Consider the following 56,640-nt stretch of genomic DNA (forward strand, 5'->3'; position numbering starts at 1 on the left):
CCAGGTAGTCGGCCCAGCCGGCCGGGTCGGTGAGGGTGACCTCGACCGGCTTGCCCGAGGGGTCGACTAGGTCGTTGCCGCGGTAGGTGTAGCCGGCGTCGGTAAGGATCTTCTTGGCCTTGTCCGGGTCGACGGTGAGCTTGGCGGACTGGTACTCCGGCGACAGGAAGCTCACCCCGGCCGGCAGCGGGATGCCGGTGGGGCTCTCGATGGGCGGGACGAGCCCGTACTGGCCCTGGGTCGCGATGAGGTTCCGGTCGGTGACCAGGTTGGCGGCCTGGCGCAGGGCCTTGTCCTTGAAGGGGCCGCGCTCGGTGTTCAGCCACAGGCCGTTGGCGCCGAGGGAGGCCGGGAACCAGCCGTGGTTGTGCTCCGGGTCCTTGCTGAGGTAGAGGCCCTTGATGTCCGGGAGCGGGGCCCAGCCCCACTCGACGGCGCCGCTGGTGAGGGCGGTGGTGAGGCCCGTGTTGTCGTTGTAGGCGGTGTAGCGCAGTTCGGTGACCCTGGGGGCTTCCTGCCAGTAGTTGTCGCGCCGCTTGAGCGCGATGCTCTGCGGTGCGAAGCGGTCCAGCACGTACGGGCCGGTGACGACCGGGTCGGGGTTGGTGAAGGTGGTCGGGTCGGCCTGGGAGGCCCAGACGTGCTTGGGCACGACGAAGAGCGACAGGATGTTGGACTCGTTGACGAACTGCGGGGCGTCGAAGCCCAGGACGACCTTGTCCCCGTCGGTCTTGACGTCCTTGTAGGGGACGCCGGCGCCGTTGAGGGCGGGGAACTTCTTCATCAGCTCGAAGCTGAAGGCGATGTCCTCGGCGCCGAAGGGCTTGCCGTCGGACCAGGTGACGCCGTCGCGGGCGGTGAGGGTGATGGTGCGGTAGTCCGGCGACCAGGCCCAGTCGGCGGCCAGCCAGGCCTTGGGCTTCTCGGCGGGCTGGATGGGGTTGACCAGTGCCAGGGTCTCGAACATGACGTTGCCGTAGCCGGCGAGGAGGGACGAGGCGGTGTTCAGGTACGGGTTGTTGTTCTCGGTCTGCGGCCCGGTGACTACGCCGATGTTCAGGACGCCCCCGCTCCGGCCGGCCTTGTCGTTGCCCGCGTTGGGGCTGGAGGAGCACGCCGAGGTGAGGAGCAGGGCGGCGACCATGCCGACGGCGGCGGCGGTGGTGGTTCTCAGGCGGGCAGGGTGCATGGTGGTCCCCTAGGTCAGGTGGAGGGAGTGCGGGGCCGCAGGGCGGAAACCGGGCTGGGCGGCGACGGTGCGGCGGCGAGCCTCGTCCGAGGCACCGCTGCGGCGCGGCAGGTAGGCAGAGTGAACCTTTTAATGAAACTCAGGTCAAGATCTGCGGCGAAATCAGGCTGGCATCCTCTTTGCGTGGGGTGATATAAGCCTTCATTTCGGACAATTTGCCCAGCAGGCTTGATGGAGTGATGTCACGATCGACAGTTTTTTCAATGAAATTCTCTTGGTGGTGACTGCGGAAACGCTCCGGCCCCGCCTCCGCAGTGGTGCGCGGGGGCGGGGCCGGGGTCGCGGCGGCTACGGGACGGCCAGCACCCGCACCTCACCGGGGGCGAGCGCCACCGTCGCCCCGAACCGGCGGCCGGTCAGCAGGTCGGTGCGGGGGGCCGGCAGCGGCAGGGCGTGCTCCCGGTCGCCGTGGTTGAGCACCACCAGCACGTCCGTGCCGTCCGGGCGCACCCGGCGGCACAGTTCGACGTCCTGGGCATCCGGGGGCAGCGGCAGCGGCGGGCACACCTGCGCCTCGGCCAGCAGCCGCTCGACCAGCGCGGCGGTGGCGGGTTCGTCCAGCCAGGCCCCGCAATAGGTGACCGAGCCCCGTCCGTGCGGGACGGTCACCACGGCGGGCCTGCCGTCCAGCCAGCCGTTGGACGGCCCGTAGCGCAGCAGCACCTCGCCGCCGACGGCCTCGTCGACCTCCAGCCACTCGGCCCACACCGAGGCTTCGACGGGATCCCCGGCGTTCCCGTCCGCCGTGGGTCCGGCGGCGGACAGGCAGCCGGTGAGCGGCACCGGCCGGTCGAGCGCGTAATACTCGGTGACACTGACGCCGAAGGCGGCCAGCGGCCCGGGTTGGCGGGCCGGCAGCAGGACGTTCTCGGTGTCCTTCATGCCGGTGCGCACCCCCAGCAGCAGGTGCCCGCCGCCGCGCACCCAGGCCGTCAGCCGCTCGGCGCGGGCCTCGTCCAGCAGGTGCAGGCCCGGGGCCAGGACGAGCCGGTAGCCGTCGAGCGGGGTGTCCGGCGGCACCACGTCGACGTCCACGCCGCGCCGGCGCAGCGGGCGGTACAGCGACATCCAGTACGCGGTGACGTCGAAGTCGCGGTGGTGGCGCTGGTCCTCGATCGCCCAGCGGTCCTCGTGCCCCTGGAGCAGGGCGACCTCGGGCGCCGGTGCGCTGCCGTCCAGGTGCGGAGCGGCGGCGGCCAGCTCCCGGCCCACCTGCGCGGCCTCGGCGTGGAACGGCCGGGGGCGGCCGTCCGGGCCGAGCAGCGTGCCGTGATACTGCTCCTGGCCGCCCAGGGAGCCGCGCCACTGCCAGTACAGGACGGCGTCGGCGCCGTGCCCGACGGCCGACCAGGCGATCCGGCGCGCCTCGCCCCGGTCGAGCGCGTTGTTGACGCCCGACCAGCAGGCCGCTCCCGGTTGGGCCTCCATCAGCCAGTAGGGCCGGCGCTTGAGACCGCGCACCAGGTCGTGGTGCCCGCCCAGGTCGGGGAAGTCCAGGTGGCCGGAGTAGAAGTCGTACCCGACCAGGTCGAGGTCGGCGGCGAGGGCCGCCAGGTCGTAGTCGTCCTGCCCGGTCATCACGTTGTGCGAGATCCACTGCCCGGGGCGGGCGTGCTCGCGCACCACCTCGGCCTGGCCGCCCAGGAAGTCCCGGAAGACGTCCGTCAGGAAGCGCCGCCAGGCCAGTCGCAGCGAGGGGTGGTGCACGCCGACCGGGACGGGGACCTGCGCGAAGTCGGTGTACTCCTGGCTCCAGAACACCGTCCCCCAGCGCCGGTTGAGTTCGGCGACGGTGCCGTACCGGCGGCGCAGCCAGGCCGCGAACAGCCGGCCGGTCTCCTCGTCGTCGTAGGACGCCATGTTGAGCTCGTTGTCGATCTGCCAGCCGATCACGGCGGGGTGCGGGCCGAAGCGCCGGGCGAGTTGCCCGGCGATCCGGGTGCACAGGGCGCGGTAACGGCTGCTGCTGGGGGAGGCGTGCGCCCGGTTGCCGTGCCGGGCGCGGCGGCCGTCGGCGCCGGTGAGCAGCACCTCGGGGTAGCGCTCGGTGAGCCAGACCGGGGGGCCCGCGGTCGGGGTGGCCAGCACGCAGGACAGCCCGTGTTCCGCGGCCAGGTCCACCGCCCTTGCGAGCCAGTCGAGTTCGAAGCGGCCCTCCGCGGGCTCCAGACGGCTCCAGGCGAAGTCGCCCAGGCGCAGGACGGTCATGCCGGTCTCCCGCATGAGCCGCAGGTCCTCGGCCCAGCGGGCCTCGGGCCACTGCTCGGGGTACCAGGACGTGCCGAAATGCATGGTTCTCCTTGGGGGTGGCGATCCGGGGCCCGGGGATCAGCCGGCCAGGTGCCGGGCGAGGAAGCCGAAGGCGGCGGCGGGGCCGAACGTCTCGCCGCCGGAGTGGTCGCCGTACGGCCAGACCTTCAGCTCCTTCTCGGCGGCGCCGCAGTGCCGGTAGGCGGCCACGGTGGTGCTCGGCGGGCAGACGTCGTCCATCAGGGGGACGGTGACCAGGGTGGGGGCGGTGATCCGGGCCGCGTGGTTGACCGCGTCGAAGTAGGACAGGGTGCGGAAGGTGCGCTCGACCCGGTCGGGGTTGGTGCGCAGGTAACGGGTGATCTCGAAGTACGGGTAGGAGTCGGTGGCCTGGGTCGCGCGGCGGTAGTGGCAGAGGAAGGGCTGCTGGGCGACGACCGCGGCCAGCCCCGGAACGAGGCCGGCGGCGGCGAGCGCGAGGCCGCCGCCCTGACTGCCGCCCAGGACCGCGACCCGGTCGGCGTCCACCCTCGGGTGGGACCGGGCCGCCTCGACCGCGCGCACCGCGTCGGTGGTCAGCCGGCGGTAGTAGTGCCGGGCCGGGTCGTCGGCGCCCCGCAGCAGGAAGCTCGCGCTGGAACCGCGGGCGGGGTCCGGATCGGGGTCGGGGGTGTCGGCGGGGAGCGAGTTGCCCTGGCCGCGGTTGTCCATGACCAGCGTGGCGAAGCCGGCGGCCGGCGCGGTGAGCCACTGGTGGGGGGTGGCCCGGCCGCAGCCGTAGCCGATGAACTCCACGACGCAGGGCAGCGGACCGGGCAGGTGGCGGGGGGCGAGGAACCACCCCTTGATCCGGTCGCCGTTCCAACCGGAGAACTCGACGTCGAGGACGTCCAGTTCGGCGAGCGCGGTCGGGTACGGGGTGAACGCGGCGTCGAGCGGGACCGGGCGGACGAGGTCGAGGGTCTCGGCCCAGAAGGCGTCGAAGTCGTCCGGCTCCTCGCGGACGCAGTCGTAGGTGGCGAGCTGGTCCTCGGTGAGGTCGATGATGGCCATGGGAGCACTCTCAGGGATCGGGCAACAGACTTCAACCACTCTCTTCATTTTTTTCATTGAAAACGTGTACCGTATGGCCGCTGAACGTTCATTTCGTTCGTCGTTGCGCCCTGTTCCCCTCCCACCGAGGAATGCGACGGTCACCCATGCCACCCCCTCCCGCTCCGCTGCTGCGCGCCGCGACCCTGCTCGGGGCCGCCCTGCTCACCCTGTTCGCCGCCGCCCCCGGCTCCCCGGCCGCGGCCGCCCCGCCATCCGACGGCCCCACCCTGCGCGAGGCGGCCGCCGCCCGCGGCCTGCTGGTCGGCGCCGCAGTGGGCGACGACGCCCTGTACGGCACCGTCGAGCAGCCCTACTACGACACGCTCGGCACCCAGTTCGGCCTCTGCGTCAACGAGAACGTCCTCAAGTGGGACGCCACCGAGCCCGAGCGCGACCGTTTCGACTTCACGGCCGGGGACCGCATGGTCGACCTCTGCGCCGCCAAGGGCCAGCAGGTCAAGGGCACCGCCCTCGCCTGGTACCAGCAGGCCCCCACCTGGCTGTACGCCATCACCGACCAGGCCGAGGCCGAGCGGGCCGTCGAGGACCACATCAAGGCCGTGGTCGGCCACTACCGGGGCAGGGTCCAGTACTGGGACGTCGTCAACGAGGCCGTCGCCGACGGCGAGTACGGCGGGCTGCGCGAGTCCTGGTGGACGCGGGTGCTGGGGCCGGGCTACCTCGCCAAGGCGTTCCGCTGGGCGCGCGAGGCGGACCCCGACGCGAAGCTCTACTACAACGACTACGGCAACGGCGACCTCGGCGCCAAGTCGAACGCCGTCTACGACCTGCTCCGCGGCCTGAAGGCCCAGGGCGTGCCGATCGACGGGGTCGGCGTCCAGCACCACGTCGGCCTCGACCAGCGCACCGGCGCGGACTTCACCCGCAACTTCAACCGCCTCGCCGCACTCGGCCTGGACCTCGCCCTCACCGAGGTCGACGTCTCCGTCGCCACCCCCGCCACCCCCGCCAAGCTCGACCGGCAGGCCGCCGTCTACCGCGACGCGGTGCGGCTGTGCCTGGCCCAGCCCGCCTGCAAGCAGTTCATCACCTGGGGATTCACCGACAAGTACTCCTGGATCCCGGCCTCCTCGCCCGGTTACGACGACGCGCTGCCCTTCGACCGCGACTACCGCCCCAAGCCGGCCTTCTTCGCACTGCGCGACGCGCTGACCGCGCCCGCCACCGCCCCGGCCGCCCCCGACGCCCTCCAGGCGGACGCCTCGGCCGGCGCGGTCCGGCTCTCCTGGGCCGGCTCGCCCGAGGCCGGCACCTCCTACGAGGTCCACTACGGCACTTCGCCGCAGCACCTGGACCGCACCCTGACCGTCACCGGCGCCACCACCACCCGCGTCACCGGCCTCACCGACGGCCGGCGCCACACCTTCGCCGTCACGGCCCGCAACGCCGCCGGCAGCTCCCCGCCGTCCGCTGCCGTGCAGGCCGAGCCGACCGCCGGGCCGCCGCCGGCGCCCGTGCTGCGCGCCGCCGATCCCGACCACCGCACGCTGGCGCTCGCCTGGCGGCCGGTGCCCGGCGCGAGCGGCTACGTGGTGCGCTACGGCACCGCCGCCGAGGGCCCCGTCCACCGCGTCGACGTCGGCACCGTGACCGAGCACCGGCTCGGGCACCTGGACGACGGCACCGCCTACCGGATCGAGGTGCTCGCCTACAACGGCAACGGTGACGGCCCCGCCTCCGCCGGGCGCACCGCCACCCCCGCCAACCCGCCCGCCCCGCACCTGACCGCCCGCGAGACCGCCGGGCCGATCGCCGTCGACGGCCGCCTCGACGAGCCCGACTGGCGCCGGCTGCCCGTCGAGGTGGCCAAGCCGACCTACCACCGCCCCGCCGCCCCGGCCCGGGCCGGTCTGACCTGGGACACCGAGAACGTGTACGTCGCCGTGCGGGTCGCGGACACCACCCCCCACGACGACTCGATCAACCCCTGGCAGGACGACGCCGTCGAGGTCTACCTCGACGCCACCGGCACCCGCCCCGCCGCCCTGGACCCCGCCCGCGGCGCCCGCCACTTCTTCCTGCGCCGCGGTGACGCCGCCGTCCACGAGCAGAACGGCCGCACCGCCGGAGCCGTCCTCGGCCAGGCCGAGGACGGCGGCGGCTACACCGTCGAACTGGCGGTCCCGTGGCGCACCCTGGGGGTGCAGCCAGGCGAGCGCGGCGCCGTGATCGGCTTCGACGTCTCGGTGGACGACGACGTCGACGGCGGCGACCGCGACGGCCAGTCCACCGCCTACGGCTACGAGGACAACTACCTCGACCTGTCCGCGATCGCCCTGGCCGACCTGGAGATCCGCCCGGCCACCCACCGGGCGCCGCTCGTCCCGCTCGCCCAGTGCCTCGGCGACGACGGCAACGGCAACCCCGCCGCCCGCTTCGGCTACACCAACGACGCCGACGGCCGGGTGGAGGTGCCCGCGGGGACGCGCAACACCTTCGCCCCCACCCCGGCCGACCGCGGCCAGCCCGAGGTCTTCGCGCGCGGCACCCACGACGACGCCGTGCTCGTCCCGTTCGACGGGACCCCCCTGACCTGGACCCTGCGAGGGCCCGACGGCACCGTGCGCACCGCCACCGTCGACGGCACCACGCGCCGCTGCCCGGCGCCGGACGACCTGCCGGTCTACACCGACGCCCCGGCTCCCGGCTGGAACACCTTCACCTTCAACGCCACGGCCGACCCGGCCTCCGGCGCCCCCGCGCCGGTGCACGGCGGCAGCGCCGCGCTGCGGGCCGTCGTCTCCGGCCCCTACGGCCTGGTCGGGTTGAACAACCCGGGCGCACCCGCGCTCACCACGCCCGGCACAGCCGTCGAGTTCTGGGTGCGCACCGCCGCCGACGCCCCGCGGACCTACCAGCTCGTCACCTCCGACGGCCAGGACGGCTCGCCCAACAGCCGGGCCGCGGCGTTCACGGTGCAGCCCGGCGGCTGGCAGAAGCAGACCGTCACCCTGGCCGAGCTCGGCGACCCGTCCCGGATCGGCATGCTCTTCGTGCAGGACCTCTCCGGCGCCGAGGGCGAGCAGCCCGCCCTCTACCTGGACGACATCCGGATCCTGCGGGCCAAGTCGGCCTGACGCCCCTTCCGTTCCCCGCGACGCGGCCCGTGCACCGCACGGGCCGCCCGCCACCCGTCCGTTCCCTGGAGTGTCATGAACACCGCACCTTTTGTGGCGGGGGCGCGTCCCCGTGCCGTCCCCGGCCTGCCCGCCGACTTCCTCTGGGGCGTGGCCACCTCCGCCTACCAGATCGAAGGAGCCGCCGACGCCGACGGCCGCACCCCCTCGATCTGGGACACCTTCTGCCGCGTCCCCGGGGCCGTGGTCGACGGCGACCACGGCGACACCGCCTGCGACCACTACCGCCGGATGCCCGAGGACGTCGAGGTGATCAAGAGCCTCGGCGTGGGCGCCTACCGGTTCTCCGTCTCCTGGCCCCGGGTCCAGCCCACCGGCCGCGGCCCGGTCAACCCGCGCGGCATCGCCTTCTACGACCGCCTCGTCGACCGGCTCCTCGAACGGGGCGTCGACCCCTGGCTCACGCTCTACCACTGGGACCTGCCCCAGGAGTTGGAGGACGCCGGCGGCTGGCCCGCCCGCGACACCGCCCACCGCTTCGCCGACTACGCCGCCCTGGTGCACGACGCCCTCGGCGACCGGGTCCGGCACTGGACCACCCTGAACGAGCCGTGGTGCTCCTCCGTCCTCGGCTACGCCGAGGGGATGCACGCCCCCGGCCGCCGGGACTTCGCGGCCGCCGTCGACGCCGCCCACCACCTGCTGCTGGGCCACGGCCTGGCCAACCGGCACCTGCGCGAGCGCGCCACCGCGCCGATCGAGGTCTCCGTCACCCTCAACCTCAGCCAGCACCGGGCCGCCAGCGCCGACCCCGCCGACCTCGACGCGCTGCGCCGCGCCGACGGTCTGGCCAACCGGCTCTTCCTCGACCCGATCCTGCGCGGCGCCTACCCCGCGGACGTGCTGGCCGACCTGGCGCGGCTCGGCGCCCGCCCCCCGGTGCGCGACGGCGACCTCGACGCCATCGCGACCCCCGTCGACTCGCTCGGCGTCAACTACTACAGCTACAACACCTACGCGGCCGACCACGACGCGGACGAGGGCGGCGGCTACGGCCCGGGCATCCGCACCGTGCACCCGCAGGTCCCCCGCACCTCCATCGGCTGGGACATCCTGCCCGAGGGCATGACCGACGCCCTCGAACGGGTGGCCCGCGACTACCCCGGCACCCCGCTCTACGTCACGGAGAACGGCGCGGCCTTCCACGACGCGGTCGCCGAGGACGGCGCCGTCCACGACACCGACCGCGTGCGGTACCTGCGCGACCACGTCGAGGCCGTCGGCACCGCCCGCGCCCGCGGGGTCGACGTCCGCGGCTACTTCCTGTGGTCCCTGATGGACAACTTCGAGTGGCACCATGGCTACAGCCAGCGCTTCGGCATCGTGCGGGTCGACTACGCGGACCAGACCCGCACCCTCAAGGACAGCGCGCTGTGGTACCGGGAGACGATCGAGGCCACCCGGTCCGCCGGCTGACGGCGGACCGGCGGTGTCCCCGGCCGCACCGGCCCGGGAACACCGCCGGCCCTCAGCGGGCGCAGCCGCCGTCGCGCTCCGGCCGGACCATCGGGTGCGACAGCTGCGGGGTGCCGCGGTAGGCGTAGGGGTCCTCACCGGCGACCAGTACGACGTCCCGGTAGTCCCACTTGCCCAGGTGCACCCCCGGCGGCGGGGTCTGCCACGGCAGCACCGACTCGGCGCTCATGTAGTGGTTGACCAGCGCCCGGCGCAGCCCGCGCCGTCCGTTGTTCGGCAGCGAGCGGTGCAGCAGGTAGCCGTCGAACAGCACCACGGAGCCCGCCGATACCTCGATCGGCACGGCGTCCTCGTCGGCGTACGGGAAGGCATACGCCTCCACGGTGCAGTCGAACCGGGGGTCGTCGTGCTCGCGGTCCGGGTAGAGCACACCGCGCCGGTGCGAGCCCGGGATCGCCCACAGGCAGCCGTTGTCCACGGTGGCGTCGTCCAGCGCGATCCACGCGCCGGCCAGCGAGCGGTCCCTGGTGGGGATCCAGAACTCGTCCTGGTGCCAGGCCTGGCCCGGCTTGCCCTCGCCCTTGGTGAACAGCATGGACTGCACGGCCTTCACGTTCGGGCCGACCAGGCGGACGAGCGCGTCGACCACCACCGGGTGCCGCAGGGCGGCGTGGGCGACCGGCGAGATCTTGTGCGGGAAGTGCACGCACACGTAACGCCGGATCACCTCCTCGTCGGACTCGTCCGCCCGGGCGGGCAGCAGCCCCTCGACGGCGCCCCGCTCGCCCCGGCACACCGCGACGGCCTCGCGCCGCAGCTCCGCCACCTCCGCGGCGCTCAGCGCGCCGGGCAGCACGACGAAGCCGTCCGTGCGGTACCGCGCGGCGAGGCCGTCGTCCGCCCCGGCCGCTGCTTCCTCGGACCGTTGCTGGATCACGTGTTCCTCCTGGTCTCCGACGCCTCTCGAACGGGCGCCGTGCGTACCCAGCATCGGCGGCGGCCCCGCCCCGGGGGCATGGACGCGAGGCGCACGGGGATGGACGGACGAATCGCGCACCGCTCAACAGGTGGAGGGAACATGACCGTCATGCAGGTGGACCCGGGGTCGGTGTGCGCGGGCATCGCCGACTACCCGCCCGACAGCGGCTACGGCCCCCGCGTGCTGCGCGACAGCGAACTGGTCTGGATGCTGCACGGGCGGGCCACCTGGAGCGCCGTCGGGCACCCCGCGGTGCCGCTGGCGCCCGGCAGCGTGCTGCTGGTGCCGCCGACGACGCGCGACAGCTTCCGCTGGGACGCCACGGGGCCGAGCCGGCACGGCTACGTGCACTTCAGCCTCCGCACCCCGCCCGTCGCGCCCGGCCCGCTGGTCGTCCGTCCGGCTGACCACCAGCCGGTCGACGCCCTGCTGCGCTACGTCCTGGCGGTGCACACGCCGCCGGGGCCGAGCGCGGCCGAGGCGGAGGCGGCGGCCTGCGCCCTGACCACCGTGCTCCACCTGCTGCGCACCGGCTCCCCGGCCGGCCGTCCGGAGCTGCCCGAGGCGCTGGCCAGGATGGCTGCCGCGGTGCGCGCCCACTGGGCGGCCGGGGGTCCGGGGCGGCTCAGCCGGGCGCAGCTCGCCGCGGCGGCCTGCGTCTCCCCGGCCCACCTGACCCGCCTGTTCGAGCGGGAGTTCGGTGCCGGGCCGGTCGCCGCGCTGGAACTGCTGCGGCTGCGGCACGCCGCCCTGCTGCTGGGCACGGGCACCCTGTCGGTCCAGCAGGTGGCGTGGCGGGTCGGCTACCAGGACGCCCTGCACTTCTCGCGCCGGTTCCGTGCCCGCACGGGCCTTTCCCCCTCCGCCCACCGCACCCGTCCCGCCCCGCCGTCGGCCCCGGCGGCCGAGCTGCTGGCGCGGCTGCGCCCGCTGGCGGACGCGCTGGGCCTGCCCATCGGCTGACCCGCGCGCCGACCGGGAGCGGAAAACCTCCGTCCGGACCCTTGTGGGGCGAACCCGACTTCCCTACCGTGGCAGCGCGCTCGTTAAATGAAACTTCATTGAAACAAGCGCTCCGGTGAAACCGTTCGCCGCTCGTCGGCGCCACGGCACCGGTACGACCTGCGTGCGCCTCCGGGGCTGCCACCCCGAAGGCGCACCGGCGCGGGGCGGAACCGTCCGCCCGCACCCACCACCCGCCACGTCCAGGGAGGCGAATGACCATGCGAGGCTACCGAAAACTGCTGTCCGGATTCCTGGCACCGGCCCTGTGTGCCGCGCTGTGCGCCGCGATCGCGCCGCAACCCGCGGCCGCCGACACCCCGGGTGCCGCCATCTCCGGCACCTACACCGACTTCTTCCTGAACCTGGGCAAGTCCCAGGGCGAAGTCGACACCAAGATCCAGAACACCTACGACGCGATCTACACCGAGAACGGCCCCGCCGACCAGCGGATCTACTACACCGCCGACGCGGACAAGAGCTACATCCTCTCCACCCACGACAACGACGTCCGCTCCGAGGGCATGTCCTACGCGATGCTCGTCGCCGTCCAGATGAACGACAAGGCGCGCTTCGACAAGCTCTGGAACTTCTCCAAGACCTACATGCAGTGCCCCAACGTCAACACCACCTGCGGTGGGCGCTACGCGGGGCTGTTCATCTGGCACGTCGCCGCCGCCTCCCCCTACGGGAACTTCACCCTCGGCGACGGCACCCCCGAGTACACCCCGGCACCGGACGGCGACATCTACTTCGCCACCGCCCTGCTCATGGCGGCCGGACGCTGGGGCAGCGGCAGCGGCACCTACGACTACAACGCCCAGGCCGCCACCATCCTCAACAAGCTCAAGGACACCGGCAACCTCCAGTCCGGCGAGCTGAGCGTCTTCAACCCCGACACCAAGGTCGCCCGCTTCATCCCCACCTGGATCGAGGGCTCCGGCAGCCTCGTCGACACCTCCTACCAGCTCCCCGGCTTCTACGAGTACTGGGCGCGCACCGACCCGACCACGTCCAACCGCGCCTACTGGAACCAGGCCGCCGCCGCGGCCCGCAGTTACTGGCAGGACGTCATCACCCAGGCCGGCAACCGCGGCAACGGCATCTTCCCCGACTGCACCAAGCAGAACGGCGGCCCGCTCGACTCCGTCAGCTGCGCGGCCGGCTACAAGCACAGCGCCGACGCCTGGCGCACCATCCAGAACGTCGCCTCCGACTCCTACTGGTGGCACGGGGACACCGACGGCAGCGCGCCCCTCGCCGACGAGGTGACCTGGTCCGACCAGCTCCTCGGCTTCATGCGCCCCAACCGGCAGGCGATGGCGGGCGAGTGGTGGGTCGACGGCACCGCGGCCTCCGACTGGACCGGAGGCGCGGGCCAGGCCACCATGTACGCCACCGCGGCCATGGTCGCCACCGACTCCGCCGTCCGCAACGACTTCCTCCAACTCGCCTGGGACACCCCCGTCACCACCGGCGAGTGGCGCTACTACCACAGCTCCCTGCAGATGCTCGGACTCCTCCAACTCGCGGGCAAGTACCGGTTCTTCGGACTCGGCCAGGCCCCGGCCGCCAACTCCACGACCGTCTACGGCGACGGGTACGGCAGCGGGTGGAGCGGCGCCGTCTGGAACGGCGGCCTCGACTCCGCCGCCACCGCCCAGCGCTACGGCACGAGCGGCACCTCGCTGGCCGCCACCTTCGGCGGCGGCTGGGACGCGCTCGCCCTGACCAGCAGCCCCGCGACCGCCGTCCAGGGCGGCAGCCTGCGGCTGCGCGTCCACGGCGGCGACTCCGGGACGCGGCAGCTCCAGGTCATGGTCAACCCCAGCAGCGACGGCAGCGGGACGTGGGGGAACCGGGTGAGCATCGACGCCCCCGCCGGGACGTGGACCACCTTCACCATCCCGCTGTCCCAGCTCGGCAACCCGGCCACCGTCGGGGTGATCGCCGTCCAGGACCGCACCGGCTCCGTCCAGCCCGCGTTCTACGTGGACGACGTCAGCCTGGTGGCGTAGCGCCCGCGCAGTCCGGCGGGGGCGCGGGTCCCACCACACCGCCGTGCCGCGCCCGGGGGAGCGCGGCATGGCGGCGCAGGTGCTGGAGCGCTCCAGCACCTGCCCGTCGAGGCCACAAGATCCTGCAGTTGCTGCAGAACCTGCAGTCGGTGCAAGAGGGACCGCATGGAACCGAACTCCGGAGCCCGGCCCTGCCTGCGGGAACGCAGGCGCCTGGAGACGCGCCGCACGCACCGTTCGTCCGCGCTGCGGCTGATGGACGCCCACGGCTTCGACGGCGTCACCGTCGCCATGATCTGCGCCGACGCCGGCGTCTCCGAGCGGACGTTCTTCCCCTACTTCCCCAGCAAGGAGTCGGTGCTGCTGGTGTGGCCGGGGTGCCCGTCCGGTCCCGGCGCGGAGCGGTTCGCCCGGAGCGCCGAACGGGCGCCGACGGCCACCGCCGCCGGCCGGACCGGGTCCGCCGCGCTCGAACGGGGCTTGGCGGAACTGCTCGGGCGCCGGTCGGGGCGGGGCGCGCAGGACGAACTGGTGGGCCTGCTCGCCGGGATGTGCGGCCTCGCCCTGCGCTCCGGGATCTCCGCCTGGGCCCGGCCCGAGGACGGCGCCGCCCGGGCCGACCAGCACCTGATCCGGGCCTTCACCCTGCTCGCCTCGGTTCCTCACCGACCAGCCGCCCCGATCGCCCGCCCACGCCCCCACCGATCCCGATCCGGACGTCCCCCGATGACCGCCACCCGCCCTGCCGTCGAACGCCGCCACCCGCCGACCTTCCTGATGAAGGCGGTCGACCCGATCACCCGGCGGCCCGTCGCCCGGGGCAAGGCGGCCGACGCCCCGCAGCCGCTCCACTGCACCGGGCGCAAGAGCGGCCGCACGTTCGACACCCCGGCCGGGCGCGCCGCTGGTGTTCCTCACCGACAGTGCCAAGCGCACCTTCCCGGTGATGCCGCTCAATGTCCGCACCGGCCGGCTCGGCGCCATCGACTTCGGCGCCCTGAACGTCGGTGTCACCCTCACCGTGCTGCCCTGCCTGGTGCTCTTCCTCGCCCTGCAGCGCCACTACGAAGTCATCTCATCTGGGTTTGTAGGCTGCTTGCGTGACGATCGTGGAGCGCCTGGTGCCGGACGAGTTGTGGGAGCTGTTCCAGCGGGTTGTGCCGGCGGCGCCGACCCGGCCGCAGGGCGGTGGCCGACACCGTCATGGGGACCGAGATGTGCTGGCCGCGATCGTGTTCGTGGCCACGTCCGGGTGTACCTGGGCCCAGCTGCCGCCGTGTTTCGGCCCGTCCGGGCCGACCGCGCACCGCCGGTTCACGGAGTGGACAGCGGCCCGGGTGTGGGCGAAGCTCTATCGCCTGGTTCTGGACGAACTCGGTTCGCGGGGCGAGTTGGACTGGTCGCGGTGCGCGGTCGACCCGGTGAACATGCGGGCCACGAAAAAGGGGATCTGACGGGTCCGAATCCTGTCGATCGGGGCAAGTTCGGGTCGAAGATCCACCTGCTCACCGAACGCACCGGTCTGCCCATCTCGCTTGCGATCTCCGGTGCCAACCTGCACGACAGTCAGGCCCTGATTCCGCTCGTCGAGGCGATCCCGCCGATCCGCTCCCGCCGCGGCCCGAGGCGGCGCCGACCCGGCAAGCTCCACGGCGACAAAGCCTACGACCACCGTTTCATCCGCTCCTACCTGCGGCGACGGCAGATCACCCACCGCATCGCCCGCCGCGGCATCGAGTCCTCCGCCCGCCTGGGTCGGCACCGCAGGGTCATCGAGCGGACCGTCGCGTGGCTCGGCGGCTTCCGCCGGCTCCACCGCCGCTACGAGCGCAAGGCCGACCACTTCGCCGCCTTCGCCAGCATCGCCGCCGCCTTGATCTGCGCCCGGCGACTGCCCGAACACGGTGCCTTCATGGGTGATGTCCCGTAGGCGGGCTCCTGGCGGGTGGTTCGGTGCGCAGGGTGTTTCAGGCCGTCGGCTGCGATGCGGTGTCGGCGGAGGCGGGTTGGCGGGTGAGCCAGCCGGTGGTGCGCAGATGGGTGAGGGCCCAGTAGTGAGCGGGGTAGATGACCAGCAGCATCAGAGCGGTGAGTACCGGCAGCAGCAGGGGTGTCAGGAGCCGCTGGTGGGGGCGCAGTCCGGGTCGTAGCAGGGCGTAGACGAGGAGTTCGGCGACGGCGCAGATGCCGAACGCGGCGAGGGCGGTGCCGGGGTCGGTGCCGTGGACGGCGCGGGTGGTGGCGGCGGCGAGGGTGGCGCAGACGAGGGGGAGCAGGATCAGGCGGCACAGCTGGACGATGCGCAGGGCGGCGGCGGGGGTGGGCAGGTGGACGAGTTCCCAGTACATGGAGCGCCAGGAGGAGGCGCCCCAGCGGCGGCGTTGGCGGAAGGTGCCGCGGACGGTGGTGGGCATGGCGGTGTCGACGTAGGCGTCGGGGACGCTGACGGTGCGTCCGCGCAGCAGGGCGTACTCGCACAGGCGGCGGTCGTCGCCGATGGTGCCGGAGGTCAGGTAGTCCTCCAGGTTGTCGGTGATGACCGGGGTTCGGTAGAGGGACATGGCGCCGGAGGTGGGGTTGACGATGCCCAGGCGGGAGGGCAGGGCGCGGACGACGAGGGAGGTGAGGAAGAGGTTGACGTCGACGGCGCGGGTGAGGAGGTTCTCGTCGCGGTTGGCGGCCAGGATGGTGCCGGTGGCGGCCTGGACGCGGGGGTCGCGCATCGCGTCGAGCAGGCGGGCGAGGGCGCCGGGGGCGAGGACGGAGTCGGAGTCGACGGTGAGGACGAAGTCGTAGCCGGCGGCCAGGTCGGTGGCGCGCAGGGCTGCGGCCTGGGCGTGGCGCTTGCCGCGGTTGGGGGTGCGCAGACAGGTCACGTCGGGGTGCTCGAAGCCGGTGAGGGGCACGGTGGAGCCGTCGTCGACCACTACGACGTGGACGGTGCCGGGGTGCTCCTGCGCCAGGATCGAGCGGACGGCGGCGTGCACGGCGGCGTCCTGCTCCTGGTAGGAGGGCACGATGGCGAGGACGGCCGCGGTGGGCGTCGGCTCGTCGGGGCGGCGGCGCGCCGGGGGTAGGGCCAGGGCCATGCACACGCAGGCCAGGGCGGTCATGGCCAGGGTGTAGAGGTTGAAGAAGCCGGCGTGCCCCAGGTGGGGGAGCTTGCGGTGGGACAGGCCGGTCCACAGGGCGGTCGCCGCCAGGACGCAGCCGACCGCGGCCGCCCGCAGGCGCGGGCGCTCAGCTGCCATCGCGGCGCGCCGACCGGCCGGACAGGCGCACCAGCAGGCCACCGGCCACCACCAGCGCGACCACCACGGCGGCCAGCGTCCCCAGCGCCCAGTTCACACCGAACAGCGTGATCCCGGCACCGGTGGCCGCAAGTGACTGGTTGCCGTACATGCACATCTCCTCGAACACTCGGGGAACCGGCGGACCGGCAGAGCCCAGCCCGCAGCGGCACCCCACGAAGACGACGCCGCCCGCCAGAACGTAACCGCCAACCCCCGCGGCACGCTCCCGCAACACAGAGCGACTACGCCGTTCGGCTGCACCCGCGCTCCCCGATCGACACACGAGCAGCCCGCCGCTCCAAATGAGATGACTTCTACATCAGCTGCCTCGTCGCGGGCTCCGTCAAGAGCTGACCCGCCCGGCGCACCGCGCTCCTGCCGCACCGCACTCCGCCATGGGGTGAGACCCATCGTGACGACCACCCCTGCTCGCACGCCCGCCGGACAGGCCGCCCTCGCCGAACTGCCGCTCGCCCGCCTCACCGGCGAGGACTGGCTGCTCGACCTCGCCGCCTACCACCGCTCCCCGCCAGCTGCGACGCCCGCATGACGGCCCACCAGTACCACCAGCAGGCCAACCAGGTCCTGGCCACCGTTGCCCCCGAGGCCGGTCGTTCAGCGGTGGCGACGCCAACCTGTTCGGCCTGGAACCGCACTTCGGCCGCTGCACCGCCGACCACCACCAGGACTGGCCCAAGTCGGCCCGCTCGCTCTGGACGGCCACCCCCGACGCGGGCCTGGCCGCCGTCGCCTACGCTCCCGCCGAAGTCGCGGCGGCGGTCGGCGACTACGAGGTGCGCCCGCGCAAGTCCTGGAACCGGGCCCTCGCCACCTCCGTCGGAGCGGGCCCGGCCGGGTGGCGGGTGGAGCACCGCCCCGTCGGCCCGGTCCCGACCGGCTTCCCGGTCGAGGACATCCGCCTGCTGCCGTACGGCTCCGCCCGGCTGCGGATCACCGGGTTCCCGCAGGCGGCCCTCACGTACGACCCGGCCGAGGGCCACTGAACGGCATCGACGTCCTCCTGACCGGCTGCGCGGGCAACAGCCCGCAGGCCGGCGGCAGGCGGCGCTCCGCGCGGGCTCAGAAGAGCGCGTCCTGGCGCGGGGCGGTGAGGGCGGCGACGGTGGGGTTGAACACGCCGAGGAGCATGAACGTCCTCGGGCGGGCGGCGATGTTCCCGACGAAGAAGTGGGTGGCCCGGTCGGGTGTGACCGTCCTGGTCCACCAGCGCTCGTACAGGACGTCGGCGAGCCGGTGGGCGGGGTAGGCGCGGCGGAACTTGCGCCACGACTGGCCGGCTTCCCAGTCGTGCAGGCCCATGTCGTGGCCCCGGCAAGCACCGTCGTCGCAGTGGAAGCGGTAGCGGAACTCGTAGGGAACCCATTCGAGGGGCCGGTGGTCGGGGTGCAGCACGTCGGTCTGGTTGACGATGCCGTGCTGCTCCGCGGTCCAGGGGGTGGCGTCGGCGAGGCGGAAGGAGTCGATGCGCGCGGGGCGGAACAGCCCGAGGGAGGTTCCGTCGGCGGCCTGGAGGCGTTTGATCGCGCACAGGGACGGCTGGATCAGGGGTCTGGCGAGGTCGAGGCGATCCGCCCAGCCGGCCCGGCTGCTGACGGTGTCGACGACCCGGAGGGTCTCCAGGTTGGGGCGCAGGCTCTCGGGTCTGCGGTCGGTGCGGTGGTGTCGGACGTCGACCTCGACGACGGAGTACTTCCCGAACCGCTTCTCCTCGTCGAGCAGCCGGTGCGGGACGGGGAACAGCCGCACGTGCCGCACCGGGTCGGTGTCCAGGCGGATGCCGGCGACGCAGCAGGTCTCCAGGTACTTGTGCGAGACGTCGGGATACGTCTTGACGGTGATCAGGACGCGCGCCCTTTCCCAGCCCGATGCCGGCATGCCAGCCCCCCTGGTTCGACTCCTGTCACCATTGGGCGGCCAGGGTGCCGAATGCGCAAGAGCGCCAGTCCGGGCGGGAGTTGGAGCGGATCAGGCCAGGGCGGCGACGGGCAGCGCGGTGCGCTGGTGCAGTTCCGCCAGCACGGCCTGGCGGTGGCAGCGGCTCTCGTCCTGCTCGAAGCACAGCACCGCCACCGAACGCTCGACGGCCAGCTCGGCCAGTTCCGCCAGCTCCCGACGGGCCGGCTCCGCCGCCAGGACGTCGGCGAACGCCGCCAGGCCCTCGCCGACGCGGCCGTCCCAGAACGGCGCCCGGTTCTCCTTCGGGTTGCCCAGCGAACGCAGGTGCAGGTAGGAGATGTCCGCCTCGGCCAGGGCCGCGCTCAGCCGCGACTTGCTGAACCCCGGCTTGCGGCTGATCGGCGTCAGCCGGACGTCCGCCACCGCGTCCACCCCCGCACCGACCAGCGCCGCCACGAACGAGTCGATCGTCCGCCCCTCGTACCCCGTGGACCACAGACCCGGCACCGCGTCCGCGGCCGCCACCAGCTCGTCCACCGTCACCTCCAGGACCCGCGCCAACGCCGCGACGGTGAACAGCCCGGGCTGCGCCACGCCCTCGGTCTCCAGCCGGGACAGCGTGCGCGGGGGGACGCCGGCGGCGCAGGCCAGCTCGGGCCGGGTCAGGCCGCGGGCCTCGCGCAGCGCTCGCAGCCGGCGGCCCAGGCGGTGCGCGCGAGCGCGTTCGGAGCCATCGGTGTGGGGGTGAGCGGGCATGGCGGAAATCCTAACGAGCAGTCAGCCGGTGTCCGTCGCCGCCTCCCCGAACGGGTGAAGGCCCCTCGCCGTCCTCCCCGCCCGGCCTCACCGGTGCCCCCGGCCCCGCCGACGCCACCGACGCCACCGACGCAGGGTCCGACACCGCCCGCCGCGCCTCGGGGCCCGCCCCCGCCAGAGCTCGCGGCCACGCCGCGGTGCCCGTCGACCGCCCGGGGGCCGCCCTCAACGGGACGGACCGACCGTCCGACCGGGCTCGGGCGCCAGGCCCGTGAAGACGATGCCGACGGCCTCGGCGATTCCCGGCAGGGCGGGGAAGGCGGCCTGGTCGGACGGCGCGGGCGGGTTCATGGCCAGGCCGAACAGCAGGGCGAGCAGGACGACGGCGGTGTGGTCGGGGTCGGCGTCGGCGCGCAGGCGGCCGAGGCGCTGCTCGGCGCGCAGGTACTCGGCGAGTCGTCCCGGGGGGCCCGGCAGGGTGCCGGGGGGCGGTGCGGTGCGGGCGAGTTCGGGGTCGGTGAGGATGGCGAGTTCGAGCGGGAGGACGGCGCTGCGCAGGGTGGCGAGGCGGGTGAGGCAGTCGGTGAGGTTGACGGTGACGGTCGCGGTGCCGGCGCGGGCGGGGAGGGTGTCCATCCAGTCGACGACGTGCTGGTGCTGCTGGAGGACGGCCTCGGCGAAGAGGGAGGCCTTGTCGGGGAAGTGCCGGTAGAGGGTGCCTTCGGCGACGCCCGCGGCCTGGGCGATGGCCCGGGTGGTGGTCTTGGCGTAGCCGAGTTCGCCGACGAGCCGGACGGTGGTCTCGACGAGTCTGGTCCGTGTGGCGCTGCCGCGAGTGGCCAAGGCGCTTCCCCTTCAGGGTGTCCGTCGGGCTGGGTCAATCCACGATGTCGCGTCGCTTGAACACGCTCAGCGCGACACCCAAGCCTAGAAGGGTGTAGACGGTGCCGAGGGCGAGGGCCGTGCCGTAGGGGACGCTGCTGGTGCCGCCCCGGGCGAGCGCGCCGAGGGTGCCTCCGGGGCTCCAGCGCGCCGCGTCCTCGAGGGCGGCGGTGATGACGGCCTCGACGACCAGGACGTAGCCCACGCCGACGGAGACGGAGACCGCCGCGGAGCGGGTGACCAGGGCCAGCGCCAGTCCGATGACGCCCCACACGAGCAGGGTCGCGAACAGGTCGAACCAGGCGCCCGCCAGGGTCGGCAGGACGTGGCGGCCCCAGGCGGAGACGTCGATGCCCGCGCCCTTGGCCGCCACCGGTGCGACCAGGAGGTTCGCGAGGAGCGCCACCGTCGTGACGGCGGCCGTCCACAGGGCGAGCGCGCCGACCTTGCCCAGCAGCAGCCGGACGCGGTCCGGCTGGGCGGAGGCGGTGAGCCGGATGAGACCGCTGCTGTAGTCGCCGGCCGTCACGATCGCCCAGAACGACAGGGTGACCACGCCGTACATGCTCGCGGCCGAGGACAGGCCCGCCGTGATGCCGTCGGCGGACCGCCACTGCTCCAGTGTTGGGAAGGACACCCCGGGGCCGGTCGTCGGCTGCGTGGGGGAGGAGCCGACGACCTGCGCGATCACCATGTTGATCAGGCCGGTGAACAGGACCGTCAGGCCGAACCAGCCGAGGACCACCGCCTTGCGGTGCGTCCGCAGGAGCTCGCTGCGCAGCGCGTTGATCATGACGCCTTCCGTCCCGCGGCCGCGGCGCGGCCCGCCGTGAGGTCCTGGTCGCTGGTGCCGGTCATCTCCAGGAAGACCTCTTCCAGGCTGCCGCGCACCGGCGTGATCGACTTGAGGGTGAGGCCCGCGCGCCCGGCGCGGCGGTTGAGCTCGGCGCCCTGCTGCTCGTCCGCGACGACGCTGAGCCGGCCCTGTCGCGCGTGCTCGACCTGCCAGCCGTCGGCCGACAGCAGTGCGGCCAGCGGCGCGGTGTCGCCGGCGTGCTCGGTGGCGATCTCGATCCGCTGCCCCGCGCGGCCCAGCAACTCGGTGACGGAGCCCGAGTAGACCAGGCGGCCGAAGCGGATCACGACCAGGAAGTCGCAGATGGTCTCGATCTCGGCCAGCAGGTGCGAGGAGATGACGACGGTCCGGCCGTTGCGGGCCAGGTCGGCCAGCAGCGCGCGGATCTCGACGATGCCCGCCGGGTCGAGACCGTTGGTGGGCTCGTCCAGGACCAGCAGCTCCGGGTCCGGCAGCAGGGCCGCGCCGATGCCCAGGCGTTGCTTCATCCCCAGCGAGAAGCGCTTGACGGGTTCGTCCGCGCGCCCGGTCAGGCCGACGGTCCGCAGCACCTCGTCGACGCGGGAGGCCGGCAGTCCCCGCAGCGCGGCCAGGGACAGCAGGTTCGCCCTCGCGGACAGGCCGGGCAGGAACGCCGGGTTCTCCACCAAGGCGCCGACCCGGTTCAGGTAGCGGCCCGGCGCGCCGATCGGTTCGTCCAGTACCTCGGCCGTGCCCGACGTCGGTGCGATCAGGCCCAGCAGGATGCGGATGAGCGTCGACTTGCCCGACCCGTTGGGGCCCACCAGGCCGATCACCCCTCCGCTCGGGACCTCCAGTGTCAGCCCTTCCAGAGCCGTGACCCGGCCGAATCGGCGGGTCAGCCCAGCCGTCTTGATCACACTCATCGGTCCTCCCATGTAGGTGAGCGCTCACTCACATGGTGGGTCGGGCCGATCCCGGCTGTCAAATGACCGGGCAGGCCCCGGTGGTGCGGGCGGCGCCGTTCGGCGGGGATCGTCCACGCTCCGGTGATCGACCGCCATGGCCGTTGCCGCGGGCCCCAGGGGCGCCGGTCGGCGGCGATGCCCGGCGCTCGTCAGCCGCTTCCCCGCGCGACCGGCCGGGCGGGCCCCCGGGAGGACCGGCGGCGAGGCGGCGGCGAAGTCACGAGCCGGTGGTACTCGGCCGCCAGGGACCGTGCCATCGCCGGTGCGGAGAAGCGGGCCGCCACGCTCCGGCGGCCCGCCGCCGCGACGCGGGCGAGTGCGTCGTCGGTGAGGCCGGCCAGCGCGGTCAGCCGCTGCGCGAGGGCGGAGACCGAGTCGGTGGGGAGCAGGAACCCGTTGACGCCGTCGCGGACGTAGTGCGGGACGCCCCCGCGCCGGGGGCCGGCCGCGGGGAGGCCGGAGTCCATCGCCTCCAGCACCGCCAGGCCGAACTCCTCCTTCGCGCTGGGGCACACGTACAGCACCCGGCCGGTCCGGTCGCCGGAGGCCAGCGCCCTTTCGAGCACCCTGACCTCGTGGTTGGGCAGGGCGGGCCACAGGGCGATGCGCCGGCGCGCTTCCGGGTGGTCGGAGAGGAGCTTGGCGATCCTGGCCCGCACCTCCTCCTCGACGGACGTGGCCGCGCCGGTGGCCGACCCGCCGACCAGGAGCATCGTCGTCGACCGGTACAGGCCCGCTTCGAGCCAGGACTCCACCAGTCGGTCCTGCTGCTTGACCGGGTGCAGGCGACCGACGCTGAGGAGCAGGCGCAGGCCGCGCGCGGCGGTGTCGATGCCGTCGGGGCGCCTCCCGTCCCGGAAGAGCCGCTCCAGGAGGGCGGCGGCGACCCGCTCGTCGTCCGCGCGCGGCGTGAAGGCCGGGATCCCCTCCGGGGCGGAGGCGGTGGGTCGGATGCCCGCCGCGGCGCCGAGCTGCGGGAAGTGCGCGGACAGGTCGTCGGCGCCGACGCGTCCGGGGATGGTGACCAGCAGGTCGGAGCGGGCGACGAGGCGGTCACCGACGAAGATCCGGTGCAGGTCCAGGCGCAGCGCCGCCGCCGGTTCGCTCCGCGAGGTCCGCGGCACGCCCCGGTGCCGTTCGGCCATGGTGCGGTGCGGATCGGGGGCGACGGTGAACACGAAGCGGGAGCCGCACCGTCGTGCCGCGTCGGCCACGGCCAGCGAGCAGTCGTCCGCGAAGCGGGCGTGCACCACGTCCGGAGCGGCGCCGGGAATCCCCAGCAGGCGGGCGGCCCACCAGGCGACGGCGGGGCGCAGGTGCAGCGCCGCGGCCGGGTCGACCTGCCCGTCGCCGGGCACCGGAACGTGCAGCGCCCAGTGACCGGAGCCGATCCGTTCGACCAGCGGACGGCCTCGGCGCAGCCGCGAGGGGTCCGCCAGGACGACGGTGAGAACCCGCGCCACCTCCGGGGTGGCCGCCATGGCGTCACCGACGCCGGCGAGCAGGACGCCCGTCCCCCCGCTGAGGCCGACACCGGGCTCGCCCAGCCGCCCCGTCGTCATCGACTGGGCCACGACCAGTCCGGTGGCGGGCCGGGCGGGCAGGCCCCGGACCGCCCGGCGGAAGTCGGCGCCCGGCAGCGCGCCAGGCTGCGCCCGGTCCCAGACCGCCGACAGCAGCAGCGACTCATACGGATCCGAGGTGAACGGCCGTCCCGGCAGTACGTCGCGGCCGCCCGGAACACCGGAGAGGTAGCGCAGGGCCGCGTGCCGTTCCCCCCGGTCCCCGCTGCGCGCGCGGGGGGCGCACTCGGCGGCGGTGAGCGGCAGCAGGCCGTGCGCCTCGGCCAGGTCGAGCAGGCAGGCGGCCTCCGCCGCGGTGATGGGCAGGAGCAGCCTGCTCCGCAGGGCGGCGCCCGCGCGGTCCCGGTGCCCCGCGGCGACGGTGACCGCCCACGCCTCGGCGAGGGCGCTGCGCAGCATCGGACCGCCGCGGGCCGCGGTCACCAGCGCCAGGGGATCCCGTGGGGCGTCGGCGCGCGCCGCCCTACGCAGCTGCGCGGTCCGGTGGTCCTCCGGAGCGAGGGCGTGCGCGCCGCGACGCTCCGCGCCGTAGCCGTACTCGGCCCGGGCCAGCAGGGACAGCAGGTCGTCGCCCTCGGGCGCCGGTGAGGCGGGGGCCCACCAGTGGCGGCGCCACCGGGCCACCACGTCCGGGGCCGCCGGGGCCGCCGCGGTGGTGTCGTCGGCCGGAGCGGAGGTGTCACGCGGCATCGGGGAGAGCCCTTCGTCGGTGGCGCTGCCAGCCGTGCTTCGGAGCGACCGCCCCGACCGGATCGATCGGCCGAGCGCCGCGCGGACCGGCGGACGGGCAGCGCGTGACCCACCATCGAAGAGAGCCGCCACCCGCTCCCGGTGCCCACCGGAGACGGCCGGAGGTGTCGGCAACGGAGGATCCCGTGCCCCGAGTCGTCGTCATCAGCCCGCCCTTCCGCTCGCACGCCGCGCCCCTGGCCGTCCTGGGCGCCGCGCTCCGCGACACCGGGGCCGACGTGACGCTGGCCTGCGCACCGGCCTTCGCCGGCCTGGCCGAGGAGCACGGTCTCGGCTTCGCCGAACTCACCGTCACCCGCAACGCCAACCACGGTGTCGCCGAGCGCACGGAACAGGCGGACGGCGAGGCCCGGCGGCTCCTGGAGTTCCTGGACGCCACGCGCGACGGCGCCGTCGCGACCCTGCTCACCCAGGCGCGCCACCGGCGGGACGACCTGCTCGCCGACCCCGACCGGATCCTGGCGGAGGTCCGCGACCTCGACCGGAGGCTGCGTCCCGACTGGTACCTGGTGGACCAGCTCAGCTACCCCGTGACCCTGGCCGCGCACTGCCTGGACCTGCCCTACGCCACGTTCTGCCCGGGGCACCCCAGCTATCTCCCCGTCGGCCCGGAGGCGTTCTTCGGCCTGCCCCACGCCTGGCCCGAGGCCCTCCGCCCCGAGCCGGACGCCCTCGCGCGACTGCGGGACGCGGTGGCCGCGAACGACGCGGCGTTCACCGAGGCCTTCCACCGCGTGGCCGGACGCCACGCGCCCGGGCGGCCCCGGCCCGAACGGGCCTTCGCCCTGTGCTCGCCGCACGCCGTGGTGTTCAACTACCCGCTCCTGCCGTGGCTCCCGCCCGTCCCGCCCGTCCCGCCCGGCCCGGTGCCCGTCCACGCCGGGCACTGCACGCCGGGACCGGTCGGGCTCGACGAGCACTGGCGGGCCGTCGTCGCCCGCCTGACCGCCACCGGACGCCCGCTGGTCCTGATCGCCTTCGGCACCTTCCTGTCGGCCCGCCACGACGTCCTGCGCACGGTCGCGCGGGCGGCGCTCGACCGCACGGACGCTTCGGTGATCGTGGCCGCGGGAGCCCGCACCGAGGAGCTCGCGGGCGATCCGCAGCTGGCGGCGGCAGGGTCGGAGCGCCTGCACGTCGCCGCGTCCGTCCCCCAGCAGGCCCTCCTGGCGCACACCGCCGTGATGGTCCACCACGGCGGCAACAACTCCTTCACGGAGTGCCTGGTGGCAGGTGTTCCGGCACTCGTCCTGCCCTTCTCCAGCGACCAGTTCGCCATCGCCCACGACCTGGAGCGCGCGGGCCTCGGCCTCGCGCGCGACCCCAACACCCTCGACGCCGCGACCGCGGGCGCGGCCCTGCGCCACCTGCTGGCGACCGGTGGGCCCGGCACCGCAGCCTGGCGCGCCGAGACCCGCGCCGCGGGCCCGCGCCACGCGGCCGACCGGCTCGTCCGCGTCATGCGGAACGCTCCCCGCGCCCACACGGCGTCGTAGCCCCGCCGCTCGCGTCACAGGTGCGCCTACCCGTCCGGAGGCGGCCGTGCGCACGGTGGTCGGTGGGGGCTCGTCGGGACGGGGAGCGATCGCCGTGACGACCGTTCGCAAGCTGCACGAGGCCGGCGCCACCAGCGAGCACGCCCGCGCGGCCGCGTTCGGCTCGGTGGGGGCCGGCCCTGCTGAGCCGGGTGGCGTCGATCAAAGCCGAGCAGGAGGACGTCGAGCGGGCCGGCCGGCCCGGAAAGTGATGGGTAAGCGGGTGGTTACCGGCTTTTGAGGTCGTCGGCGAGGCGGCGGGCCGCTTCGGTCTCGGCGGGACCGCGTGGTTCGACCGTCTCGCCGGCGGGCCGGGCGGCCATGAGCCGGGTCATGGCCGCCCTGATCATCGCTTCGGTCTGCGCGGTCCTGTGCCCGTAGTCCCGGGCCAACCGTCCGCACCCTCCCGGCCAGGAGGACGTCCGCTCCACCACCCACCTGCGGGGCAGCACCCGGAAGCTTTCCCATCCGCGTTCCGCGGGGCTGGGTCGTGCGGTACCAGCTGCCACGCGCAACCGCCGACCAGCACGTACAGCACGGTGTCGACGATCAGCCGACGCGGGAACCTCGGCCGACGGCCGCCCCGGCGCGGATTCCGCACCGGCAGCAGCGGCTCGACCACCGCCCACTGAGCTCCGCCGCCGACGAGTCGTAGAGCGGCTTGCACGAGCAGGCACACATGGGGGTGGTCCTCGCGGACGACCCGACCGCGAAGATCACCGCCAGCACGTCACATCTCGCAGTCGATCGATCACCCGGCACCTTCTCAGCCGCCCGCGCCCGCGTACAGGGCGACGGCGTCGCCCGCGCCGACCGTGGCGGTGAAGGTGCCGTTGGCGGCGACGGTGTACTTGGGCCCGCTGCACCCGCCGCCCGCGCTCGGGTCGCCGTGCTGGACGTCGCAGTAGCTGCCGGCGGGCAGCGAGGTCTGGAAGGTGCGGGTGAGCGCGGTGGTCTCGTGGTTGATCGCCACGTAGCCCTTGGCGCCGCGGCCGAAGGCGATCGCGTTGTTGCCGTTCGACCACCAGTTGGTGACCGCGGTGCCGTTCACGGCGTTGCGGAAGCCGACCATGTTGGCGATCTGCCGCCAGGCGTGCTGGCACTTCCAGCCGTCCTGGTAGCAGGCGCTGACGGTGCCCCCGTTCGGCGGACCGGCGTCGATGTCGCTGAACTCGTAGCCCGAGTAGACGTTCGGCGAGCCGTACGGCCAGGCCAGCAGGTAGACGTTGGCGAGGGTGTAGGTGTTGCCGTACTTGTAGGTGAGGGTGGAGCCGTTGCGTTCGGTGTCCCAGTTGTCGGTGAAGGTGCGGGAGTTGCCGCTCGGCAGGTAGCCCGCGCCCCAGGAGTCGTTCCAGTTGCTCAGGTAGGCGAGCTTCTCGCCGGTGAAGATCCGCTTGAGGTCGTAGGCGCCCATGAAGGCGTCGACGTCACCGGTGCCGGTGTACTCGGAGGGTTGGACGGCCTCGCCCGCGCCGTAGATGACCTCCTGCGCCCAGTAGACGTTCGGGTTGGTGAGCTTGGCCTTGACGGCGGCGAGGTCGGTGGCGGCGATGTGCTTGGCGGCGTCGATCCGGAAGCCGTCGACGCCCTTGGCGAGGAGGCCGTTGAGGTAGGCGGCGATGGTGGAACGGACGTGGTCGCTGCCGGTGTCCAGGTCGGCCAGGCCGGAGAGCTGGCAGTTCTGCACGTCGGCCCGGTCGGCGTAGTTCGAGATGTTCGTCCGGCAGGAGTGGAAGTCCTGGTCCTGGTAGGAGCCGGGGTAGGCGTACTTGCTGTAGACCGTGCCGCCGGTGCCCGTCCCGCTGCCCGCGCTCATGTGGTTGATCACGGCGTCGGCGACCACCTTCACGCCCGCCGCGTGACAGGTGCCGACCATCGAGGCGAAGGCGGTCGCGTTGCCCAGCCGACCGGCGATCTGGTAGCTGACCGGCTGGTAGGACGTCCACCACTGGCTGCCCTGGATGTGCTCCTGCGGGGGTGACACCTCGACGTAGCCGTAGCCCTTGGGGCCCAACACGTTGGTGCACTCCTTCGCCACGGAGGCGTACGACCACTCGAACAGGGTGGCCGTCACGGTCCTGCTGCCGGGGGTGGCGGCGACGGCCGCGGTGGGGGCGGTCGCCAGGCCGGTCGCCGCGGTGACGGCGGCCAGGGCGGCGGCGGTGAGGGCGGCCCGGCGTCGGTGGCGGGGCGCGGGGGAGGGACGGTCCACGGGGTTCTCCTGGTGGGGTGGGAGCCGGGGTGCGCGGCGCGTTTCCACTTGCGGTGGATTGCTGCAATCTCATTGCAACTTGCCGGAAACTTTTGCGGCAGCGCAGAACGTACGGCCAGCCGACGGGGCCGTCAAGGGTTCCCGCCGGCTCCGGCCGGTCCGTCCGCCGCCCCGCCCGGCGGCGGACGGACCGGTGCTCAGATCCGGGCGCGGAAGACCGGCAGGTAGCCGTTGGCGTGACCGGCGGCGTTCGGGTGGTAGCTCTCGTGGACCGGGATCCGGGTGCTGTTGAGCCACCAGTCGGAGGAGCAGATCTCGTGGTCGGTGAAGACCTGCCGGACGTCGCCGAAGCCGAACCCGGCGGCGGCCGCCCGGCCGGCGACCACGGAGTCGATCGTGTCGGCGGCGCCGTTGACGGCGTTGCGGCTGGTGTCGCTGATCCCGAAGGCGCAGCTGCCACCGATCTTGTAGAGGTGGGGGTACCCGAGAACGACCACCCGGGCGGAGGGCGCGCGGTTGCGGATGCCCTGGTAGACCTGGTCGAGCAGGCCGGGGAGCTCGGAGGTGGCGAAGGACTTCGCGTGGTCGACGGCGCTCAGGCAGGCGTCGGTGCCGTTGAGCACGCAGGTCTGCATGGCCCCGGCGAACCCGGCGTCGTTGCCGCCGACGCTGATGCTGACCAGGGTGGTCGAGCCGTTCACCGCGGAGAGCTGGTTGTTGATGACGTCGGTCGTCGTCGCACCCGAGCAGGCCACGAACGCGAACGAGGACGGTGAGTCGGCAGCGGCCCACAGGGCGGGGTAGGCGTGGTTGCTGCGATCGCAGGACCCGGCGGAGTCGACGTAGTCACCGGTGCCTTCGCCGGAGGAGTAGGAGTCCCCGAGCGCCACGTAGTTCCCGCCGGCGGCGGAGGCGGGTGAGGCGCCGAGGAGCAGGCTTCCGGCCAGCAGCAGGCCGGTGCCGAACACGGGCAGGACGGAGCGCGGTTTCACGGGACCTCCAGGGGGCTGCGCGCGCAACGTTGACGCGGAGTTAACTTTTTGGCCCCGAGGAGCTCCTTCTGAAAGATTGGTAACAGGGGCAGTTCCGTGAAGCGGAGTTCACCGTCCTCTCGCCGCAGGGGAGTTGAAGCCGGGTCGGCGGGCCGGTACTCGCGGGCGCTGTATCCGGTGCCGACCCGGCGGGCCTCAGTGTCGCCGGGCCCGCCGGGCCCGCCGGGCGCGGCGGGTAGCCCGCCCCGCGGGAAACGGTGGATCGCGGGGCGGGGAGGGGGCGCGCATGGGCCGGGTCACCATGGCCGACGTCGCCGGGGCGGCCGGAGTGTCGGTAACGACCGTGTCGTACGTGCTGTCCGGCAAGCGGCCGGTCAAGTCGGAGACGCGGGTGGCGGTGGAGGCCGCGATCCGGAAGCTGGGCTTCGTGCCGAACACCGCCGCCCGCAGCCTGCGGACCGGGCGCTCCGGCCTGGTCGCCCTGGTGGTGCCGGATCTGGCCAACCCGTTCTTCGCCCAACTCGCGGCGGCCCTGCAGGAGCACCTGAGGGACATCGGCCTGCACGTGGTGGTCTGCGACGTCCTGGCCAGACCGTTCGCCGCCGCCGGCACCGACGCCACCGGGGGACTGGCCGACGCCGCCACGATCCTGGACGTCGTCGCCCTGCGCGGCCTGCACAGCAGCGGCGGTGAACTGCCGGCCGGCCCCGTGTACGCCCAGCCGCTCGGCGCCGCCCGGCTGCGCGGCTTCGTGGTGCTGGTCGGCGCCAGCACCGCCGAGACCCGGCTGCTGGGCAGCGTCCTGGTCTCGCTGCTCTCCGTCGAACTGGAACGCCGCCACCTCGCCGCAGAACAGCACGCGCCCGCGGTCGTCGATGACCACCAGCGCCTTCATGGCGTTCATCCGGCTCTTGCCCGAGACGAAGCGGTTGCGGCCGGGCCGGTCGGCAGCCGGTCGGCGGACCCGGATCTCGGTGGCGTCGATGATCCGGGTCCGCCCGGTAGCGGCGCGGTGGGCGATCACGTCAGCGGGAGTTCGAAGCCGCAGGCCGGGCTCCACCTGGCAGCCGCGGATGGCCAGGAGCGGGCGGATCCCGCCGACGGCGCGGGTGATGGTGGAGCGGTCGACGCCGAACCGGCAGGCGAGCACGTCGTGGGTGACGCCGTGGCGCGGGTGGACGAGCGTGGCCGGGAGCCGGTCGACGCAGACCGGTTTGTACTTCGCACCGGCGCCCACCGACCGCCGCCTCGGCCGCTCGCACAGCCCGGCCTCACGCCGGGCCTGCCACACCGGCCCCAACTCGGCCACCAGGTCAGCGATCATCGCCTGCGACAGGCCGGTGATCCGACGCTCCGAGACGATCGGCGCACGTGCCGCCATCCCCATCACGAACGCTCCAACGAGCCGAGTCCACACAAGCCACGGCCAACCATGTACGAGGTCGTAAGGCCTGTCCCGTAATGCCTGACCGCAGTTGAGATCTCGTCAGAACGCCTGCCTCCTAGGCCTGTTCCTCGAAGCTGAGGTACTGCAGGTAGTGGCGGACGAGCAGAGGTCGGGTGCTGATCAGCTCAGGACTCGAATGAGTCCTTCGCGCTGTCCCGTCGGGGCCGCTTGACGCCGCTGCACGCCAGGAGTTCGGTCCCGCTGGCGTCGAAGTACAGAGTGAAGGACCAGACCCGGTCCACTGAGTCGATGAGCCCGGTGCGCAGTTGCCCACCGCGGTGCCGTGCAAGGATCTCAACGGTCTCGTCGAGGCCAATGATTCTTGCCGGCCACGGGCCAGGGTCCGCTTCAACCTCGTTGCGGCGATACCGGCGACCATCCACTGGGGCACCTCCTTGTCCCAGATCGTCACGTCGGCGCCGGCGGCGATGGCCTCGCGTGCCGGCTTGCAGGCGCTGGTCTGGCCGGTGAGCATCGCGGCGATGTCGAGCCGGTGCGGGGGCTCGTCTTCGGTGGCCATGCGGTGACTGTAGAGACCGAGCGGAGGCGTCGCCACAGGATTCGGTGGGGCCAGAGCGAGGGAGGCAGAGGGTCGCGATGTTGCGCCGGGCCTTGTGGATCGATCTTGTGATGGCTGGTGTGATCACGGTTTCGGAGCCGTCCTGGATATCCCCGTTCACCGGGCTGCGTCCACGCGACTTCCGAAAGCTGATCACGATGCTCCGCCGCGAGGGCGCCGGTGCGATGCGCCGAGGCCGCTCGTGGAGTCTGCCGTTGGAGGACCGGGTTCTGCTGGTCGCCGCCTGCTGGCGTACCAATCTGACGCTGCGGCAGCTCGTGCCGCTGTTCGGGGTGTCGAAGTCTGCCGCTGGCCGGATCATCGACCCCATCGGACCCCTGCTCGCACTCCATCCGCGGCGCCGGTTCCGCAAAGGCACCGTGCTGATCGTCGACGGCACCCTGGTCCCCACCTGCGATCGCACGATCGTCGAGCAGTCGAAGAACCACCGGTACTCCACCAACCACCAGGTGGTCATCGATGCCCACACCCGACTGGTCGTTGTGGTCGGCAAGCCCCTGCCGGGCAATCGGAACGACTGCAAGGCCTGGGAGGAGTCCGGTGCGAAGGCCGCCGTCGGTAGGACGACCATCGCCGACGGCGAGCTGAGCGACTGGCAGGTCGCACACAACCGTGAGCACAAGCAGGTCCGCGCCCGCGTCGAGCACGTCTTCGTCCGGATGAAGACCTGGAAGATCCCCCGCGACTGCCGCCTCAGGGGCGACGGCGTCCACTACGCCATGCTCGGCATCGCCTGCCTCCACAACCTCCTCCAGGCCGCATGGGCGAAGCCAATCCAGGGGCGGATCGCCCAGCCCCGATCGAGCGAAGATCAATTACGGGAAGACCCTTAGTTCGCTGATCTAGAGCGGACATCGGTGATCAGGGAAGATTTCAACACCTGCCCTGACCACCGGCATCGCGATTTCAATCTGAGTAGGTGGCAACTCGGCGTTCTCAAAGGGCCACGGGAGCGACCTGAAGATCTCGTGCACGAGAGTACGCTGCAGCAGTCCCAGACATCTTCGCCCGGACAGTGCGTGCTGCACACAGCCTCGTACTTGTTGGAGCGCTCAGATCAGTACGCGGACAGTCGGTGGCTGGTTGCCGTCATCGGACTGCTGGCTGACATGACACCGGAGTCCCGGCCGAACCTGAGGTTCCGCCTCGTCGGGTCAGCGAAAGTCAGCATGGGTCTGAGCGCAGTCTGTTGCACTCGCCCGTACCTGGGAACCGAAGCCGCTTGGGCGGTTCAGGCGGCAGCCGGACGATGAGGTCGGCCATCTTGCGCGGGCAGTCGAGGCGGCCTTCCGGAGAGCGTGGCTGTTGCGCCCGTTTCCGCATGTCATGCCGATGGTGGGTGGCTGTTGGTGACGTGGCTGGAGATAGGTGATCGCGCGGCCCCCTGCCTTTATTTCCCTTCACTCGTCCTACGGTGCTCCGGTATGTTCTCAGTGCCGGATGGGGACGGTAGAACGCCCGGTTCTTGGGCACCAGTTCGCCGGCGACCATCAGCGCCACGGTGGACAGCAGCACGCCGAGTACCAGCGCCACGGTCCCGGCCGCCCGGGAGGGCAGGCCGGTCGCCTCCAGCGGGCCGCGCAGCAGGGCGGCCACCGACGGCTGGGCGACCATGCCGATCACCAGGCTGGTGAGGGTGATGCCGAGCCGCGCGCCGGAGAGCTGGAAGGCCAGCCGCTTGACCGCCTTCAGCGCGGTGGCCGCGCCGCGCTCGCCGTCCTCGGCGGACTTCTCCAGCGCGCCGCGGTCGACGGTGGTCAGCGAGAACTCGGCGGCCACGAGCACCGCGCAGGCGGCGGTGAGGACCAGGGCCGGCAGCAGGAGCAGCACGTCCGTCACCAGGTCATTCCCGTCCGGACACTCGGGGCCGTCGGGGCGTGACGCGGGCAGCTGTGCGGTTCGTCCATCGCGGGGACCGCGACTCCTGCGTCGTGTCGGTGCTGGTCGTCGGCGGGGCGCCACCGGCGCCCCGCCTCGCAGATGTGTGAAGGGATGGCAGAGTCCGGGCTGTGGCCGGGCTCACGCGGCCCGGCGACGGCGGAACAACGCCCGGATGCCGAGCACCACCGCGACGACGACGCCCACGACCAGCAGCACCAGCAGCACGAGCACGACCAGGGCCGCGATGCCGAGCTTCTTGAAGAAGCCGCCCTTCTTCTTCTCCTTCTTGTCGCCGGCCGCGAGGTCCACGGGGGCCGCGGCCGGTGCGTGGGTGATCTGCGGCGCGGCCTGCGGAGCGACCGCGCCGGCGGCCTGCTGGACGGCGACGGGGCGCGGGCCGGCAGTGCCGGGGGTGCCGGGGGTGTGTCCGGCGGCGGCGGCCGGGCCGCCCGCGGCCAGCAGTGCGGCGAGGGCGAGCGCGGGGAGGGCGGTGGCGGTCCTGCGCCTGGTCACTTCTCGGTTCTCCTTCGGATCGTGCGGTTCACCGGCGGGTGCCGGTGTCGAAGCCGGCCCCGGGTCCGGCCGGGCGCGCTCGAAGTCGGCCCGGTCCGGCTGCGTCGGGCGGTTCCGGCTGTGTCGGGCGGGGCCGTTCCCCCGTGTCCCCGGGTGCGATCAGGCCCCCGGCGCGTCCTCGTCAGACGTTGACGCCGAAGTCCTGGGCGATGCCGGTCAGGCCGGAGGCGTAGCCCTGGCCGATGGCGCGGAACTTCCACTCGGCGCCGTTGCGGTACAGCTCGCCGAAGACCATCGCGGTCTCGGTCGAGGCGTCCTCGGAGAGGTCGTAGCGGGCGATCTCGGCGCCGCCGGCCTGGTTGACCACCCGGATGAACGCGTTGCGGACCTGGCCGAAGCTCTGGCCGCGGTTGTTGCCGTCGTAGATCGACACCGGGAAGACGATCTTCGTGATCTCGGCCGGGACGGCCGCCAGGTCCACCTTGACCTGCTCGTCGTCGCCCTCGCCCTCGCCGGTGAGGTTGTCACCGGTGTGCTCGACCGAACCGTCCGCGCTCTTCAGGTTGTTGAAGAAGACGAAGTCGCCGTCGGAGCGGACCCTGCCCTGCTCGGTGCAGAGCAGCGCGCTGGCGTCCAGGTCGAAGTCCGTGCCGGTGGTGGTGCGCACGTCCCAGCCGAGGCCGACGACCACGGCGGTCAGGCCGGGCGCCTCCTTGGTGAGCGAGACGTTGCCGCCCTTGCTGAGCGAGACTCCCACGATGCCCCTCCTCGTTCCTGCCGCCCGAGCCCACGACTTGGGCAGCTCTTTACCTGCACTGAATCTACAGCACTGTAGAGACTGCGAGAATCCCCGACCGCTGTCGGCGGTCCGTCAGCCCCGCCCCCGCCCCCACGCCCTGACGCCCCCTCGCCGGCGAGGGGGCGTCAGGGCGCCGGCCGGGCGTCTGCCCGGAACGGCGGGCAGTAGTCCGACGCGGTCGAGGAGACGGTTCCTCGACGGGACCGGTCGGTGCCCGCCCTCCGGCACTGCGACGACCCGGCGGTGGAGGCGCGGCGTCACACGGTCACGGGCTCCGGCCGGGGTGCCGCGGGCGTCTCCAGGCGCCCGGTGCGGTGCAGCGCGGACAGCGCCGCCGCGCTCGCGGCTCCGACCGAGGTGAGCGCCGCCCACGGCAGCCACGGCGCACCGAGGCGCGCGGCGGCGTCGAACAGGGCGCCGACCCCGAGATTCCCGGCGGCGACCGCGATCCCGGCGACGGTGCTGTAGGCCCCGTAGTAGGTAGCCACCAGGTGCTCGCCCGACAGTCGCACCAGGGTGTCCATCTCGAACGGGTACAGCAGCGCCGAGCCCGCCGCCAGCAGCACCGCGCACCCGGCGAGCCCGACCGCCCCCGCCGTGACGGCCGCCCAGCCGTCCGCGCGCTGGTGCGGGCCGGGCAGCAGCGGGACGAACGCGGCGCCCGTCGCGGCGAGTCCGAGGGTGATCGCGCGGGCCGGGCCCAGCCGGCGCCGGGCCCACGCGGTCAGCCGCAGCTGCCCCGCCACCGCCGTCAGCGCGGACAGCGCGAACAGCGCCCCCACCGCCGTCCCGGACCGGTCACCGAACAGCGCGCGGGCCTGGATCGGCAGCGCCAGGTAGCTCTGGAAGCCCAGCACGTACGAGGCGGACATCGCGGCCGAGAACAGCAGGAACGGCCGGTTCGAGGCGATGGACCGCCAGTCCGCGGCGATCCCGCGCCAGCCCCCGCCGGTTGCGGACCGCCCGGGGCGGCGTTCGGGCAGGGCCCGCAGCTGCACCGCCGCCAGGACGGCGAACACGGCGGCGGCGACCGCGCACACCGCGCGGAAGTCCCAGGCCAGCAGCGCCAGTCCGGCCAGCGGGCCGGCCAGGACGCCCGCCTGGTAGAAGACGTTGAACACGGCGAACGCCTCCACCCGCCGCTCGCCGGCCCCGGCGGCGATGTAAGCGCGCACCGCCGGGTTGAACAGGGCCCCGGCCAGGCCGGTGGCGGCGGACGCCGCGATCAGCGCGGGCAGCGTGTCGGCCAGGGCCAGCAGCGCGAACGCTCCCGTCCGCAGCGCGCAGCCCGCCCAGATCAGCGGCTTGTAGCCGATCCGGTCGGCGAGGGTGCCGCCGAGCCAGAACATGCCCTGCTGGGCGAAGTTGCGCACCCCCAGTACCAGGCCCACCGCCCACGCCGCCAGGCCCAGGCCGTGCGCGAGGTGGTCGGCGAGGTAGGGCATCAGCATGTAGAAGCCCAGGTTGATGCCGAACTGGTTGACCATCAGCAGCCGCAGCGGGGCGTCGAAGGAGCGCCACTGCCCGTACAGCCGCCTCACCGCTCCGCTCCGGCTCCGGCTCCGGCTCCGGCGGCGCGGCCGACGGCGTCGGCGGGGGTGCGGCGCAGCGGGTCGACGACGCGGGTGCTGCGGCTCCAGCGGACGGCGGTCTCGGCCAGCGGGTCGGCGAGCGTCTCGGGCCCGGCGGCCGGGCGGTGGCCCAGCAGCCCGTGTGCGGCGCACCAGGCGTCGTCGTAGACGGTGTCGAGGTAGCGGTACGGGCCGTCGGGGAAGACCGCGGCGATGCGGGTGCCCGCCGGGCGGGTGCGGGCGGCCCACGCGGCGACCAGGGCGACCGCGCCCACGGACCAGCCGCCGCTGGCGTAGTGGTGGCGGGCCAGGCGGCGGCAGGTCCACACCGCCTCGGCGGGGGCGACCCAGTGGACCTCGTCGAAGGCCGGATAGTCGACGTTGGCGGGGTGGATGCTGGAGCCGAGGCCGCGCATCAGTCGGGGCCCGTCGCCCTGCCCGAAGATCGTGGAGTTCACCGAGTCGACGCCGACCACCTCCAGGTGCGGGAACGACTCGCGCAGCACGGTCGCCGTCCCGGCCGAGTGCCCGCCGGTGCCCACCGCGGCGACCAGCACGTCCACCCGCCCGAGCTGGGCGGCCAGTTCGAGGGCCAGCGGCCGGTAGGCGGCGGCGTTGTCGCGGTTGCCGTACTGGTCGGGGCACCACGCCCCCGGGTGCGCGGCCAGCAGTTCGGCGACCTTCTCGCGCCGGGAGCGCTGCCAGCCGCCGGTCGGGTGCGGGGCCCCGACGGTGACGACGTCGGCGCCGCGCGCCGTCAGCAGCCGGGCCACCGGCGGCTCCAGCCCCGGATCGGCGACCACGGTCACCGGGTGCCCGAAACTCTGCCCGGCCAGCGCCAGGCCGAGGGCGAGCGTGCCGGAGGAGGACTCCACGATCCGCGCACCGGGGGCGAGGACACCGCGCGAGCGGGCCCGCTCCACCATGTGCAGGGCGGGACGGTCCTTGATGCCGCCGGGGTTCGCGCCCTCCAGCTTCGCGAAGAAGCCGCGTCCCGGCGGGCACAACGGCTCCCCGATCCACAGCACCGGGGTGTCGCCCACCAGGTCGCACGCCCGCACGGCGGGGCGCCGCCGGCCGGGCGGCTCGAAGGAGGGCAGGGCAGGGTCGAGCACGGAAACGGTCATGGTGAAGGCACTGCTTCCTGCGCACCCGCTGCTCCTGGCAGCGGGCGCGCGGTGGACGGGTCACGGACGGCCGGCGCGCCGCCGTGCCCGTACCCCGGGGGGCGGGCACGGCGGCGCGGGGAGCGCCTACTGCCGCCAGACCCCGATCAGCACCAGCCCTATCCGCCCCGTCGGCACCGCCCCGGCCGCCCACCCGTCCACTGGCCACCGCCCCCGCCCGCAGGCGAGGAGCACCAGCACCGCGAGGAGCGACACCGGCCACACCGAGGCCCCGGCCGGGTCGGCGGCCGGCCCGGCGGTCGCCCGCAGCCGGTCCACCGCGTGATCGACGCCGTCACCGGGATGGACGTGCCGTTGCTCGCCGTTCGCGGGCGACACCCCCGGTCCCTCCGGGCCGACCACGGCCGCGGGGCAGCGCGCGGCGACCGCCGCCACGGACTCCCCGGAGAACGCCGGCCCGTGCACGGCCCCCGTCAGGTGGGCGACGACCAGCAGCACCAGGGCGACCAGCGGACCCAGCCCGCCGCGCCCCGGCACCCGCCGACTCGTCACCCACTTCACGGACTCATGGTAACCGCGCGAGCACCGAGCGTTTCACGAGCGGGCCCGGCCCGGGCCGGGTGAGGCTCTCGCAAGCCGCTGGAGGAAGGTCAAATCCTCCCACGATCGGACTGAACTCCCTTCGGACGCAGTGGAGACGGCTCTGCGGCGGCACCGGACCAAGAAGGACTCCGGGCTGGTACATCACAGCGACCACGCGGGCCCGACAGCTCGCTGCGGAGCACGGCGCGCTGCGTCTGACGCCCGACGACTGGATGATTCCCCTGTTCGGCGAGGCGGAGGCCGACGGGAAGCGCGACGTGCTGGAGGGGCGCATGCTCTGGCTCGCCCTGGAGGCGGTCGGACTGGGCACCGACGTCGTCGTGGACTACGGCTGCTGGTCACGGGACGAACGGTCCGCGATCCGCTGGCTCGCGGAGGCCGAGGGGGCGCGCTTCCGCATGGCCTACCTGCCGGTGGACGATGAGACCCAACGTGCCCGTATCGCCCATCGCCGGGCGACCGCCCCTGAAGGGACACTGCCGATATCCGAGGCGGACATCCTGCGCGGGCGTGCGCTTTTCGAGGAGCCCGACGCGGTGGAACTGGAAGGCCGCAGGGTCGCTGGCCCGCCGTCCGGGTGGATCGACTGGCGGGAGTGGGCCGCCGACCGGTGGCCGTCGTTCGCGTGACCGCTGCGGCCCACCACGACGCAGCCGTACCGGCCGTCCCTTCCGCCACCGCTTCCCTGCCCGTAGCCCGCGCGGCCACCGCGATGCGCCCGCGCGGTCTTGACGCGTGGCCGGTCAGCGACCACGACGGCCACGCCATCGGCCCGCTCACCGTACGGGCGCGCACGCCCGGGCCCCCGCGCCCGTTGTAGGTTCCCGCCTACTCGGCGGTGAAACGGCCGTCTCCCCAGGGTGAAGAGCGAGAAACCGGCGAAGAGGCGGTACGGGTCATGCCGAGCCGGACGGACCCACCGGGCTTCGCCCGGCGAAACTCACCGGCCCAGGGCCGAAGGGGTGACCAGAGCCCCGGTGCAGGTCGGCAGCCCGCACCGGGGAACAACTTGGCCGACCGCTGCTGCGGGCCTGCTCCCAGGGCGCCACCGGTCAGGGATTCCGTGGCGGCTGGCCGCTTGGCCGCCGACCCGTGCGGCACCTCGAGTTCCGGCCGGGGGAGGGGCCACTGGCGGGTCCGCAGCAGTGCCCCTCCGGGCCCGGTCGACCCGGAGGGGGCGCGGTCAGCGGCGGCGGCCGCCGCCGCCGATGTGGCGGTCGTTGGCCAGTGCGGTCAGCGGGCCGTACTCACAGGCGAGCTCGTTCCACGTCAGAACCTCGCCGCAGCGGGCCGGGAACGTCTTCGGGTCGAATTCGGGCATGGTCCAGGTGCCGGTGCCCCGGTCCCGCAGCCACAGGTCCCCGTCACCGTCGACCACGGTCGGCGGGGCCGGTACGGGATCGGCCTGATCGACGGCGTCCCAGGTGACCCGGCCGGGGTGGGAGGCTCGGCGCAGCTCGGTGGTGGCCAGCCGTGCGGCCAAGTCGCGGGCGGACTCTTCGGTGTCCTTGACCGACGCGAGCCGGTACGCGTCGTCGAGGACGGGCAGGGCTGGATTCTGGCTGCGCTTGGAACTCATACGTTGGCTACCTCCGTAGGGGGCGCCACATCCGTTACGGCACCCCGTGCAGGGACACGGTATCCGAGGTGGGAGCGGTGCCGGTCCCGACCGCCGTTCCGGCGGGGCCGGGTGGCCGGGGCCGGGTGGCCGGTGAGCTCCGTGGTGCCGTCCGGCCCTAAGCAGCGGGTGGGGGCGGGGTGTCGGCGGACGGCTTCGCCGGGTGGCGGCCGGACCTGCTGGCCACGTCACCCGGCCTGCCGGGTCCCCGTCGGGTCGTCCGCGAGCGTGATGGCGGCGGTGATGCGCTTGCCCACGATCTCGCGGAGGATCTCGAAGCGCCGGCTGACGGCGAGCACGGTCTCCAAGCCGTGGCGGCCGATCCGGGCCGGGTCAGGGGCGTGTGCCATGGGGAGGGTGGGCTCGCTGTCCCACACGCTGACCTCCACGGCGCCGTCGGTGATCGTCAGCTCCAGCAGGCACGGCCCGGGCGCGTACTTGCGGGCGTTGGTCACCAGCTCGGAGACGACCAGCTGGACCGTGGCCACCACCCGCTCCGAGACCGCGAGCATGTGGGTGTCACGTGCCCGGGTCAGGAAGTCCCGGGCGCTTCGGCGGGCCCATGCCACCGTCTCGCCGTCGACGAACACCGTCATCGACGGTTCCGGACGGACCTCCAGGGACCGGATCCCGCTCTCGCGCACCATCTGCCGCACCGCTACCTCTCTCGAAGCAGCCGGAGCTGCAGCGTCCTCCTACCCCTCATCCGGCCCCGCACGCACACCCCGGAGAGCCGGTGGGGGTGGGGGCGGGAAGAGGGAGCGGCGGCTCGCGGGTCAGGTGCCGACAGCCGGCGGCTGGTGGCCCGGGTGGCCCGCGCGGAGCTGATCGTTGATGCGCAGGGCTTCTTCGAGTTGGTCCTCGAGGATGATGATGCGGCAGGCGGCGTCGATGGGGGTGCCCTGGTCGACGAGGTCGCGGGCGCGCATCGCGATGCGTAGTTGGTAGCGGGAGTAGCGGCGGTGGCCGCCCTCGGAGCGCAGCGGGGTGATGAGGCGGTGCTCGCCGAGGGCGCGTAGGAAGCCGGGGGTGGTGGCGGTCATCTCGGCGGCGCGGCCCATGGTGTAGGCGGGGTAGTCGTCGTCGTCGAAGCTGCTTGCGGTGGTGGGTCGGTCGGTGGTCGTGGTCACTGCACCTCTTCGAGTGGGGTTTCAAGAACGCGTGGAGGGGCCCCGGCGCCGTTGCGGCTCCGGGGCCCCGAAGGGAACTTCACCATCTACCGGCCCTGGGCCGGTCCTTGTGTCCGCACATCCTCCGGGGAGGATGATCGCGGGGATCGCGTATGCGTGACCGGAAACCACCGTCCTTCGTGCTTCGAGGGGTCTGCGGTGTCCGCCCGGACGAGAACTGCTTCATCTCACGGGCCGGGCGATCCTGATGGCGCTTGCGCCCTCCGTTCTTCCTCTGTGTCGACTGACATCCTGCGAACTACTGGTACTGCGTACTACCGGTTCAGCACTGGTACTACTCGGTACTGCCGTGGTGGCCGAAAGGGCCCACCGTCCGGTCCGGCGGCCGGCCCCGTCGCCCGTTGTGCTCCACTGCTCGGCTTCGGGACCCCACTGCCGGACTTCCCAGCACGCGCGCCCGCAGTCCGACGCCTTTGCTGAGACCCTGCCTACTGCACCTACTGGTGACTGCGGATCGACTTCACCTGCTTGCTGCGGTACCGCTCGTCGGCGGCCCCTGATCACTGCGGGCCGCCTGGCACGGCCGCCAGTCCCGTCGCCGTCCTGCACCTGCTCTTGGCTCCGTGACTCCGCCGCCGCACCGGTTCCTGCTCACTGCGCCACGCCCACCTGCCCGGCGTGTGCACCGGCACTGCTGTCCTGCCGGTCCTACTCACTGCGGTACCGCCCGTCGGCGGCCCCTGATCACTGCGGGCCGCCCGGTCCGGTCGCCCGTCCTGTCGCCGTCCTGCACCAGCCCTGGCTTCAGCACACCGCAACCGCACCGACTTGCGAACTTCTCTGACCATCCCGCCAGTTCGTGTCTGGCGGGCCCTTGCGACTGCTGGCTACGAGAGAAACACTAACCACGCCCAGCAGCAATGTCTACTCCGGCCAGGGTAGATTTTTGAGCGTTCGAACCAGAGATAGTCTTCAGGCCCGCATGCTGGTCGAAACACACCGGGCATGACCAGGGACAATGCGCAGGAGGGTGAACGGTGGAAGGAACCCGGGGCACGTCGACGGCTCGCACACCCGTCCCCCAGGCGCGGGAACCCCTGCTGGCCGCCCTCGCCGAAGCCGTCCACGACCACGACGAACGAACCCTGCGCCGGCTCCTCGCACGCCTGGCCGAACAGGTCACCATCGCCGACTTGCCCGCACTCCGCGACGCCCTCGACGCCGCCCGCCGGCACCGCAACCGGCGCCCCCGGTAGCCACGGCCCGCCCGCAGCATCCTGCGAGGTCCGCGACGCCGCCGACGCCCACGGCTTGCTGAAGGCGTGCTGCTCCCGCGAGCACCTGCTGGAGCCCCCCACCCCGAACGATGTGGGCTTCGACCACTGAGGGTCACGCGGCTCTCGGCCACCCGACCGGCACCTGAACACCCCCGGCCAGATCCACCTCGCGGTGGACGCCCGGAACCGCACCCCCGGCTGCCGGGGGTGCGGAAGTTCGGACCGGCCGAGCAAGGCGTCGATGCCGTCGCCGCGGGAGTTCTGGGCGCGCCGGGTCACGTAACCCATGGCGGTGAACAGCTCGCGCACCAGGTGCTCGAAGCGGCATCGCTCACTGCTCCGGACTTGGCGAAGTTCGCTGGATCGCGGAGCAGGCGTCTGCCTGGCTGCATCAGTTCAAGCGCCTGCGCATCCGCTACGGGCGCCGGGCCGACCTGCACCAGGGGCTGCTCGAACTCGCCTGCTCGATCATCTGCCTGAGGCGTCTCTCGCGATCATTCTGAACCGATCAGTCACCCGGATCGCTCGCCGTGGTCCTCACCGACGGCAAGTCTCACTTGCCTGCGGGCTGATCTGCTGGAGACATCTCAACAAGTCATGACCACGATCGTGTCACGAGCCCAGAGGCGGTGGGACAGCGTCTGCGGGAAGGCTGCCCACGATCACCGCCACAGCCGCCGCCGCACCGTTCACCTCCTGCACCCGGCCGTCGGCGAACGTCACCTCGAAGCGACCGTCGCCGAGCGGCCTGGTCCTCGGAAGGTCGTTGCAAATGGGTGGCGCGGCCCGGCGGCTGAGAGTGAACCAGTACATGGCCTTCCCCGGAGACAGGGCCCGCAGCCGCGGTTGTTCGAAGGCAGCCCGGACGAGGTCCTGCCACTCGGTGTCTTGCCTGCGTTCGGCGTACGCTGCGGCGATCCGGTGCATCATCTGCCACCGTGCCGGCACGGCCTCGCCGCGCTCATGGGCCTCGGCCAGCTCCCAGGTCCTCAGGAAGGTCCACTGCGCGGTGAGTTCGCGCACCCTGGAACCCTGGCGCCAGGAGCGCATCGCGCCCGCCACCTCGGACAGGTCCTGCGAGCTTCCCGAGGCCATGTGAACGCCACGGGCCCAGCAGTTGACCGAGAAGTTGCGCTCACCACTGGCCATCAGGACATTCGTCGAGCGGCCGTCGGCTTCCACCTCCGCGGCCACGTAGCGCCAGCCCGGCGAGGACGTCAGCTCGACCGTGAGCCCAAGGCCCGCACGATCAGCCACCGCCTGGAGAGCGTTCCGCAGCGAGCCCGCACTCGCCACCTCGGGATAGAGGGTTGCGTACTCGTGCAAGGGATGGGCGGGATCGGTCGGTGCCACATCCGGAAGCGGCCCGTACTCGTGAAAAGGGTTGGCAACTCTGGTCGGTGTCACACGTGAACGCTGCTCGGACATACGGTCGAGTCTGCCAGGACGGCCTTACTCCTCAGCCCACTGACGGACAGGCGATGGCTGTTCGTCAGTCATCAACAAGATCGTGTCACGAGCCTGCAGGGGATAAGTATTAATAACGGGCTTGGAGCACGACTGCCCATGCAGGGCGGACGACGTGGTGACCGTCCTGCGCCCCTTCCCGTCGTGGTGCGAACCGTCCTTCGGCAGCCAGGGAAAGGGGCCACGGCAGACCGACCGTCGGGCTCGGCAGTACCACCGGGGAGGTGGTGAGGACGGAAACAGACCCTGCCAGCTCATCTGCTGTGGTCGCCGTCCTTATTCATCTGCCCACAGACCGGTGGCCACCGCGCAGCAGCGAACTCGACGGCTACGCCGGCGGCTTCACCGTCCACAGCGACGTGGTCCGCAGGATCTACCCCCGCGGCGAATTCGAGTGGGTCCGGCTGTCCGGCGGCGTCGTCGTTCACCTGGTCCATCTCCTCGGAACCACCTCCAACTGGTGAGCCGAGCGGCGGGGGAGGCCTCCCGGCCGTCAGCGCCCGGCCGACCCTCCGACGGTGCCGCGCCGCTGAAGCAGCTCGTCGACGTCCCGCTGCGCTGCCCATCCCCGCTGCCCCGGGAGGGCGGGAGCTGATCGCCGACCACGTCTCCGCGCCCCTCCGGACCCGGTGCTGCTCCGGCTCGCCCGGCGCGTTCGCCGCCACGCGGCCCGACGGCGGCGGGGAGGGAGGGCAATCGAGAAGTAGGCGGCGGATGCGGGGCCCGGAACCATGAGCCCTCACATCGTCCGCGTCGGGAGTAGCCCACCCATGCCGCACACCGAGACCGGCCCGCTCCACCCGCTGCCCGCCCCTTCGCCCGAGGCCGTGCGGTCACGTCGCCGCGCCGTCACCGCGACCGTGGTCGGGAACTTCGTGGAGTCCTTCGACTGGCTGGCGTACGGTCTGTTCGCCCCGCTCTTCGCGGAGCGGTTCTTCCCCTCCGCCGATCCGACCACCTCGCTGCTGGGGGCCTTCGCGGTGCTCGGGGTGGGCGTGCTGGCCAGGCCGCTCGGCGGCGTGCTGCTGGGCCGGCTGGCGGACCGCCGGGGCCGCAAACCGGCGCTGCTGCTGGCGATCCTCCTGATGACGGCCGGTTCGGTCCTGGTCGGGAGCGCCCCGACGTACCAGCAGGTCGGGATCCTCGCCCCGGTGCTGCTGCTCTGCGCCCGGCTCGCCCAGGGCATCTCCTCCGGCGGTGAGTGGCCCGCCGCGGCGGCGTACCTGATGGAACTGGCCCCGTCCCGCCGCAGGGGCCTCTACGGCAGCCTGTTCTCGCTCACCACCGCCGCGGGCGCGTTCACCGCCGCGATGCTCGGCGGCATGCTGACCGCCCTGGTGGGTCCCGGGGCGATGGAGACCTGGGGCTGGCGGGTGCCGTTCCTGATCGGCGGGGTGCTCGGGCTGGTCCTGCTGGCGCTGCGGAGCCGGATCACCGAGAGCGAGGTCTTCCGGCGCGAGGTGGTCTCCCGTCAGGACCGCAGCCCGCTGCGCGAGGTCCTGCGCACCCACCGGCGGCAGGTCCTGCGCTCCGTCCTCCTGGTGGCCGGGATGGCGACCGTCGGCAGCACCTGGACTTCGGTGATACCGGCGATGGGGGAGCGGCTGGCTCCGGACGGGACGATGTTCTGGGTCGTGGTCTGCGCCACGGCCGTGATGATCCTGCTCCAGGTGCCGATCGGCCTGCTCGCCGACCGGGTCGGCCCACGGCGGCTGCTGGTCGTGGCGAGCCTGCTCTTCGCCACCGGAGGCTCCTGGGCCTACCTCGCCATGACCGGCCGGTTCACCAGTCTGCTGCTCGCCTACGGCAGCGGCGTGGTCTACCTGGTCTGCGTCACCACGGTCCTGCCCGCCCTGCTCGCCGAGATCTTCCCGCCCCGCGTACGCGCCCTGGGCATCGGCCTCCCCTACGCACTGACCAGCGCCGTCCTGGGCGGCACCACCCCGCTCCTGGCCACCCACCTCGGCAAGAACGGCCCGTCCGGCTGGTTCATCGCCGGCGTGGCGGCCGCCGTCCTCCTCGGCCTCGCGGCCACGGCGACCTCCGGCGCTTCCGACACCGAACGATCCCGACCGGCGCACCCGGAGCCGGTGCCGACGGTTCAGCTCGACGTCTGACCGTTTGCGGCGGTTCGTCGTGGTTCGGTGCCCTTCTGGTGGTGGGCCGGCCGGGCGTGGGCCTCGCCGGTGGCCAGGACTCCGCCCACCTCGTGGCGGGCGGCGGAACGCTGGTCCTTCGAGCCGGGTGGCCGACCGGGTCCGGTCCTCGCCCAGGTAGCCGGCTGGCTGTGAGGCGCAAAGCGGGGTGCCCGGGACCGCTGTGGCGGTCCCGGGCACCCCGGGGACGAGAAGGCGACTACCAACCGGTGTGGACGGGACCGTCCCACGGCTTGGGCAGGTGGTCACCCGGCTTGGGCGGGCACGGCTTGGGCGGGCACACCCGGGTGTCCTTCACGGTGATCCCCACACAGGGGCAGTCCTCGGTCAGCACGACCGCGGTCACCGGATCGCTCGGCAGCGCGTAACCCTCCGGGGCCGAGACCTCCTCCCAGTAGTACGTCCCCAGCGGGAGGTCCCGCGCCGAGCAGACACCGTCGGCGGCGGTGGTGCAGGGCTGCCCCACCTTGGTGTCCGCGTTGGCACCGACGGTCTGCAGGCCCGGGATCCCGTTGGTCTCGTACCAGAGTTGGAAGACCGCGCCGGCCAACGGTTCACCGCTTTCCGCGTCGACCTTGGTCACCTGGGTCGCACCCGGCCCCTCGCTCGGAGTCCTGGCGTCCTTGACGACGACCGGCACGTTCTGACCCGCGGTGTCGAGGACGACCGTACTGACCGGCTGCGCCGGCAGGTCGTAGCCGGGCGGGGCCGCCGTCTCCTGCCAGTAGTAGGTGTCGAGCGGCAAGCCGGTCGCCCGGCAGACGCCGTTGACGGGCGTGGTGCAGGGCTGCCCGACCTTGGCGTCCGCGTTGACACCGACGGTCTGCAGTCCGGGGACGCCGTTGCTCTCCCGCCACAGCTGGAACACCCCACCCGCCAACGGGCGGCCGTTCTCGGCGTCCAGTTTGATGACACTGGTGGAACCCATCCCAGGCGCCGTCCTGCTGTCCCGGGCGGTTACCGGGACGTTCTGTCCGTCGGTGTCGAGGACGACCGTAGTGGCCGGTTGTGCCGGCAGGTCGTAGCCGGGTGGGGCGGCGGTTTCCTGCCAGTAGTAGGTGCCCAGGGGCAGATCACTGGCGGTGCAGACGCCGTTGTCGGGTGTGGTGCAGGGTGATCCGACCGCGGTGTCCGCGTTGGCACCGACGGTCTGCAGGCCGGGGGTGCCGTTGGTTTCCCGCCACAGTTGGAACACCCCGCCCGCCAGCGGTTGCGAGGTCGTGGAGTCCACTTTGGTCACCGACGTCGACGCCGTGGGCGTTGCGGTCATCGTGTCCCGGGCGGTTACCGGGACGTTCTGTCCGTCGGTGTCGAGGACGACCGTGGTGGCCGGTTGTGCCGGCAGGTCGTAGCCGGGTGGGGCGGCGGTTTCCTGCCAGTAGTAGGTGCCCAGGGGCAGATCACTGGCGGTGCAGATGCCGTTGTCGGGTGTGGTGCAGGGTGATCCGACCGGGGTGTCGGGGTTGGTTCCCGAGCTCTGCAGGCCGGGGGTGCCGTTGGTTTCCCGCCACAGTTGGAACACCCCGCCTGCCAAGGGTTGCGCGGTCGTGGAATCCACCTTGGTCACCGATGTCGACGCCGTGGGGGTGGGGGTGCCGCACTCGGGGAGGTCGCCGTTGAACGGGTAGGCGTGGATCTCCGTGCCGGTGCCGCCGGTGCCGCCGGAGGTGTGGTTCAGGGTGCCGGTGGTGAAGAAGCGGCCGTTCAGGCCGGGCATGTTCACGGTGGTGGAGCTGGCCGGGTTGCCCACCAGGATGCTGCCCTGGAACTGGCCGGTGCCGGTGAAGGTGACCGTTCCCGCAGTCGGCACGTTCCACAGCAGGTGTTCGCGGAGCTGGTTGAGCGGGTCGCTGTCGTCGATGCCGCCGCTGAAGGTGCTGACCGTGCGGGCTCCTCCGAGCAGGTTGACCAGCACCGTGGCACCCGGGGGGATGTTCGCGAAGACGATGCCCTGCTGGGCGCCGGTGGCCGTGGTGAGGTCGAAGTCCACGTTGAAGACCTGGAGCGCCGACGTGCCGTCACCGGTGAACAGGGTCTGGAAGCCCTGGTTGACGGCGGTCCCGGTGGCGGGTCGGGGCGTCCCGGTGCCGGCGTAGCACTCGCTGGCCGTCTGGAGTTGCCCGCGCAGCGGGGTGTAGGGGGCGGCGGCCTGGGGGTCCTGGACGAGGGTGCCAAGGACGGTGCCGTCGACCGTTCCGGCGTGGCGGACGACGCCGCCCTCGGCGACCAGCCGCTGGTCCTGGGCCACGGTGATGTTGCCGCCGGTGACGAGGAAGTCCGAGCCGTCCGGTGGGGGGACGCGCGAGCCGACGCCCGCGATGCCGACGTTGTAGACGGCGCTGACGCCCTGCGCCTTGTTCTGCGAGAAGTTGCCGAGGGTGACCACCTTGCCCTCGGCCTCGGCCGCGGACCCCGTGACGTTGAAGTCGCCGCCGACGAAAACGTTGATGTTCGCGTCACGCCCGGCGAAGGGCCCGTTGTTCACCGGGGGGAACGTCGCGGGACAGTCCGGTCCCAGGCAGGGCCCGAGCCCGCCCGGGAGGCTTGCCGCCCAGGCGCCGGGGGCGACGGCGGTGAGGCCGAACGGGATGAGTGCTGCGGTGAGGACGGCGCTCAGAGCCCTTCCCAGCCGCTGTCTTCTGCGTTCGGGGCGAACATGCTGACCTGGTTTCACCTCGGTCCTCTCGGCGAGTCAGAACGATGGGGGCCGAGTCTCCCCGGGGCGGATCGCTCGTGGAACCGCGACGCGCTGATGGGGCGTCAGGCAACCCGAACACGCCATCCGATGGCCGAAGGGGCGGCGGCCGAACAGGTGAAAACCGACCCCTGGCCGGCTCCGCCGGCTCGCCGCCGAGGCCGTCGTCCCCGTCGACGCGATGCGGCCCCGGCTCAGCCTGCCGCACCGGAAGGCCGCCCCCGAACTGGCCCGGGCGCACGCCCACGCCACCGGCTCGATCGTCTACCAGCCGCTCGTCTCCGGCCGGTTGACCGCTGCGTTCACCGCCGAACGGGACCGGGACCGGCTGCGCACCGAGCTGGAGGAGCTGACCGAACCGGCCCTTGAGAAACCCGGACCGCCCGGGTTACCGGCTGTGCGCCGACCCCAACCGGTCCGAGCCGAGACCACCGCCGTCGGTGCCTCCGGCGGGGACGGCGTCTCGGACGGGGTCGGCCGGGGCCCGGGGCGTGAAAGTTTCGTTCGGACGGCGGGTTCCGGAGACCCCCGGTGAGGTGGGACGCGGCGTGTACGAAGTGCCCCTTCGACTGCTGTTCGACAGTGCCTCGGCGGGACGGGGGTGGGTCCGGTCGGCGTCGGCGGCGGCCGTCCGGGCGGGAGTTCGCGGTGAGCGGGGCCTGCCGCGGGCCGGGTCGGGCCGCTAGCATCGGCCGCGGTTCGCTGCGGGAGCGCTCCCACGCTCCTGCTCCCGCATCGTCCCCGGTCAGCATGCCCCCACATGGCTGTCGGCCGCCTCTCCCACCCGAGAGCACCCCCGGAGGACACCGTGCACACCCCCGACCCCCAGCGGCGCACCGCCGTCCCGCCCGTCCGGCCGACCCGTCGCGCCGCCGCCCTCGCCCTCGCCGCCGCGACCGCGGCCGTCGGCCTGGTGGCCGCCGCCCAGGGCGGCGCGGACGCGGCCGTGCAGGGCAGCCTCGCCGCCGGCACCCAGTTCTACAAGGACCCGACCTCGCAGGTGGTCAAGTGGGTCGCCGCCAACCCCGGGGACTCCCGGACGCAGGTCATCTCCAAGCGGATCGCCAGCCAGCCGCAGGGCATCTGGATCGCCAACTACCGCCCGGACACCGTCACCTCGGACGTCCGCACGATCACCTCGGCCGCCGCCCAGGCCGGCCAGGTGCCGGTGCTGGTGGCCTACATGATCCCCAACCGGGACTGCGGCGGCGCCTCGGCCGGCGGCGCCCCCGACCTCGCCTCGTACGACGCCTGGGTCGGCAAGTTCGCGGCCGGGCTGGGCAGTTCGCGCTCGGTCGTGGTGCTGGAGCCCGACTCGATCGCGCTCACCACCTGCCTCAGCTCCCAGCAGCAGAACGACCGGTTCGCCTCGCTGGCCCGCGCCGTCAACACCATCCACGCCGCCGACCCGAACGCCAAGGTCTACCTCGACGGCGGCCACTCCACCTGGAACTCCCCCTCGGAGCAGGCCAACCGGCTGCGCGGCGCGGGCGTGCTGAACTCGGACGGCTTCTTCACCAACGTCTCCAACTTCAACACCACCGCCAACGAGACCTCCTTCGCCCACGGCGTGCTCAACGCCCTCGGCAACCCCGGCAACCTGCACGCCGTCATCGACACCAGCCGCAACGGCAACGGCCCGGCGGGCAGCGCCTGGTGCGACCCGTCCGGCCGCAAGATCGGCAACTACCCGACCGCCGCGACCAACGACAGCGGCATCGACGCCTTCCTGTGGATCAAGCCCCCGGGCGAGGCCGACGGCTGCGCCGCCGCGGCCGGGACGTTCGTCCCCGACATCGCCTACCAGTTGGCGGTGAACGCGGCCGACCCGAGCACGCCGACGCCGACCCCGACCCCGTCGCAGTCCAGCCAGCCGCCGGTCTCGCCGTCCCCGTCCACCCCGCCGCCGAGCTCCTCGCAGCCGCCGGCCGGGAACGCGTCCTGCTCGATCGCGTACCGGGCCAACTCCTGGACGGGCGGCTTCACCGCCGACGTCACGGTGAAGAACACCGGCAGCGCCGCGATCTCCGGCTGGAAGCTGGCCTGGACGTTCCCCGGCGACCAGAAGATCACCAGCGCCTGGAACGCCACCGTCGTGCAGAACGGCACCGCCGTCACCGCCACCGACCTCGGCTACAACGGCACCCTGGGGGCCGGCGCGTCCACCAGTTTCGGCCTGCAGGCCACCTACGGGTCGAACAACACCGCCCCGAGCGCCTTCACGCTGAACGGAACCGCCTGCACCACCTCCTGAACCATCCTCCCCAGCCCCGTCGGCCACCCCCCACCCGTGGGCCGGCGGGGCACCTCCGTCCCCCGGACGGCCCGGGCCGGCCGTCCGGGCTCACGGCCGGAGCTGGACGGCCGTCACCATCACGTAGCCGACCAGCAGCCCGAACAGGCACACCGCCGTGACGTAGCGGGGCGTGAACGGCAGCCCCGCCAACGACGGGTAGAGCAGCACCGCGCCGCCCGCCGCGAGGTCCGCGACGTACAGGCCGTCGGGCGGGACGACGCCGGTGCTGTGCGCGGCCCAGCCGGTGGCGATCAGGAAGCCCGTCAGCAGGGTGAACCCGGACAGCAGTCCGGAGCCGATCGCCCCGAGCGTCGGGTGCGGCTCCGGGAACGGCTCGCCCTCCGGCACCTCGGGACGCAGCCGGTGCGCGATCGCGAGCGCGCCCACCGCGAGCACCATGGCTCCGACGGCGCCCATCAACGGAGCGGGATTCAACGGCTCCTCCTGGAGAACGCGAAGTGCTGCCCGACGAGGGCCGCGAGCGCGGCCGGCAGCAGGACGGTGACGATCAGGACGGTCGCCCAGACCGAGGGTTCGATCGGCGTCGGCCCGGCCGGGGTGTCCGGCGGCGGAGCGGCGACCACGGTCGAGGGAGTCGAGGTGGGCGTGGGGGTGGGCGTAGGTGTCGGGGTCGGAGCCCGGGGCTGGGGTGGTGTCTGTGGCGGGGCGGTGGTGGCGCGGGGCGCGGGGGGTGGTGGCACGCTCGCGGCCTTGGCGGGCGGGGGCGGGGGCGGGGGCGGTGTCGGGGTGGGGGTCGGGGTCGCGGCGTGCGGAGTGGGCTTGGGTGGTGGTGGCGTCGGGGTGGGCGTCGGGTGGACGGTGGTGGGGGAGGGGCTCGGGGTCGGACTCGGGCTCGGGGTCGGGCTCGGTGGCGGGGTGTGGCACCAGAGCCAGGGCGGGTGGTGCGGGTGCGGGAGGTGGGGGAGCGGTGGGAGGCACGGCAGCGCGGGGAGCGGGGGCAGCGGCGGGGTCGGGTACGAGCCCGTGGCATGGTCCATCGGCTGATCATCGGACCGTCCTCGTGGTGGGCGGTAGCCGTTCGGGGTCAAACCCCACGGGCCGGTGAACCCTCCAGCGGAGCCTCGGAACGGGTGGACGGCGAGCGGTCGTCAGTTCGACCGGCGGCCAGGGCCAGGGCCGGGGCTGCGGGCGCGGGCGCGGGTGCTGGGGCGAGTGCGGCGGTGAGCGCCACCGAGGCGGCGGCCAGCACCGGCAGGCCGGTGCCGAGGAGCAGCGCCAGCACCGCCGGGCAGCTCACCGCGGCGGCCAGCCGGGCCGGGCCGGCCAGGACGCGGACGGCCGAGGCCGTGCAGGTCAGGTAGACGGTGAGGAACAGCGCGGTCGGGACGGCCACCAGCCGGGAGGTCGACAGGACGCCCGTCCCGACCAGGACGAACAGCGGGACGCCGGTCAGCGCGGTGGCGGCCACCACGGCGAGCGAGCCGCGGCGGCCGGCCGCCGCGCCGGACGGGAGCAGGCCGTCCAGCAGGGCCGCCGCGCCGGTCAGGTAGGTGTGGGTGGCGGCGAGGGTCAGCACCAGGGCCGCACCGGCGGCCAGCAGCGGGCCCCGGGAGCCGATCGCGGCGCGCATCAGGTCGGCGAGCGGGACGGTGCCGCCCGCGCCCGGGCCGAGCACGGCGACCGTCGCGGCGGCCAGGGCCAGGCAGAGCAGCGAGGTGACGGCGAAGGCGATCAGCACCACCCGGCGCAGCTGGCGGCGCGGGTCGCGCAGCCGGGTGGTCAGCGAGGCGGCGGCCTCCCAGCCGACGAAGGCGAACATCAGCGGCGGCGCGGCCTGTGCGACGCCCGTCCAGCCGTGCGGCAGGAACGGCGTCCAGTGCGCGGCCCGGGCGGCCGGGGCCGACCCCAGCACCGCGAACAGCACCAGCCCCACCAGCGCGCAGACCAGCACGAGTTGCAGCCCCGCCCCGGTCCGGACGCCGGCCAGCCGGATCGCCAGCACCACCGCCAGCAGCACCAGCCCCGCCCGGACGGCCGTGCCGCCGTCCGCGCCGACGGCCGCCGCCGCGTAGCTCCCGCCGATCAGGCAGACCACCGGCGCGCCCGCCACCACTCCCGCCAGGAAGCACCACCCGGCGGCCCGACCCGCCCGGGCGCCCAGCCCCGAGGCCGTGTAGCCGGCCACGCCGCCGGACGAGCCCAGCCGGGTGCCGAGCGCGCAGAACATCACCGCGATCAGACCGGACAGCCCCAGCAGCGCCAGCCACGCCAGCAGCGAGGCCGGACCCGCCGCGCGCGCCGCCAGCCCCGGGAGCAGCAGCAGGCTCGGGCCGAGCAGCGCGCCGATGTACAGCGCGGACGCCCCGGCGGTGGAGAGGGGGGAGGAGGCGGACGGACGGTGGGGGGAGCGGGAGGCTGCCGCGGTCTCGGTCATGCCCCGATCCTGGCCCGGACCGCGCGGCACCCGCTGGCGAAAACCGCCCCGCGACGGGCCCCGGACGGCAGATCCTGCCGCCCGGGTCCGCTCCGGCGGCACGCGCTGCCGAGCCCCCCGCGCAGGCCGGGGCCGGTGGTGGAAACGGCCGGGGGTGCGCGGGGTCGCGTGGCGGATCCTGCCGGGCAGGGGTGGATCGGTGGCACGGAATGCCGGGGCCGGGCCGGATCCCGGGAGATCCGGTCACGGCGCGACCGGGCCGCACCGCTAGGCTGCCCCGCATGTCGAGCCCCCAGTACGACCGCATCGACCGGGCCATCCTCGCGCACCTCCAGCGCCACGGCCGGACCCCCAACGTCGACCTCGCCGAGGCCGTCCTGCTCTCGCCCTCCTCCGCGCTGCGCCGGACCAAGGCGCTGGAGGCGGACGGCGTGATCGCCGGCTACCGGGCCGAACTCGACCGGGGGAAGCTCGGGTTGGGGCTGACCGTGTTCGTCGCGCTGCGGGTCGAGCAGCACTCGCGGGAGACCTCGCGGCACATCGAGGAGTCGCTGTGCGCGATCCCCGCCGTGGTGGCCTGCCACGTGGTCTCCGGCGAGGCCGACTTCCTGGTGGAGATCGCCGTCCCGGACCTGGCCACCTACGAGCAGGTCCTGCTGGACGAGATCCTCGCCGTCGGCCCGGTCCGCGACGCCCGCTCCACCTTCGCCATCCGCACCGTCCGCTCCCGCGGCCCCCTCCCGCTCGACCACTGGCCACCCCGCAACGGCCGCTAGCCGCCCGAGGGACGGCCGCCCGGGAGGCCGCCGCCGCAGGCCCGGACGGCCGTTCGTGCAGCCCCGTTTCGGCCGGTCCCGGCGGGGGAGGACGGCTGTCACGGCGGCAGGTGCGACGAGAGGGGCGGGCCGTGACGGTCGAGGCGTACTGGGAACTGAGCGACGACGAGCTGTACGAGATCATCGGTGAGGCGTTCCTCGGCGGCGGCCTCGGCGCGGGCCCCGAGGACCGCAGGCGCTTCCGGGTCTTCGGCCGGAGCTGGTTCGAGGAGACCTACCGCGACCTCCAGCGGGCGATCTGCCACCACGAGCGGCTGCGCGACCTGATCGACGCCGACGGCGGCGCCCGGGCCGGGGTCACCGACGCGTTCGGGATCGCCAAGGTGCTGGAGGAGCTGGGCGGCGGCACCGGACACCCGGTGACGGACTACGCGGCGGTCGGCGTGCTGGTGTCCCGGATCGGCCTGCGCGCCTTCTGCGCCAACGCCCCGGCCCCGCAGCCGCCGGTTCCGCCGCAGCCGCCGGGGCCGACCCCGGGGGACGGCGAGTGACGTGACGGCCGCCGACGAGCAGTGGGAGCTGAGGCGGAGGGTCGACAACCGGGAGACCCAACTGGGCCGGATGCGGGCCCGGTTGGCCGAGCTGGGCGTCGACCCCGCCGCCCTGCGGGGCCTCGACGGGGCGGAGTGGACGAGGACGGCGAACGAGCTGGAGGCCGCGCTCGCCGAGGACCTGCGGACGGTCTTCGCCGACCTCGGCCGGCCGGACGGACAGTGGCGGCGGGTCCGGCTCGCGGTACTCGCGGAGGAGGACGTCTACCCGGACTGCAAGCGCTTCGCGGACGGCTCCGCGCTGCTGGTGCTGCCCGAGTCGTTCCTCGGCCTGGCCGGCCTGTACGCCGCGTTCGGCGCCGAGGACGCGGTGCGGGTGCTCGACGGCGGCCCGTGGCGGGTGTGGCGGAACACGAGGGCCGCCCTGCGCCGGAAGGCGTTCGGCGCCGACCCGGCCGAGCAGGCCGTGCTCCTGCGCTACCACTTCCTCCACCAGCGGGTGTTCGGCCTGTCGGCGAAACCCGGCTGGAGCACCGACCCGCGCGCCGACGGGATCAGGGACGTCGTGCTGACCCAGGCGGTCCGCTTCGTCCTGGGCCACGAACTGGCCCACCACCTGCACGGCCACCGGCACGGGGCCGGCCCCGACCAGGAACTCGAGGCCGACCTGACCGCCCACCGGCTGACCCGCCGCAGCCTGGAACGGGACGCGGCGGCGCGGCGCACCCCGGGCCTCGGCCTGCCCGCCGCCGACGTCGACCTGCTCACCACCTGGGGCAGCACGGTCGCCCTGTTCGCGCTGGCCGCCCGGGAGCACGCGCTGTTCGTCCGGACCGGCGCCACCCACCCGCCGTCCGAGCAGCGGATGTACCGCCTGCTGGACGCGTTGGAGCACCCGCTGCCGGCCTACGCCGCGCTCTTCCTCGGCAACTCCGTCCGCGCGACGAACGCGGCCGCCGACCTCACCCCGGCCGCCGTCCGGTTCACGCCCCGGGCGCTGGCCGACCACCCGCGCCTGGACACGCCCCTGCCCGCCGACCACCTGGAGCGGATCGCGGCCCTCGACACCCTGCTCTGCCGCTCCGAGGACGCGTGGGTGCGCCTGCTGGACGGCGCGGGCGCCGGCGACGGGGCCCGGCTCGCGGCGGCGGGCCGGATCCGCGAGGCGCTGTCCGCCTGGGGCGTGCCGGACCGGGACGCCGACCGGATCGCCGACCACCGCGGCCCGCTCACCTTCCTGGACCTGCACGAGACGCTGCGCACCGGCCGGCCCGGAGGCGGCTCGACCACCACCGCGCTCGCGGCCGCCCGCCTGCTGGAGGGCCCGCTCGGGGCGGCCGCCGCGGACGGGGGGTGACACCGGGCGGCCGGAGAGCGCCGCCCTCCGGCGCCCCCGCGCCCGCCGTCCCCCGCCGTTCCCGCCGCCGCTCCCCCCGCCGCCGTTCCCCCGACGCCGTCCGCGCAGTTGATCAACGCGGACCGGAACACGAGGACGAGGAGATCCGATGGAGCTGTGGCTGCTGAACCACCTCGACACCGCCGCGCTGACCGTGGTGGTGGTCGGGGTCGCGGTGGTCGTCGCGGTGGCGGGCTCGCTGCTGGTGCGGCGCAGGTTCCCGCAGGTGGTGGAGGGGGAGCACAACGAGGTGATCGGGGTCGTGCTGGGGCTGTTCGGCGCGATCTACGGGATCATCCTGGCGTTCGTGATCGTCAACCTGTGGACCCAGCTGGAGGAGACCCGGGCCGTGGTGGCCCGGGAGGCCACCGCCGCCGCGACGCTGGTGCGCGACGTCCAGGCGTTCCCGCCGGAGCCGCGCGACCGGATCGACACGGCCGTCGGCGCCTACCTGCACGCCCTCGTGGACGTCCAGTGGCCGCTGATGCGCGAGGGCCGGCCCGACCACGAGGCCACGGCCGCCAAGGCGCAGGGCATCTACGGCGCCCTGCAGGGCTACGAGCCGCAGACCAACACCGAGCAGGCCTACTACGACCGCGCCGCCGAGCAGTTGGACGAGGTGGTCGCCGAGCGGCGCGCCCGGATCACCATGGCTACCCGGCAACTCCCGCTGCTGCTACAGACGTTGGTCTACGGCGGCGCGCTGGTGATCATCGCGCTGACCACCCTGTACGGCACCCGCCGGATCAGGGTGCAGGTGCTGTTCACCGGGACGATCGCCGCGCTGATCGGGTTCAGCCTGCTGCTCGTCCTGGTCCTCGACCGGCCGTTCACCGGCGACCTGTGCGTCTCCCCGGCGCCGTTCAAGGAGGGCGCGCTGGCCGCGTTCTGGCACTGACCCGGTGCGGCGCGCGGGTGGTCAGAACCAGTCGGGGCGGGTGTCGGCCGCCGTGCGGTCCAGGGCGTCCAGCAGGTCGAACTGGGGCCCGGTGCGGGGGAGTTCGACGCGGAAGAAGTAGCGGGCGGCCTGCCGCTTGCCCTGGTGGAAGCCGTCCCCGCCCGCCGGGAGGGCGAGGAACTGCTCCAGCCAGATCCAGGCCAGCACCACGTGTCCGACCGCCTCCAGGTAGACGGAGGAGTTGGCCAGCGCCGTGTCCGGGTCGCCGCCCGCCCACAGCGCGGCGGTGGTGCGCTGGACGCGGGTGGCGGCCGCGGCCAGCTCGGCGGCCAGCGCGCCGGCTTCGCCGCCGGCGTCCGCGGCGCGGCGGACGGTGGCGCCGATGGTCTCCAGCAGCAGCCGCAGGCCCGCGCCGCCGCCCATGACGACCTTGCGGCCGAGCAGGTCGAGGCCCTGGATGCCGTGGGTGCCCTCGTGGATGGCGTTGAACCGGTTGTCGCGGTAGAACTGCTCGACGTCGTACTCGCGGGTGTACCCGTACCCGCCGTGGACCTGGATGGCCAGGTCGTTGGCGGCCAGGCACCACTGCGCG

The 56,640-nt window shown here is 73.5% G+C and carries 49 protein-coding genes and 5 pseudogenes (2 of these 54 running past the window's edge); 22 read left to right on the forward strand and 32 right to left on the reverse strand.

Annotation, left to right across the window (positions count from 1 at the left end):
- The 3 genes from ACZ3J7_RS12250 to ACZ3J7_RS12260 form a co-directional block, all read right to left on the reverse strand.
- Window positions 1-1,189 carry the 5' portion of an ABC transporter substrate-binding protein gene (locus tag ACZ3J7_RS12250; protein ID WP_465619580.1) on the reverse strand. 488 nt of this gene lie to the left of the window's left edge, so the window shows 1,189 of its 1,677 coding nt (coding positions 1-1,189); it begins with the start codon at window positions 1,187-1,189; its stop codon lies off the left edge, out of view.
- A gap of 348 nt (window positions 1,190-1,537) precedes the next feature.
- Entirely contained in the window at window positions 1,538-3,541 is a 2,004-nt protein-coding gene (locus ACZ3J7_RS12255; protein ID WP_465619582.1) for a beta-galactosidase, read from the reverse strand.
- A gap of 36 nt (window positions 3,542-3,577) precedes the next feature.
- Complete coding sequence (locus tag ACZ3J7_RS12260; RefSeq protein WP_465619584.1) at window positions 3,578-4,552, reverse strand: acetylxylan esterase; 975 nt, start codon at window positions 4,550-4,552, stop codon at window positions 3,578-3,580.
- Window positions 4,553-4,698: 146 nt separating this feature from the next.
- Between ACZ3J7_RS12260 and ACZ3J7_RS12265 the strand changes: the two genes are divergently transcribed.
- Together ACZ3J7_RS12265 and ACZ3J7_RS12270 are read left to right on the forward strand one after the other, a co-directional pair.
- A complete protein-coding gene (locus tag ACZ3J7_RS12265; RefSeq protein ID WP_465619586.1) occupies window positions 4,699-7,692 on the forward strand; it encodes an endo-1,4-beta-xylanase in 2,994 nt (997 codons plus the stop codon).
- A gap of 75 nt (window positions 7,693-7,767) precedes the next feature.
- On the forward strand, window positions 7,768-9,168 hold the full coding sequence (locus ACZ3J7_RS12270; RefSeq protein WP_465619588.1) for a GH1 family beta-glucosidase: 1,401 nt from the start codon (window positions 7,768-7,770) through the stop codon (window positions 9,166-9,168).
- Between the two features lie 52 nt (window positions 9,169-9,220).
- Here ACZ3J7_RS12270 and ACZ3J7_RS12275 read toward each other — a convergent pair whose 3' ends face one another.
- The gene (locus tag ACZ3J7_RS12275) at window positions 9,221-10,105 is read right to left on the reverse strand and encodes a phytanoyl-CoA dioxygenase family protein (RefSeq protein ID WP_465619590.1); all 885 of its coding nucleotides are present in this window, start codon (window positions 10,103-10,105) and stop codon (window positions 9,221-9,223) included.
- 141 nt (window positions 10,106-10,246) lie between these two features.
- On the opposite strand from ACZ3J7_RS12275, the gene ACZ3J7_RS12280 reads away from it, so the two are divergent.
- The 4 genes from ACZ3J7_RS12280 (at window position 10,247) to ACZ3J7_RS12295 (ending at window position 15,097) form a co-directional block, all read left to right on the forward strand.
- Complete coding sequence (locus ACZ3J7_RS12280; protein WP_465619592.1) at window positions 10,247-11,110, forward strand: helix-turn-helix transcriptional regulator; 864 nt, start codon at window positions 10,247-10,249, stop codon at window positions 11,108-11,110.
- Window positions 11,111-11,370: 260 nt separating this feature from the next.
- Window positions 11,371-13,167, forward strand: coding sequence for a glycosyl hydrolase family 8 (locus ACZ3J7_RS12285; protein ID WP_465619593.1), 1,797 nt, complete (start codon window positions 11,371-11,373; stop codon window positions 13,165-13,167).
- A gap of 165 nt (window positions 13,168-13,332) precedes the next feature.
- Window positions 13,333-14,271, forward strand: a complete 939-nt coding sequence (locus ACZ3J7_RS12290; RefSeq protein ID WP_465619595.1) for a TetR/AcrR family transcriptional regulator — start codon at window positions 13,333-13,335, stop codon at window positions 14,269-14,271.
- A gap of 2 nt (window positions 14,272-14,273) precedes the next feature.
- Window positions 14,274-15,097, forward strand: a protein-coding gene (locus ACZ3J7_RS12295) for an IS5 family transposase (protein ID WP_465619979.1) whose coding sequence is annotated in 2 segments (ribosomal slippage) — window positions 14,274-14,606 and window positions 14,609-15,097 — 822 coding nt in all. Because the reading frame shifts where the segments join, the coding sequence is not laid out codon by codon here.
- A 37-nt stretch (window positions 15,098-15,134) separates the two neighbouring features.
- Here the strand turns inward: ACZ3J7_RS12295 and ACZ3J7_RS12300 are convergent.
- The gene (locus ACZ3J7_RS12300) at window positions 15,135-16,418 is read right to left on the reverse strand and encodes a glycosyltransferase family 2 protein (protein WP_465619597.1); all 1,284 of its coding nucleotides are present in this window, start codon (window positions 16,416-16,418) and stop codon (window positions 15,135-15,137) included.
- Window positions 16,408-16,569: a hypothetical protein gene (locus ACZ3J7_RS12305; protein ID WP_465619600.1), complete on the reverse strand. Its 162-nt coding sequence runs from the start codon at window positions 16,567-16,569 to the stop codon at window positions 16,408-16,410. Before ACZ3J7_RS12305 ends, ACZ3J7_RS12300 begins: the two co-directional genes overlap by 11 nt.
- A 303-nt stretch (window positions 16,570-16,872) precedes the next feature.
- Between ACZ3J7_RS12305 and ACZ3J7_RS12310 the strand changes: the two genes are divergently transcribed.
- Entirely contained in the window at window positions 16,873-17,010 is a 138-nt protein-coding gene (locus tag ACZ3J7_RS12310) for a hypothetical protein (protein ID WP_465619601.1), read from the forward strand.
- A 244-nt stretch (window positions 17,011-17,254) separates the two neighbouring features.
- On the forward strand, window positions 17,255-17,464 hold the full coding sequence (locus ACZ3J7_RS12315; protein WP_465619603.1) for a hypothetical protein: 210 nt from the start codon (window positions 17,255-17,257) through the stop codon (window positions 17,462-17,464).
- Between the two features lie 76 nt (window positions 17,465-17,540).
- On the opposite strand, the gene ACZ3J7_RS12320 is transcribed toward ACZ3J7_RS12315, so the two are convergent.
- The 6 genes from ACZ3J7_RS12320 to ACZ3J7_RS12345 all read right to left on the reverse strand — a co-directional run bounded on the left by ACZ3J7_RS12320 (window position 17,541) and on the right by ACZ3J7_RS12345 (window position 24,073).
- Entirely contained in the window at window positions 17,541-18,356 is an 816-nt protein-coding gene (locus tag ACZ3J7_RS12320) for a hypothetical protein (protein ID WP_465619605.1), read from the reverse strand.
- 90 nt (window positions 18,357-18,446) lie between these two features.
- A complete protein-coding gene (locus tag ACZ3J7_RS12325) occupies window positions 18,447-19,133 on the reverse strand; it encodes a DUF488 family protein, N3 subclade (RefSeq protein ID WP_465619607.1) in 687 nt (228 codons plus the stop codon).
- Window positions 19,134-19,358: 225 nt separating this feature from the next.
- Window positions 19,359-19,976 (reverse strand): TetR/AcrR family transcriptional regulator, encoded by a 618-nt coding sequence (locus ACZ3J7_RS12330; protein ID WP_465619608.1) that lies wholly within the window; start codon window positions 19,974-19,976, stop codon window positions 19,359-19,361.
- Between the two features lie 34 nt (window positions 19,977-20,010).
- The gene (locus ACZ3J7_RS12335) at window positions 20,011-20,808 is read right to left on the reverse strand and encodes a hypothetical protein (RefSeq protein WP_465619610.1); all 798 of its coding nucleotides are present in this window, start codon (window positions 20,806-20,808) and stop codon (window positions 20,011-20,013) included.
- Window positions 20,805-21,758: an ABC transporter ATP-binding protein gene (locus tag ACZ3J7_RS12340; RefSeq protein WP_465619612.1), complete on the reverse strand. Its 954-nt coding sequence runs from the start codon at window positions 21,756-21,758 to the stop codon at window positions 20,805-20,807. The genes ACZ3J7_RS12335 and ACZ3J7_RS12340 overlap by 4 nt, the downstream gene beginning before the upstream one ends.
- Before the next feature lie 191 nt (window positions 21,759-21,949).
- Entirely contained in the window at window positions 21,950-24,073 is a 2,124-nt protein-coding gene (locus ACZ3J7_RS12345) for a glycosyltransferase (protein ID WP_465619614.1), read from the reverse strand.
- A gap of 185 nt (window positions 24,074-24,258) precedes the next feature.
- Here ACZ3J7_RS12345 and ACZ3J7_RS12350 point away from each other — a divergent pair, with 185 nt between their 5' ends.
- Window positions 24,259-25,629 (forward strand): glycosyltransferase, encoded by a 1,371-nt coding sequence (locus tag ACZ3J7_RS12350; protein ID WP_465619616.1) that lies wholly within the window; start codon window positions 24,259-24,261, stop codon window positions 25,627-25,629.
- Between the two features lie 385 nt (window positions 25,630-26,014).
- Here ACZ3J7_RS12350 and ACZ3J7_RS12355 read toward each other — a convergent pair whose 3' ends face one another.
- The 3 genes from ACZ3J7_RS12355 to ACZ3J7_RS12365 all read right to left on the reverse strand — a co-directional run bounded on the left by ACZ3J7_RS12355 (window position 26,015) and on the right by ACZ3J7_RS12365 (window position 28,872).
- Entirely contained in the window at window positions 26,015-26,347 is a 333-nt protein-coding gene (locus ACZ3J7_RS12355) for a transposase (RefSeq protein WP_465619618.1), read from the reverse strand.
- An 87-nt stretch (window positions 26,348-26,434) separates the two neighbouring features.
- Entirely contained in the window at window positions 26,435-27,880 is a 1,446-nt protein-coding gene (locus ACZ3J7_RS12360; RefSeq protein ID WP_465619620.1) for an alpha-amylase, read from the reverse strand.
- Window positions 27,881-28,077: 197 nt separating this feature from the next.
- The gene (locus ACZ3J7_RS12365; RefSeq protein ID WP_465619622.1) at window positions 28,078-28,872 is read right to left on the reverse strand and encodes an SGNH/GDSL hydrolase family protein; all 795 of its coding nucleotides are present in this window, start codon (window positions 28,870-28,872) and stop codon (window positions 28,078-28,080) included.
- 301 nt (window positions 28,873-29,173) lie between these two features.
- Here ACZ3J7_RS12365 and ACZ3J7_RS12370 point away from each other — a divergent pair.
- A pseudogene (locus ACZ3J7_RS12370) lies at window positions 29,174-29,296 on the forward strand (LacI family DNA-binding transcriptional regulator); the annotation flags it as partial.
- A 699-nt stretch (window positions 29,297-29,995) separates the two neighbouring features.
- Here the strand turns inward: ACZ3J7_RS12370 and ACZ3J7_RS12375 are convergent.
- Both ACZ3J7_RS12375 and ACZ3J7_RS12380 read right to left on the reverse strand, forming a co-directional pair.
- A pseudogene (locus ACZ3J7_RS12375) lies at window positions 29,996-30,259 on the reverse strand (helix-turn-helix domain-containing protein); the annotation flags it as partial.
- Between the two features lie 115 nt (window positions 30,260-30,374).
- Complete coding sequence (locus ACZ3J7_RS12380) at window positions 30,375-30,839, reverse strand: hypothetical protein (protein ID WP_465619624.1); 465 nt, start codon at window positions 30,837-30,839, stop codon at window positions 30,375-30,377.
- Between the two features lie 110 nt (window positions 30,840-30,949).
- On the opposite strand from ACZ3J7_RS12380, the pseudogene ACZ3J7_RS12385 reads away from it, so the two are divergent.
- Window positions 30,950-31,657 (forward strand): annotated as a pseudogene (locus ACZ3J7_RS12385) (transposase); the annotation flags it as partial.
- 589 nt (window positions 31,658-32,246) lie between these two features.
- Here the strand turns inward: ACZ3J7_RS12385 and ACZ3J7_RS12390 are convergent.
- From ACZ3J7_RS12390 to ACZ3J7_RS12415, 6 genes and pseudogenes are all read right to left on the reverse strand, one after another.
- Window positions 32,247-32,738 (reverse strand): annotated as a pseudogene (locus ACZ3J7_RS12390) (CNNM domain-containing protein); the annotation flags it as partial.
- A 180-nt stretch (window positions 32,739-32,918) separates the two neighbouring features.
- Window positions 32,919-33,293, reverse strand: coding sequence for a hypothetical protein (locus ACZ3J7_RS12395; protein WP_465619626.1), 375 nt, complete (start codon window positions 33,291-33,293; stop codon window positions 32,919-32,921).
- Between the two features lie 181 nt (window positions 33,294-33,474).
- Window positions 33,475-34,050 (reverse strand): TerD family protein, encoded by a 576-nt coding sequence (locus tag ACZ3J7_RS12400; protein ID WP_465619628.1) that lies wholly within the window; start codon window positions 34,048-34,050, stop codon window positions 33,475-33,477.
- A 299-nt stretch (window positions 34,051-34,349) separates the two neighbouring features.
- Entirely contained in the window at window positions 34,350-35,633 is a 1,284-nt protein-coding gene (locus ACZ3J7_RS12405) for an MFS transporter (protein WP_465619630.1), read from the reverse strand.
- Entirely contained in the window at window positions 35,630-36,790 is a 1,161-nt protein-coding gene (locus tag ACZ3J7_RS12410) for a PLP-dependent cysteine synthase family protein (RefSeq protein WP_465619632.1), read from the reverse strand. Before ACZ3J7_RS12410 ends, ACZ3J7_RS12405 begins: the two co-directional genes overlap by 4 nt.
- Window positions 36,791-36,916: 126 nt before the next feature.
- Window positions 36,917-37,351: a hypothetical protein gene (locus ACZ3J7_RS12415; protein WP_465619634.1), complete on the reverse strand. Its 435-nt coding sequence runs from the start codon at window positions 37,349-37,351 to the stop codon at window positions 36,917-36,919.
- A gap of 182 nt (window positions 37,352-37,533) precedes the next feature.
- Between ACZ3J7_RS12415 and ACZ3J7_RS12420 the strand changes: the two genes are divergently transcribed.
- Window positions 37,534-38,022, forward strand: a complete 489-nt coding sequence (locus tag ACZ3J7_RS12420; protein WP_465619981.1) for a P-loop nucleotide/nucleoside kinase family protein — start codon at window positions 37,534-37,536, stop codon at window positions 38,020-38,022.
- Window positions 38,023-38,576: 554 nt separating this feature from the next.
- Here the strand turns inward: ACZ3J7_RS12420 and ACZ3J7_RS12425 are convergent.
- The 3 genes from ACZ3J7_RS12425 to ACZ3J7_RS12435 form a co-directional block, all read right to left on the reverse strand.
- A complete protein-coding gene (locus ACZ3J7_RS12425; protein WP_465619636.1) occupies window positions 38,577-38,972 on the reverse strand; it encodes a hypothetical protein in 396 nt (131 codons plus the stop codon).
- Window positions 38,973-39,199: 227 nt separating this feature from the next.
- Window positions 39,200-39,658 (reverse strand): ATP-binding protein, encoded by a 459-nt coding sequence (locus ACZ3J7_RS12430; protein WP_465619638.1) that lies wholly within the window; start codon window positions 39,656-39,658, stop codon window positions 39,200-39,202.
- 129 nt (window positions 39,659-39,787) lie between these two features.
- Window positions 39,788-40,072, reverse strand: a complete 285-nt coding sequence (locus ACZ3J7_RS12435; protein ID WP_465619983.1) for a helix-turn-helix domain-containing protein — start codon at window positions 40,070-40,072, stop codon at window positions 39,788-39,790.
- Between the two features lie 1,106 nt (window positions 40,073-41,178).
- Here ACZ3J7_RS12435 and ACZ3J7_RS12440 point away from each other — a divergent pair.
- Together ACZ3J7_RS12440 and ACZ3J7_RS12445 are read left to right on the forward strand one after the other, a co-directional pair.
- Complete coding sequence (locus tag ACZ3J7_RS12440; RefSeq protein WP_465619991.1) at window positions 41,179-41,397, forward strand: hypothetical protein; 219 nt, start codon at window positions 41,179-41,181, stop codon at window positions 41,395-41,397.
- A gap of 335 nt (window positions 41,398-41,732) precedes the next feature.
- Window positions 41,733-41,921 (forward strand): annotated as a pseudogene (locus tag ACZ3J7_RS12445) (IS5/IS1182 family transposase); the annotation flags it as partial.
- 109 nt (window positions 41,922-42,030) lie between these two features.
- Here the strand turns inward: ACZ3J7_RS12445 and ACZ3J7_RS12450 are convergent.
- Complete coding sequence (locus ACZ3J7_RS12450) at window positions 42,031-42,846, reverse strand: DUF6193 family natural product biosynthesis protein (RefSeq protein ID WP_465619640.1); 816 nt, start codon at window positions 42,844-42,846, stop codon at window positions 42,031-42,033.
- A gap of 266 nt (window positions 42,847-43,112) precedes the next feature.
- On the opposite strand from ACZ3J7_RS12450, the gene ACZ3J7_RS12455 reads away from it, so the two are divergent.
- Entirely contained in the window at window positions 43,113-43,349 is a 237-nt protein-coding gene (locus ACZ3J7_RS12455; protein ID WP_465619642.1) for a hypothetical protein, read from the forward strand.
- 306 nt (window positions 43,350-43,655) lie between these two features.
- The gene (locus tag ACZ3J7_RS12460; RefSeq protein ID WP_465619644.1) at window positions 43,656-45,002 is read left to right on the forward strand and encodes an MFS transporter; all 1,347 of its coding nucleotides are present in this window, start codon (window positions 43,656-43,658) and stop codon (window positions 45,000-45,002) included.
- Window positions 45,003-45,240: 238 nt separating this feature from the next.
- On the opposite strand, the gene ACZ3J7_RS12465 is transcribed toward ACZ3J7_RS12460, so the two are convergent.
- Window positions 45,241-47,526 (reverse strand): SpaA isopeptide-forming pilin-related protein, encoded by a 2,286-nt coding sequence (locus ACZ3J7_RS12465; RefSeq protein ID WP_465619646.1) that lies wholly within the window; start codon window positions 47,524-47,526, stop codon window positions 45,241-45,243.
- Between the two features lie 391 nt (window positions 47,527-47,917).
- Between ACZ3J7_RS12465 and ACZ3J7_RS12470 the strand changes: the two genes are divergently transcribed.
- The gene (locus ACZ3J7_RS12470; protein WP_465619648.1) at window positions 47,918-48,271 is read left to right on the forward strand and encodes a hypothetical protein; all 354 of its coding nucleotides are present in this window, start codon (window positions 47,918-47,920) and stop codon (window positions 48,269-48,271) included.
- 225 nt (window positions 48,272-48,496) lie between these two features.
- Window positions 48,497-49,990: a glycoside hydrolase family 6 protein gene (locus ACZ3J7_RS12475; RefSeq protein ID WP_465619649.1), complete on the forward strand. Its 1,494-nt coding sequence runs from the start codon at window positions 48,497-48,499 to the stop codon at window positions 49,988-49,990.
- A gap of 90 nt (window positions 49,991-50,080) precedes the next feature.
- On the opposite strand, the gene ACZ3J7_RS12480 is transcribed toward ACZ3J7_RS12475, so the two are convergent.
- The 3 genes from ACZ3J7_RS12480 to ACZ3J7_RS12490 all read right to left on the reverse strand — a co-directional run bounded on the left by ACZ3J7_RS12480 (window position 50,081) and on the right by ACZ3J7_RS12490 (window position 52,427).
- On the reverse strand, window positions 50,081-50,467 hold the full coding sequence (locus ACZ3J7_RS12480) for a hypothetical protein (RefSeq protein ID WP_465619651.1): 387 nt from the start codon (window positions 50,465-50,467) through the stop codon (window positions 50,081-50,083).
- A complete protein-coding gene (locus tag ACZ3J7_RS12485) occupies window positions 50,464-50,616 on the reverse strand; it encodes a hypothetical protein (protein WP_465619653.1) in 153 nt (50 codons plus the stop codon). Before ACZ3J7_RS12485 ends, ACZ3J7_RS12480 begins: the two co-directional genes overlap by 4 nt.
- Window positions 50,617-51,077: 461 nt before the next feature.
- Window positions 51,078-52,427, reverse strand: coding sequence for an APC family permease (locus ACZ3J7_RS12490; protein ID WP_465619655.1), 1,350 nt, complete (start codon window positions 52,425-52,427; stop codon window positions 51,078-51,080).
- Between the two features lie 281 nt (window positions 52,428-52,708).
- Between ACZ3J7_RS12490 and ACZ3J7_RS12495 the strand changes: the two genes are divergently transcribed.
- The 4 genes from ACZ3J7_RS12495 (at window position 52,709) to ACZ3J7_RS12510 (ending at window position 56,048) form a co-directional block, all read left to right on the forward strand.
- Complete coding sequence (locus ACZ3J7_RS12495; RefSeq protein WP_465619657.1) at window positions 52,709-53,203, forward strand: Lrp/AsnC family transcriptional regulator; 495 nt, start codon at window positions 52,709-52,711, stop codon at window positions 53,201-53,203.
- A gap of 131 nt (window positions 53,204-53,334) precedes the next feature.
- On the forward strand, window positions 53,335-53,754 hold the full coding sequence (locus ACZ3J7_RS12500; protein ID WP_465619659.1) for a hypothetical protein: 420 nt from the start codon (window positions 53,335-53,337) through the stop codon (window positions 53,752-53,754).
- Between the two features lies 1 nt (window position 53,755).
- Window positions 53,756-55,111, forward strand: a complete 1,356-nt coding sequence (locus ACZ3J7_RS12505) for a hypothetical protein (protein ID WP_465619660.1) — start codon at window positions 53,756-53,758, stop codon at window positions 55,109-55,111.
- A 148-nt stretch (window positions 55,112-55,259) separates the two neighbouring features.
- Window positions 55,260-56,048 (forward strand): bestrophin-like domain, encoded by a 789-nt coding sequence (locus ACZ3J7_RS12510; protein ID WP_465619662.1) that lies wholly within the window; start codon window positions 55,260-55,262, stop codon window positions 56,046-56,048.
- Between the two features lie 21 nt (window positions 56,049-56,069).
- Here ACZ3J7_RS12510 and ACZ3J7_RS12515 read toward each other — a convergent pair whose 3' ends face one another.
- Window positions 56,070-56,640 carry the final stretch of an acyl-CoA dehydrogenase gene (locus tag ACZ3J7_RS12515; RefSeq protein WP_465619664.1) on the reverse strand. It continues 1,226 nt past the right edge of the window, so only the last 571 of its 1,797 coding nucleotides appear in the window; the start codon falls outside the window, past its right edge; its stop codon occupies window positions 56,070-56,072.

It is taken from the genome of Kitasatospora sp. NPDC015121 (assembly GCF_055562955.1).

Excerpts from the sequence above, each read along its gene's own strand:
- ACZ3J7_RS12435 (WP_465619983.1), bottom strand. The coding sequence starts at position 40,072 with ATGGGCCGCGCCGCCGAGATGACCGCCACCACCCCCGGCTTCCTACGC.
- ACZ3J7_RS12265 (WP_465619586.1), top strand. The coding sequence starts at position 4,699 with ATGCCACCCCCTCCCGCTCCGCTGCTGCGCGCCGCGACCCTGCTCGGG.
- ACZ3J7_RS12260 (WP_465619584.1), bottom strand. The coding sequence starts at position 4,552 with ATGGCCATCATCGACCTCACCGAGGACCAGCTCGCCACCTACGACTGC.
- ACZ3J7_RS12490 (WP_465619655.1), bottom strand. The coding sequence starts at position 52,427 with ATGACCGAGACCGCGGCAGCCTCCCGCTCCCCCCACCGTCCGTCCGCC.
- ACZ3J7_RS12325 (WP_465619607.1), bottom strand. The coding sequence starts at position 19,133 with ATGCCCGCTCACCCCCACACCGATGGCTCCGAACGCGCTCGCGCGCAC.
- ACZ3J7_RS12460 (WP_465619644.1), top strand. The coding sequence starts at position 43,656 with ATGCCGCACACCGAGACCGGCCCGCTCCACCCGCTGCCCGCCCCTTCG.
- ACZ3J7_RS12285 (WP_465619593.1), top strand. The coding sequence starts at position 11,371 with ATGCGAGGCTACCGAAAACTGCTGTCCGGATTCCTGGCACCGGCCCTG.
- ACZ3J7_RS12305 (WP_465619600.1), bottom strand. The coding sequence starts at position 16,569 with ATGTACGGCAACCAGTCACTTGCGGCCACCGGTGCCGGGATCACGCTG.
- ACZ3J7_RS12430 (WP_465619638.1), bottom strand. The coding sequence starts at position 39,658 with ATGGTGCGCGAGAGCGGGATCCGGTCCCTGGAGGTCCGTCCGGAACCG.
- ACZ3J7_RS12280 (WP_465619592.1), top strand. The coding sequence starts at position 10,247 with ATGACCGTCATGCAGGTGGACCCGGGGTCGGTGTGCGCGGGCATCGCC.
- ACZ3J7_RS12410 (WP_465619632.1), bottom strand. The coding sequence starts at position 36,790 with ATGACCGTTTCCGTGCTCGACCCTGCCCTGCCCTCCTTCGAGCCGCCC.
- ACZ3J7_RS12300 (WP_465619597.1), bottom strand. The coding sequence starts at position 16,418 with ATGGCAGCTGAGCGCCCGCGCCTGCGGGCGGCCGCGGTCGGCTGCGTC.
- ACZ3J7_RS12450 (WP_465619640.1), bottom strand. The coding sequence starts at position 42,846 with ATGTCCGAGCAGCGTTCACGTGTGACACCGACCAGAGTTGCCAACCCT.
- ACZ3J7_RS12270 (WP_465619588.1), top strand. The coding sequence starts at position 7,768 with ATGAACACCGCACCTTTTGTGGCGGGGGCGCGTCCCCGTGCCGTCCCC.
- ACZ3J7_RS12335 (WP_465619610.1), bottom strand. The coding sequence starts at position 20,808 with ATGATCAACGCGCTGCGCAGCGAGCTCCTGCGGACGCACCGCAAGGCG.
- ACZ3J7_RS12495 (WP_465619657.1), top strand. The coding sequence starts at position 52,709 with ATGTCGAGCCCCCAGTACGACCGCATCGACCGGGCCATCCTCGCGCAC.
- ACZ3J7_RS12290 (WP_465619595.1), top strand. The coding sequence starts at position 13,333 with ATGGAACCGAACTCCGGAGCCCGGCCCTGCCTGCGGGAACGCAGGCGC.
- ACZ3J7_RS12345 (WP_465619614.1), bottom strand. The coding sequence starts at position 24,073 with ATGCCGCGTGACACCTCCGCTCCGGCCGACGACACCACCGCGGCGGCC.
- ACZ3J7_RS12255 (WP_465619582.1), bottom strand. The coding sequence starts at position 3,541 with ATGCATTTCGGCACGTCCTGGTACCCCGAGCAGTGGCCCGAGGCCCGC.
- ACZ3J7_RS12425 (WP_465619636.1), bottom strand. The coding sequence starts at position 38,972 with ATGAGTTCCAAGCGCAGCCAGAATCCAGCCCTGCCCGTCCTCGACGAC.
- ACZ3J7_RS12510 (WP_465619662.1), top strand. The coding sequence starts at position 55,260 with ATGGAGCTGTGGCTGCTGAACCACCTCGACACCGCCGCGCTGACCGTG.
- ACZ3J7_RS12475 (WP_465619649.1), top strand. The coding sequence starts at position 48,497 with ATGGCTGTCGGCCGCCTCTCCCACCCGAGAGCACCCCCGGAGGACACC.
- ACZ3J7_RS12380 (WP_465619624.1), bottom strand. The coding sequence starts at position 30,839 with ATGGCCACCGAAGACGAGCCCCCGCACCGGCTCGACATCGCCGCGATG.
- ACZ3J7_RS12470 (WP_465619648.1), top strand. The coding sequence starts at position 47,918 with ATGCGGCCCCGGCTCAGCCTGCCGCACCGGAAGGCCGCCCCCGAACTG.
- ACZ3J7_RS12340 (WP_465619612.1), bottom strand. The coding sequence starts at position 21,758 with ATGAGTGTGATCAAGACGGCTGGGCTGACCCGCCGATTCGGCCGGGTC.
- ACZ3J7_RS12320 (WP_465619605.1), bottom strand. The coding sequence starts at position 18,356 with ATGCCGGCATCGGGCTGGGAAAGGGCGCGCGTCCTGATCACCGTCAAG.